This window comes from Methylomonas lenta, from assembly GCF_001644015.1.
Taxonomy (GTDB): domain Bacteria; phylum Pseudomonadota; class Gammaproteobacteria; order Methylococcales; family Methylomonadaceae; genus Methylomonas; species Methylomonas lenta.
On sequence record NZ_LUUI01000113.1, the window covers coordinates 1 to 57,671 of the forward strand.

47 protein-coding genes and 1 pseudogene (1 of these 48 running past the window's edge) are annotated in these 57,671 nt (G+C 48.0%); 33 read left to right on the plus strand and 15 right to left on the minus strand.

The window, feature by feature from the left end; genetic code table 11:
* The first annotated feature begins 154 nt into the window (after positions 1–154).
* From A1359_RS22820 to A1359_RS12895, 3 genes are all read left to right on the plus strand, one after another.
* Positions 155–502 (plus strand): hypothetical protein, encoded by a 348-nt coding sequence (locus tag A1359_RS22820; protein ID WP_198159348.1) that lies wholly within the window; start codon positions 155–157, stop codon positions 500–502.
* Between the two features lie 328 nt (positions 503–830).
* A complete protein-coding gene (locus A1359_RS12890) occupies positions 831–1,076 on the plus strand; it encodes a type II toxin-antitoxin system ParD family antitoxin (protein ID WP_066983495.1) in 246 nt (81 codons plus the stop codon).
* Positions 1,076–1,369: a type II toxin-antitoxin system RelE/ParE family toxin gene (locus tag A1359_RS12895; protein ID WP_066983498.1), complete on the plus strand. Its 294-nt coding sequence runs from the start codon at positions 1,076–1,078 to the stop codon at positions 1,367–1,369. Before A1359_RS12890 ends, A1359_RS12895 begins: the two co-directional genes overlap by 1 nt.
* Before the next feature lie 348 nt (positions 1,370–1,717).
* On the opposite strand, the gene A1359_RS12900 is transcribed toward A1359_RS12895, so the two are convergent.
* From A1359_RS12900 to A1359_RS12910, 3 genes are all read right to left on the minus strand, one after another.
* Positions 1,718–2,341 (minus strand): tyrosine-type recombinase/integrase, encoded by a 624-nt coding sequence (locus tag A1359_RS12900; RefSeq protein ID WP_066983501.1) that lies wholly within the window; start codon positions 2,339–2,341, stop codon positions 1,718–1,720.
* Positions 2,342–2,503: 162 nt separating this feature from the next.
* Complete coding sequence (locus tag A1359_RS12905; protein WP_066983504.1) at positions 2,504–2,800, minus strand: type II toxin-antitoxin system RelE/ParE family toxin; 297 nt, start codon at positions 2,798–2,800, stop codon at positions 2,504–2,506.
* Complete coding sequence (locus A1359_RS12910; RefSeq protein WP_066983605.1) at positions 2,800–3,045, minus strand: type II toxin-antitoxin system ParD family antitoxin; 246 nt, start codon at positions 3,043–3,045, stop codon at positions 2,800–2,802. The genes A1359_RS12905 and A1359_RS12910 overlap by 1 nt, the downstream gene beginning before the upstream one ends.
* Positions 3,046–3,760: 715 nt before the next feature.
* Here A1359_RS12910 and A1359_RS12915 point away from each other — a divergent pair.
* Both A1359_RS12915 and A1359_RS12920 read left to right on the plus strand, forming a co-directional pair.
* Entirely contained in the window at positions 3,761–3,970 is a 210-nt protein-coding gene (locus A1359_RS12915; RefSeq protein WP_066983507.1) for a cold-shock protein, read from the plus strand.
* A gap of 347 nt (positions 3,971–4,317) precedes the next feature.
* A complete protein-coding gene (locus tag A1359_RS12920; RefSeq protein ID WP_066983510.1) occupies positions 4,318–5,304 on the plus strand; it encodes a VPLPA-CTERM sorting domain-containing protein in 987 nt (328 codons plus the stop codon).
* Between the two features lie 132 nt (positions 5,305–5,436).
* Here A1359_RS12920 and A1359_RS12925 read toward each other — a convergent pair whose 3' ends face one another.
* A complete protein-coding gene (locus A1359_RS12925; protein ID WP_066983513.1) occupies positions 5,437–6,414 on the minus strand; it encodes a malate dehydrogenase in 978 nt (325 codons plus the stop codon).
* 189 nt (positions 6,415–6,603) lie between these two features.
* Here A1359_RS12925 and A1359_RS12930 point away from each other — a divergent pair, with 189 nt between their 5' ends.
* From A1359_RS12930 to A1359_RS12955, 6 genes are all read left to right on the plus strand, one after another.
* Entirely contained in the window at positions 6,604–7,461 is an 858-nt protein-coding gene (locus A1359_RS12930; RefSeq protein WP_066983516.1) for an NADP-dependent methylenetetrahydromethanopterin/methylenetetrahydrofolate dehydrogenase, read from the plus strand.
* Positions 7,462–7,477: 16 nt separating this feature from the next.
* Complete coding sequence (locus A1359_RS12935) at positions 7,478–8,815, plus strand: glycerate kinase type-2 family protein (protein WP_066983519.1); 1,338 nt, start codon at positions 7,478–7,480, stop codon at positions 8,813–8,815.
* A 19-nt stretch (positions 8,816–8,834) separates the two neighbouring features.
* Entirely contained in the window at positions 8,835–10,094 is a 1,260-nt protein-coding gene (gene glyA / locus A1359_RS12940) for a serine hydroxymethyltransferase (protein WP_066983522.1), read from the plus strand.
* Positions 10,095–10,143: 49 nt separating this feature from the next.
* On the plus strand, positions 10,144–10,812 hold the full coding sequence (locus A1359_RS12945; protein WP_083960624.1) for a glutathione S-transferase: 669 nt from the start codon (positions 10,144–10,146) through the stop codon (positions 10,810–10,812).
* A gap of 138 nt (positions 10,813–10,950) precedes the next feature.
* Entirely contained in the window at positions 10,951–12,624 is a 1,674-nt protein-coding gene (locus A1359_RS12950; RefSeq protein ID WP_066983528.1) for a formate--tetrahydrofolate ligase, read from the plus strand.
* Positions 12,596–14,080 carry an Nramp family divalent metal transporter gene (locus A1359_RS12955; RefSeq protein WP_232322205.1) on the plus strand — a complete coding sequence of 495 codons (1,485 nt, stop codon included), beginning with the start codon at positions 12,596–12,598 and terminating at the stop codon, positions 14,078–14,080. Before A1359_RS12950 ends, A1359_RS12955 begins: the two co-directional genes overlap by 29 nt.
* On the opposite strand, the gene A1359_RS12960 is transcribed toward A1359_RS12955, so the two are convergent.
* Entirely contained in the window at positions 14,063–14,995 is a 933-nt protein-coding gene (locus A1359_RS12960) for a LysR substrate-binding domain-containing protein (RefSeq protein ID WP_066983531.1), read from the minus strand. The genes A1359_RS12955 and A1359_RS12960 overlap by 18 nt on opposite strands.
* A gap of 27 nt (positions 14,996–15,022) precedes the next feature.
* Positions 15,023–16,141, minus strand: a complete 1,119-nt coding sequence (gene ald / locus A1359_RS12965) for an alanine dehydrogenase (protein WP_066983534.1) — start codon at positions 16,139–16,141, stop codon at positions 15,023–15,025.
* A 278-nt stretch (positions 16,142–16,419) separates the two neighbouring features.
* Between ald and A1359_RS12970 the strand changes: the two genes are divergently transcribed.
* On the plus strand, positions 16,420–18,171 hold the full coding sequence (locus A1359_RS12970) for a bacteriohemerythrin (protein ID WP_066983537.1): 1,752 nt from the start codon (positions 16,420–16,422) through the stop codon (positions 18,169–18,171).
* A gap of 19 nt (positions 18,172–18,190) precedes the next feature.
* A complete protein-coding gene (locus A1359_RS12975; RefSeq protein ID WP_066983540.1) occupies positions 18,191–19,483 on the plus strand; it encodes an HD domain-containing phosphohydrolase in 1,293 nt (430 codons plus the stop codon).
* A 6-nt stretch (positions 19,484–19,489) separates the two neighbouring features.
* Here A1359_RS12975 and A1359_RS12980 read toward each other — a convergent pair whose 3' ends face one another.
* Complete coding sequence (locus A1359_RS12980; RefSeq protein WP_066983543.1) at positions 19,490–20,209, minus strand: DUF6901 family protein; 720 nt, start codon at positions 20,207–20,209, stop codon at positions 19,490–19,492.
* 50 nt (positions 20,210–20,259) lie between these two features.
* Between A1359_RS12980 and A1359_RS12985 the strand changes: the two genes are divergently transcribed.
* The 4 genes from A1359_RS12985 to A1359_RS13000 all read left to right on the plus strand — a co-directional run bounded on the left by A1359_RS12985 (position 20,260) and on the right by A1359_RS13000 (position 26,545).
* Positions 20,260–20,808 (plus strand): response regulator, encoded by a 549-nt coding sequence (locus A1359_RS12985; RefSeq protein ID WP_066983546.1) that lies wholly within the window; start codon positions 20,260–20,262, stop codon positions 20,806–20,808.
* The gene (locus A1359_RS12990) at positions 20,809–22,596 is read left to right on the plus strand and encodes a GspE/PulE family protein (protein ID WP_232322207.1); all 1,788 of its coding nucleotides are present in this window, start codon (positions 20,809–20,811) and stop codon (positions 22,594–22,596) included. It begins immediately after the preceding gene.
* A 137-nt stretch (positions 22,597–22,733) separates the two neighbouring features.
* Entirely contained in the window at positions 22,734–25,112 is a 2,379-nt protein-coding gene (locus tag A1359_RS12995) for an IPT/TIG domain-containing protein (RefSeq protein WP_083960625.1), read from the plus strand.
* Between the two features lie 326 nt (positions 25,113–25,438).
* Positions 25,439–26,545 carry a hypothetical protein gene (locus A1359_RS13000; RefSeq protein ID WP_066983549.1) on the plus strand — a complete coding sequence of 369 codons (1,107 nt, stop codon included), beginning with the start codon at positions 25,439–25,441 and terminating at the stop codon, positions 26,543–26,545.
* Positions 26,546–26,886: 341 nt separating this feature from the next.
* Here the strand turns inward: A1359_RS13000 and A1359_RS13005 are convergent, their stop codons facing one another.
* Genes A1359_RS13005 through nirB form a run of 3 tightly spaced genes read right to left on the minus strand, consistent with a single transcriptional unit; the run spans position 26,887 to position 30,682 of the window.
* Positions 26,887–27,804: a PhzF family phenazine biosynthesis protein gene (locus A1359_RS13005; RefSeq protein WP_066983552.1), complete on the minus strand. Its 918-nt coding sequence runs from the start codon at positions 27,802–27,804 to the stop codon at positions 26,887–26,889.
* A gap of 3 nt (positions 27,805–27,807) precedes the next feature.
* Complete coding sequence (gene nirD, locus A1359_RS13010; protein ID WP_066983555.1) at positions 27,808–28,140, minus strand: nitrite reductase small subunit NirD; 333 nt, start codon at positions 28,138–28,140, stop codon at positions 27,808–27,810.
* A gap of 1 nt (position 28,141) precedes the next feature.
* Positions 28,142–30,682, minus strand: a complete 2,541-nt coding sequence (nirB, locus tag A1359_RS13015; protein ID WP_066983558.1) for a nitrite reductase large subunit NirB — start codon at positions 30,680–30,682, stop codon at positions 28,142–28,144.
* Positions 30,683–31,065: 383 nt separating this feature from the next.
* On the opposite strand from nirB, the gene A1359_RS13020 reads away from it, so the two are divergent.
* The 5 genes from A1359_RS13020 to A1359_RS23665 all read left to right on the plus strand — a co-directional run bounded on the left by A1359_RS13020 (position 31,066) and on the right by A1359_RS23665 (position 34,053).
* A complete protein-coding gene (locus tag A1359_RS13020) occupies positions 31,066–32,544 on the plus strand; it encodes an MFS transporter (RefSeq protein ID WP_066983561.1) in 1,479 nt (492 codons plus the stop codon).
* Positions 32,545–32,546: 2 nt separating this feature from the next.
* Positions 32,547–33,125: an ANTAR domain-containing response regulator gene (locus tag A1359_RS13025; RefSeq protein ID WP_066983564.1), complete on the plus strand. Its 579-nt coding sequence runs from the start codon at positions 32,547–32,549 to the stop codon at positions 33,123–33,125.
* A 76-nt stretch (positions 33,126–33,201) separates the two neighbouring features.
* A complete protein-coding gene (locus A1359_RS23195) occupies positions 33,202–33,453 on the plus strand; it encodes a COG3415 family protein (protein WP_232322210.1) in 252 nt (83 codons plus the stop codon).
* Positions 33,454–33,566: 113 nt separating this feature from the next.
* Positions 33,567–33,785 carry a hypothetical protein gene (locus A1359_RS22825; RefSeq protein WP_198159356.1) on the plus strand — a complete coding sequence of 73 codons (219 nt, stop codon included), beginning with the start codon at positions 33,567–33,569 and terminating at the stop codon, positions 33,783–33,785.
* A gap of 193 nt (positions 33,786–33,978) precedes the next feature.
* Complete coding sequence (locus A1359_RS23665; protein ID WP_408606556.1) at positions 33,979–34,053, plus strand: transposase; 75 nt, start codon at positions 33,979–33,981, stop codon at positions 34,051–34,053.
* 209 nt (positions 34,054–34,262) lie between these two features.
* On the opposite strand, the gene A1359_RS13035 is transcribed toward A1359_RS23665, so the two are convergent.
* The 4 genes from A1359_RS13035 to acnA all read right to left on the minus strand — a co-directional run bounded on the left by A1359_RS13035 (position 34,263) and on the right by acnA (position 48,260).
* Positions 34,263–39,473, minus strand: a complete 5,211-nt coding sequence (locus A1359_RS13035; protein ID WP_332310087.1) for a malto-oligosyltrehalose synthase — start codon at positions 39,471–39,473, stop codon at positions 34,263–34,265.
* The gene (gene treZ, locus A1359_RS13040; protein WP_232322218.1) at positions 39,371–41,227 is read right to left on the minus strand and encodes a malto-oligosyltrehalose trehalohydrolase; all 1,857 of its coding nucleotides are present in this window, start codon (positions 41,225–41,227) and stop codon (positions 39,371–39,373) included. Before treZ ends, A1359_RS13035 begins: the two co-directional genes overlap by 103 nt.
* Positions 41,224–44,562 (minus strand): maltose alpha-D-glucosyltransferase, encoded by a 3,339-nt coding sequence (gene treS, locus A1359_RS13045; RefSeq protein ID WP_198159350.1) that lies wholly within the window; start codon positions 44,560–44,562, stop codon positions 41,224–41,226. The genes treZ and treS overlap by 4 nt, the downstream gene beginning before the upstream one ends.
* A gap of 1,013 nt (positions 44,563–45,575) precedes the next feature.
* Entirely contained in the window at positions 45,576–48,260 is a 2,685-nt protein-coding gene (gene acnA, locus A1359_RS13050) for an aconitate hydratase AcnA (protein WP_066983573.1), read from the minus strand.
* A gap of 246 nt (positions 48,261–48,506) precedes the next feature.
* On the opposite strand from acnA, the gene A1359_RS13055 reads away from it, so the two are divergent.
* From A1359_RS13055 to A1359_RS13095, 10 genes and pseudogenes are all read left to right on the plus strand, one after another.
* Positions 48,507–48,950 (plus strand): ferritin-like domain-containing protein, encoded by a 444-nt coding sequence (locus A1359_RS13055; RefSeq protein ID WP_066983577.1) that lies wholly within the window; start codon positions 48,507–48,509, stop codon positions 48,948–48,950.
* Positions 48,951–48,981: 31 nt separating this feature from the next.
* Positions 48,982–50,385 carry a class II fumarate hydratase gene (gene fumC / locus A1359_RS13060; RefSeq protein WP_198159351.1) on the plus strand — a complete coding sequence of 468 codons (1,404 nt, stop codon included), beginning with the start codon at positions 48,982–48,984 and terminating at the stop codon, positions 50,383–50,385.
* A gap of 183 nt (positions 50,386–50,568) precedes the next feature.
* Positions 50,569–50,712 (plus strand): hypothetical protein, encoded by a 144-nt coding sequence (locus A1359_RS13065; RefSeq protein ID WP_232322220.1) that lies wholly within the window; start codon positions 50,569–50,571, stop codon positions 50,710–50,712.
* 185 nt (positions 50,713–50,897) lie between these two features.
* A complete protein-coding gene (locus A1359_RS13070; RefSeq protein WP_066983583.1) occupies positions 50,898–51,350 on the plus strand; it encodes a hypothetical protein in 453 nt (150 codons plus the stop codon).
* Between the two features lie 167 nt (positions 51,351–51,517).
* Entirely contained in the window at positions 51,518–52,204 is a 687-nt protein-coding gene (locus tag A1359_RS13075) for an FAD-dependent oxidoreductase (RefSeq protein ID WP_083960627.1), read from the plus strand.
* A gap of 269 nt (positions 52,205–52,473) precedes the next feature.
* Positions 52,474–53,279, plus strand: a pseudogene (locus tag A1359_RS13080) (IS5 family transposase).
* A 108-nt stretch (positions 53,280–53,387) separates the two neighbouring features.
* Complete coding sequence (locus A1359_RS22485; RefSeq protein ID WP_157200548.1) at positions 53,388–53,555, plus strand: hypothetical protein; 168 nt, start codon at positions 53,388–53,390, stop codon at positions 53,553–53,555.
* A 119-nt stretch (positions 53,556–53,674) separates the two neighbouring features.
* Entirely contained in the window at positions 53,675–53,986 is a 312-nt protein-coding gene (locus A1359_RS21945) for a hypothetical protein (RefSeq protein WP_083960628.1), read from the plus strand.
* Between the two features lie 368 nt (positions 53,987–54,354).
* Positions 54,355–54,945, plus strand: coding sequence for a GGDEF domain-containing protein (locus A1359_RS13090; protein ID WP_198159352.1), 591 nt, complete (start codon positions 54,355–54,357; stop codon positions 54,943–54,945).
* 224 nt (positions 54,946–55,169) lie between these two features.
* Positions 55,170–55,838, plus strand: coding sequence for a Crp/Fnr family transcriptional regulator (locus A1359_RS13095; protein WP_066983592.1), 669 nt, complete (start codon positions 55,170–55,172; stop codon positions 55,836–55,838).
* Here A1359_RS13095 and A1359_RS13100 read toward each other — a convergent pair.
* Positions 55,835–56,014, minus strand: coding sequence for a hypothetical protein (locus A1359_RS13100; RefSeq protein ID WP_066983594.1), 180 nt, complete (start codon positions 56,012–56,014; stop codon positions 55,835–55,837). The genes A1359_RS13095 and A1359_RS13100 overlap by 4 nt on opposite strands.
* Positions 56,015–56,503: 489 nt before the next feature.
* Between A1359_RS13100 and A1359_RS13105 the strand changes: the two genes are divergently transcribed.
* Positions 56,504–57,671, plus strand: partial view of a mechanosensitive ion channel family protein gene (locus tag A1359_RS13105; protein WP_083960629.1) — the 5' portion only. The gene runs 452 nt beyond the window's last position; the window shows 1,168 of its 1,620 coding nt (coding positions 1–1,168); its start codon is at positions 56,504–56,506; its stop codon lies off the right edge, out of view.

A 57,671-nucleotide genomic window follows, 5' to 3' on the forward strand; every position in this document is an offset into this window, starting at 1 on the left:
TTGCCCGTATTGAAGGTGGACATATCCCGACTATCCGCACCTTGGAAAAAATCGCCAAGGCAACAAACTCCCGGCTCAAAATCAGCTTTGAGCCAGATACAGCGCACCACGCCCCTTAGGGGGTAGTTACCACATAAGGGCCTGCTGAGGCGACTTGGCAGGTCTACTCACCCAACCCCCCATTAAAGCAGGCAACTCATTCCAACGAAGATGGCGGTTTTTGCAGCTATGTGGTAACTACCCCATTACGCCAGTAGTGAATGACGGCTTTTCGGCAAGCAACCTTATGTCCTCTCTGGCTGGACCCGACTATAAAGCCTTCTGGGAATGCCAAAAACGGTTGCCGGGGGATATCGCAACCCCAACTGCCACCCATTTTATCCCGGCTTTGCTGATCAAGAAAGGCGGGGACTTCCCCGATTTCTGGAAACAATCCATGACTTTTCCATCCGCAATGAAAGGTGCTTATGAGGCAATTCGGAAGAAAAGCAAAGCCTGGTGATATCCGGAGTATCCATCTAAAAATAGACCTTGTTTTGAGTATTCCGATGAAAACTGTCATTCATTCTTGGCGCAAACCAGTCACCAAAAATTTAAAGAAAGCAGCCACTGATAATGAATGAAATCACTCGACTTAGTCGGCGGCAATACGACCCCTTTGAGACATTCGGATACTGATTTAAGCTTCCCAATAGCGGTCATTGGAAATTTGGCACTATCAACCCTGGCCAGTCAATCAAATGTGAGCCAATGCAGGATATTTTTTGATCTTGATCAATTAAGTGATATTAAATAATATATATTGGTACTTATCACAGGAGGCAAGAGTTATGCAGCAAAAAATCACCAGTGTGACAATAGGCGCACACTTTGAACAATTTATAGCCAAACAAATTCACGAGGGACGCTACGGATCGGCAAGCGAAACAGTCAGGGCAGGCTTACGCTTGTTAGAAGAGAGGGAACTGAAATTAGCGGCTTTACAAAAAGCCCTTATAGACGGCGAGGAAAGTGGCAGGGCTGATTATTCCTTAAAAGGTTTAATAGCCGAGCTTGACCAAGAAAGTGTTAACTAATGCCAGGTTTTGAACTTACCAATAAGGCTAAATCCGATCTTAAAGATATTGCCATCTATACTCAAAATACTTGGGGAAATCGTCAAAGAAACATTTATCTAACCGCGCTTGATAAATCATTTTATGCTTTGGCATCCGATCACCTGAAAGGTCGTGATTGTAGCGAAATACGGAGCGGCTATCGTAAGCATAAAGTAGGCAAGCATATTGTTTACTACCGTGAAATTAACGCAAACCTCATTGAAATAGTCCGTATTCTTCACGAACGAATGGACATAGAATCCCAACTATAAAACCGCATGGTCAGCTCCAGTCGCATTATCTAAAAAAATCTCTGTTTTTTAGGCATACTGGCATTCATAAAAAGCATTGCCCATCTTACATTTTACCGTCTGTTGGCACATTGCCGAACTATATTCAGCTCTATTCATCGCCATAAAGCGGCCAGTCGCGATTGGCAGGTTTTGGCCGATTGTGTGAGGTCACCAACGGCTGCTTTGTAGCCCTCCAGTTCGCAGAATCTGGATTGTCTGACTGGCCGGAGAAACGCGGCAGTCAAGAATGGGTCGCAAGGAGTCGGAGCTTACCCCGTTCACTAAAGTAGCGGCCACAATTTGCACAGCCGCTCCCTTATTGCGCGGTTAAATTTCTGTTTGTTCTGAAATTTCCAGAGCGTCGTCAACTTCTATGCCGAGATACCTCACAGTACTTTCTAGTTTTGAATGACCGAGTAGTAACTGAACAGCCCGTAAATTTTTTGTTCGACGATATACCAAGGTCGCTTTTGTGCGGCGCATCGTATGAGTTCCGTAAGCAGACGGATCAAGACCAATTGATGTAACCCAATGCTCAACTATTCGAGCATATTGCCGTGTAGAAAGGTGCGGCGAAGTGTGAATTCGACTTGTAAAAAGATACTCATCGGATTTCAGTTGGGCTTGGCTAATCCAATTTGCCAAAGAGTCTCTGGTTTGTTCAGTTATCTCAAATTGAACCGGTCTTTGCGTTTTCTGCTGCATTATGATCGCGCGCGAAGACACCCGACCACCTTGAGCAACATCGCAGACTTTAAGCTTGACCAAATCACATCCCCGGAGCTTGCTATCAATGGCAAGATTGAATAGAGCTAGTTCGCGTATGTTTTTGGCCATTTGCAAACGAATACGAATAGACCAGATTTCCTTCAATTTTAGTGGCGATTTCTGACCAATCAACTTACCTTTGTTCCATGGAACATGTTGCACGTTTTTATTTTCTTGTTTCATGACAGACTCCTAACAGTTGTTTAAGGAGATTTATTGTCATGCTACCAACGCGAACAGTCTGGAATGAGCACTGACCAGCCAGATTACGAACCTTCGACTTGCCTACACCCGCATAATGGGGTTTGATTTATGCGTTATTTTTCAAGTTATTGATTAATTGGCTTACGCATCCAAATTCTGTTCAACATCCATGAGCTCATGCAGAATCCGGACGATCAAAATATGATCGGATTTGGCGAGGTAAATAATCAGATGTTTCTGGTGCGGATGAAACCGCATTGGTGGGTTAAATTCTGTGCGCTCCCGATATAAATAAGGGTTGTCCGACAGAAATTGGCATTTCCGTTTTAAGGCTTGTTGATATCGCTCGGCCTGATTTTCGCCATAGTTCAAATACCCGTAGCGATAGATGGCGATCAAGTCTTTTTCCGCTTCCTTGGAAAAGATGTAACGGCTCATCAGGCATTATCTTTCAAACTGTTACGGGCTGCTTGAATAATGTCATCAAACGATTTATCACTTTCGCCGCTTTGTAAGCCTGCTGTGATCGCTGCTTGCAGGGCTTGTATTTTGTTTCTTTTTTCTTGATCCTGACGGATTAAATCCCGCACGTAATCACTCGAATTCGCGTAAGCGCCGGTTTCTACTTGAGACTGCACCCAATCTTTCATCGGATCAGGAATAGAGATATTCATGGTCGCCATTTTCATTCTCCCAGACGTAATATTGCTTTTATTTATGACATACTTTGTCAATCTTTGCCAATATTTTCAATAATCGCTGGTTCTTCTTGATTGATGTTTTATTACATCAGTGTTCGGCAAAGGAATAGGTGATTTCTGCTACCTGTACATGAAAAGCTTTGCCCGGCTTTCAATAAAAGAGCGTGTAATCTTTCCAGGCCGATGCAGCTATTTATGTTTTGACTAAGAAATCAGTGTTGAAACCGGAAAAGACAGAAAGCTGTTTTGCATTTAGCTCCACTGAAAGCTTATTTTTATTTTAGCCGCTAAAATTTACACATCAGTCGAACATATACTATATCGAATTTATAAAAATGATTTGACTATAATCCTGTGACTTAAAACAATATATTGACAAAATAACCGTCAACATCACTCTATAATTTCTCTAATTGACGACCGGCTTCTAATCCTAAATTTTAGCCGCTAAAATTAAACGAGGCGGTATTCACCACGCATCATGAGATGACTACCCATGGCATAGGCTACGAAGTCAGATGCCTGGGATAACGCAACATGCAGGGGAATGTTGGGCGCATTGGCTGAAACGTTGGCTTGCGCAAACTCTAAGCCTCTGGCTTTGTCGTATCAATTACACACCTCTAATTAAATTAAGGCATAATCGCCGTGGGTATAAACAATATACCTATCATGGTTTTTAATTTAAGAGAGATTTATGGCAGCGCAAGTAGAAGGCAAAGTAAAGTGGTTCAACGATGAAAAAGGTTTCGGCTTCATCGAGCAAGACGGCGGCAAAGATGTGTTTGTACACTTCAACGCCATTCAGGGCAGCGGTCGTAAATCCTTGAAAGAAGGCCAACGCGTCACGATGGAAATAACTAACGGTGCCAAAGGCCCACAAGCTGAGAACGTCATCCCGTTGTAATCAGAGCGTCGCTGAATTCCTGCACAGTAGATACTCAATAGCGGCTGTGCAACTATTCAAGCATACGCAATAACCACTCGCTCTCCATATGAGTCATTTGCCGCACTTTCAGGCATATGCCGCATTACATATTAATGACTTTGTCGTTTCATTTGCTCCCCAAATCTCCAAAAGCTGCATTTTATAGGTTGCGCTGCTCATCCCAATACCTTGAATAAAATTGGCGTAATAATTGCCTTTGTCTAGTTGCAAGCCTTTGCTGCCCAAGAAATACAACCTCTACTTTCATGCTGAGGATAGTAGCGACATAGCTTGCACCTAACCCCGTCATTCAGGAGAAGTTCATCATGCTAGAAGCAAAAAAATTAACTCAAGCCATTTATCTGGTCATGACTGGTGCAGCATTATCGCTTACACCATTAACCAATGCGCACGCATCCACCACGATGTACAATTTGTATGGAGCCTCAAACACCCCGGTTGCACCATCGTATGAAACTGACGGTTATGTATGGGGATTTGACACGCCATCACCGGGCGACCCAAATGCTGCCACTCCTGGCTGGGTAGGCACTAGTGGGCCGACCTCCACGCCTTTTTTAACCAAGGGCGGCATGGCACTGAATTGGGCGGCCAATATCACCAACACTGGTGACAGCCTGACCATTTCCCAACAGGATGCGTTTAACCGCTATGGCATTTATGCAGACATCGACACTTCAGCAGGTGCCTGGCGAGACCCATCAAATCCCAGAGGAGCAGGTACCCGGCATTCTATAGATATCGGCTTATTTAAATCCGACGTCGCACAAACCATCAACCTCACTATCACCGGCATTTCAAATCCTGCTGGCAACTATGGCATGACGATCTATCAAGGGGCGCCTCAAAATCCTGATTATAATCATTACGGCTATCCCGTTTTCAATAGTGCAGCCGACCTTCCAGGCTACAGCGAATCCATCACTACCACCATCAACAGCAACGCTCAAACCACAACAGACCCATTTGGCGTTCAAACCACTACTACCGCAACCTACACGACAATATCCACTGTTTACAGTCACCCCTATATCACCCGCACACTTGTCGATCCGGACACTGGACTGACTAGCAACACTCTCAGTTTTCAAGCCGAAGCCAATATGATTTACACCCTCATGTTAGGTGGCAACAATGGCAATATGTATGATGATTATGCCGGCTACGAATTAAACATTTCCTCAGCACCCTTACCCACATCAGCCGTACCACTACCTTCATCGGTCTGGTTATTTATCACGGCGATTTCCGGTTTACTGGGCGTAAAGAGAAGGAAAAAAGTTCTCTGCTAAACTCAAAACAACATAAGCCGGGGTAGCCCGGATGTAGCGCAGCGAAATCCGGGATTTGGAAACCCTTTCCCGGATTTCATTACAGCCCGGCGAGGCGTTTTTTGATTTTATAGCTTGTCTAAATCGGACAATCTATAACAAATGCCTCACAGCCTGCCTTTCCTCGATCAATTCCGCTTCGTTTTGGCGCAGTCTTTCCAGGCTGAATTCATTGATATCCAAGCCCTTAACAATATTGTAAACACCATCGGTAACCGTGACTGGAAAAGAAAACACCAAGCCGGACTCAATGCCATAGCTACCATCGGATGGCACGGCCATGCTGACCCAGTCACCTTCCTCGGTGCCGTTTATCCAGGTAAACATATGCTTGATGGCTGCGTTGGCGGCAGAGGCCGCACTGGATTGACCACGGGCCTTGATCACTTGGGTGCCGCGATGCTGAAGCGTGGGTATGAATTCGTTAACAAACCACTCCTGTTCCACCAGAGATAGGGCTTTTTGACCTTTGACCCAGGCGTGATGCAAGTCGGGATATTGCATGCAGGAATGATTTCCCCAGACACTGATATTCTTGACATCCCGAGTGAGTACACCACATTTTTGCGCTAACATACTTATTGCGCGGGTGTGATCCAGCATAGCCATAGCAGCAAAACATTCCGGTGCTAAATCCGGGGCATTATTGATCGCCAGAAAGGCATTGGTATTAGCCGGATTTCCGGTCACCAAAGCTTTGACCTTTCGGCTGGCGACGTCATTAAGCGCCTTGCCCTGCACCCGAAAAATCTCGGCATTTTGCGACAGTAAATCGCTTCTAAGCATACCTTCCTTACGCGGTCTGGCACCCACTAAAAAGGCATAATCGACATTATCAAATGCTACTTTGGCATCATCGGTAATGATGACTTTATTCAGTAAAGGAAATGCGCAATCATTCAATTCCATCACCACTCCTTTCAATACCTCCAAAGCCGGGGTGATTTCTAACAAGCGCAACACAATCGGTTGATCGGGGCCAAGCAAATCACCGGCCGCCAAACGAAATAACAATGAATAACTGATCTGACCTGCGGCACCTGTAACGGCAATATCAACGGGGGTTTTCATAGGAGTCCTTATAGTTTTAGGTGTTGATGTAAAAAAACGCACTGCTATAGAAGCGCATTTACACACTCTTTTTTTGTAAACCTTACCACATTCCAGTCATAGACGGGCGTCGCAATCTAAAGCGACCCGCTTAATATCCCTGTATAATGGCGCGCCACAAAACCACCGCCAATTTTATCAGGTAAGTTAATGAAAAAGCTGTTATTCCAGTTCGACACTGACACACATCCTTCGGTTTTCGACACGGTTGTGGCCTACGACGGCGGCGCTGACCATGTTATCGGCCATGGCGGACTCACCGCTGAAAATATCGGCGGTTTGGTTGATGGCTGTATATTCACCCGCGCACCAAAAGACAAAAAAAACACTGCTATTTTCATAGGTGGCAGCAATATAACCGCCGGGCAAGACTTACTAGCCGCTGTACAAAAACACTTTTTTCCCGGCTTTCAAGTGTCTGTGATGCTGGACAGCAATGGCAGTAACACTACAGCCGCCGCCGCGGTAGCCAGAATTGGCCAAAGCACTCAACTGGCCGGTAAAAAAGTCGTGGTATTAGCCGGCACCGGTCCAGTCGGCCAACGTGCCGCTGCAATGATGGCTCTTGAGGGCGCCCAGGTTAGCATTTCTTCCAGACATATCTTTAATGCAGAAAAAGCCTGCTTTGCAATGAAAGAACGCTTTAATGTCGATTTAACCCCTCTGGAAGCGGCTGATTTGGATGCAAGAGCCGCAATCATTCAGGACGCCAACATCGTTTTGGCGACAGGCGCGGCAGGGGTAGAGCTGCTTAAACCGGAACACTGGCAAGATAACCCTAAGCTGGAAGTATTGGCCGACGCCAATGCCACCCCACCGGTCGGTATTGGCGGCATGCAGGTAATGGATAAAGGCGAAATTCGTAACGGTAAAATTGTCTGGGGCGCTATTGGCTTCGGCACCCTAAAATTGGCCTTACACAGAGCCTGTATCGCCAAGCTGTTTGAAGATAATAAACAGGTGTTTGATGCCGAAGTTATTTTCCAGTTAGCTAAACAAATGGCCTAATCGATACTATTTAAAAATGGCTCAACAATTGGCAATTTTGCGTGAACAATGCCTTGCATTTTTCCGGGCAGGTGTTGCGTCAGCCGACCCACAGACAGCCGTCAAAAGATGTTTGTCAAATAGTGATAATCACTACTTTCACCGCAACAACGACGCTAAAATTCATATCATCGCCTTCGGCAAAGCGGCTTGTGCGATGGCGAAGGCTGCCCGACAAGCAATCGCAACCGACAAGCTACTCGAACCCGGGATTATTGTTACCACCTACGACAATGTAACTCCAGTCGATGGCTTTGAGGTAATTGGTGCCGGTCACCCGCTGCCGGATCAAAATGGTTTGCTGGCTGCAGAAAAGGTTGCAGAAAAATGCCTGAATGCCAAGCAAAACCAGCTGGTGTTAGCATTGATTTCCGGCGGCGGCTCAGCCTTGCTGCCCTACCCTGTCGAAGGCATCAGCCTGGCGGATAAAATTGCCGCTACCGAATTGTTATTAGCCTGCGGGGCAAACATCAACCAAATCAATTGCGTACGTAAGCATTTATCAAAAATCAAAGGTGGCGGACTGGCTAGACTGGCCGCTCCAGCTGATTTACAGGCCTTGATATTATCTGATGTACTGGACAACGATCTCAGCGCCATAGCCAGTGGCCCCACAGTCGCCGATACCAGCACATTTTCTGATGCGATTGAAGTATTCAAAAGTAAAAAGGTTTGGGATAAAGCGCCGTTTACTGTAAAAAACTATTTGGAAGCTGGTGCAGCAGGTTTGCATCAAGAAACATTGAAGCCTGGCGAGCCGATTTTTAAACAAACGACCCAGACTTTAATCGGCAGCAACAGCATCAGTGTCGATGCCGTATTTACAGCAGCACAGCAACAAAATTTTGTTACCACCATCTACAACAAACAATTAGAAGGCGAAGCGCGCGCAGTGGCAGAACAATGGTTATTAGATTGCAAAGGGCAGATGGTCGAAGGCTTAACCCAAGCCAGCGCCCAAATCGCCGGCGGCGAAACCACAGTCACTGTTACCGGCAACGGTAAAGGTGGCCGCAATCAGGAAATGGCATTGGCCTTTGCCTTGGCCGCAGAAAAGCATGCCCTGCCTTGTGAATGGACATTTTTAAGTGCCGGCACCGATGGCCGTGACGGTCCGACAGACGAGGCCGGAGGCATCGTCAATCGCCAGACCTTAAACAAAATACGCGACGCCGGCATTGATCCTGAAACCGCGTTGCTAAACAATGATTCTTACACTGCATTACATGCCGCCAACGCTTTAGTGACGATAGGCGCCACAGGCACCAACGTTGCGGACCTACAAATCCTATTGCTGCATCCTTTTACAGAATAAAACCCCACCAGGAGACACTATGTTTAGCCCATCCATGACCATCAAAGATTTTGATAATGAGTTATATAAAGCCATCGAACAAGAGCGTCGGCGCCAGGAAGATCATATCGAACTGATTGCTTCGGAAAACTACACCAGTCCAAGGGTTATGGAGGCGCAAGGCACTTTATTGACCAACAAATACGCCGAAGGCTATCCGGGAAAACGTTATTACGGTGGCTGTGAATATGTCGATATCGCCGAACAACTGGCCATCGATCGGGCCAAAGAACTCTTTGGCGCCGATTATGCGAATGTACAACCACATTCCGGTTCACAAGCGAACATGGCGGTATTCATGGCACTGGTACAGCCGGGCGACACCATATTGGGCTTAAGCCTGGCCGATGGCGGGCATTTAACCCACGGTGCCAAACCCAATTTTTCCGGCAAAATCTATAATGCCATTCAATACGGCTTAAACCCCACCACCGGCGAAATTGATTACGAGCAAGTCGAAGCCCTGGCCCTGGAACACAAACCCAAAATGATCATTGCCGGTTTCTCAGCCTATTCACGCATTTGGGACTGGCAACGTTTCCGCGATATCGCCGACAAAGTCGGCGCTTATCTGGTCGTCGATATGGCCCATGTGGCAGGCTTGGTGGCTGCTGGCCTCTACCCCAATCCGGTACCGATAGCTGATGTCGTTACCAGCACCACGCATAAATCCTTGCGCGGCCCACGCGGCGGCTTGATTTTGTGCAAAAGCAACCCGGATTTGGAGAAGAAACTTAACTCCAACATTTTCCCCGGCATTCAAGGCGGCCCGCTGATGCATGTAATTGCAGCCAAAGCAGTGGCCTTCAAAGAAGCCATGAGTCCGGAATTTAAAACCTACCAACTGCAAGTGGTAAAAAACGCCCAGGCGATGGCGGAAGTATTCATGAAACGCGGATTTGATGTAGTATCCGGCGGCACCGACAATCACTTAATGCTGGTGTCCTTAATTGCCAAAGGCATTACCGGCAAAGATGCGGATGCTGCTTTAAATCGCGCACATATCACCGTCAACAAAAACGCCGTACCAAACGACCCGCAATCCCCGTTTATCACCAGCGGCATCCGTGTCGGCACACCGGCACCCACTACGCGTGGCTTTAAAGAAGATCAGATGCGCGAAATCGCCAGCTTAATGTGCGATGTGATGGAAAACATGAACGATGAAAATGTCATTGATTCTGTGCGCAATAAAGTAAAATTATTGTGCTCACGTTTTCCGGTGTATTCAGAATCTTAACCCTGTTAGGTGGATTACCACGAGGTAATCCACCCGTATCCGTCAGTCTATGCACTCAAGGTCTTCATCAAATAATCACCCCGTTCTTTACAGTTTCAGACGTTGTCCTTATGCCATGCGAGCCCGCTTGGCCATTGCCAACGCCGGCGTTTTGGTAACGCTACGAGAAATCGAGTTACGTAACAAACCAGCCGACATGTTGTCGGTGTCGCCAAAAGGCACTGTACCAGTGCTGGTGTTACCCAATGGACAAATCATTGATGAAAGCCTGGACATTATGCTGTGGGCTTTGGAAATCCATGATACAAACGCCTGGCTATCAAGCTGGAAAAACCCAGCCGCACAAGCATTAGTAAAAAGTAACGACGGCGAATTTAAACAGGCTTTGGATCGCTACAAGTATGCTGATCGTTATCCAGAACAGCCAATGGCGTACTACCGTCAACAAGCTGAAGTGTTTCTGGCTGAACTTGAGCACCGATTGCAGAACACCAGTTATTTGTTTAGTGACCATTTCAGCCTAATCGATGCTGCAATAGCCCCTTTTGTGCGCCAATTTGCCGCCGTGGACGCCGCATGGTTTAACACCAGCCCCTACCCTTTATTATGCCAATGGTTACAGGCATTTTTAGCTTCTCCGTTGTTTAAATACATCATGCAAGCCTACCCTGTCTGGACCATCGAAGCAGAGCCGCTGCCATTCGGCGTGATTGGGTAAATCCCAACAATCAAGGCGTTTAATCGCTAAAATAGCCGCAATTTCTCAGCCTAAGCTGTCAATTTCGCAAAATTAAAGCCTTAGGCTGACTTAAATCCCTAAAACTCACTCATCACTTATTCTCGTTTGGAGACCTGCATGTCAGACATTGAAATTGCTCAACAGGCAAAAATGCGCCCCATCATCGATTTAGCCGGCGAAACATTCGGCATCCCTGCTGAGCACCTGGACCCTTACGGCCATTACAAAGCCAAAATATCGCTGGAATACGTCAATAGCCTGACCAATAACAGCAACGGTAAACTGATTTTAGTCACTGCCATCAGTCCTACCCCGGCAGGTGAAGGTAAAACCACCACCACAGTAGGCTTGGGTGATGCACTGAATAGACTGGGCAAAAAAACCATCATGTGTTTGCGCGAACCCTCCTTAGGCCCCTGCTTTGGCGTCAAAGGTGGTGCTGCTGGTGGCGGTTATTCGCAAGTGGTGCCAATGGAAGACATCAATCTGCATTTTACCGGCGACTTTCACGCGATTGGCGTAGCGCACAACTTGCTATCCGCTTTGATTGACAACCACATCAACCACGGTAATGCGCTGGATATTGACCCGCGTCGCATTCAATGGAAACGCGTCATAGACATGAATGACCGTGCTTTGCGTAAAATCACCATCGGCCAAGGTGGTCCTGCCAACGGCTATTTGCGTGAAGACGGTTTTGATATCGTCGTCGCCTCCGAAGTGATGGCCATTTTGTGTTTAGCGACCAGTCGCGCCGATTTAAAAGAACGCCTGGGTCGTATCGTGATTGCTTATAAATCCGACAGGATCACGCCGGTTTACGCGCGTGACTTAAAAGCCCATGGCGCTATGGCAGCCCTGTTAAAAGACGCCATCAAACCGAATCTGGTGCAAACTCTGGAAAACAATCTGGCGATTATCCACGGCGGCCCATTTGCTAATATTGCCCACGGCTGCAACACTGTCACCGCCACCCAAACAGCATTAAAATTAGCCGATTATGCGGTGACCGAAGCCGGTTTCGGCGCTGATTTGGGAGCGGAAAAATTCATCGACATCAAATGCCGCATGTCAGGCCTAAAACCCTCGATCATGGTTTTGGTTGCGACCGTACGCGCGTTAAAATTTCATGGCGGCGTCAATAAAGAAGACTTGAATGTCGAAAATCTGGCCGCCTTGGAAACCGGTTTTGCCAACCTGGAACGCCATTTCAACAACATCAAAAACCATTACGGCCTGCCCTGCATAGTCTGTATCAACCATTTCAGTTTCGATACCGATGCGGAAATTGCCTTACTACAACAAAAATGCGAAGCGATTGGGGCAAAATGCGTGCTATCCAAACATTGGGCGCAAGGTGGTGCCGGCGCTGAAGACCTAGCCCGTGAAGTCTTGGCTATTGTCGACAATCGCGCAGCGGAATTCAGTTACGTCTATGACGCTGAGCAACCCCTGTGGGATAAGATCGAAACCATCGCCACCAAGCTATATGGCGCCGCAGCTATCAGCGCCAGCCCTAAGGTCATGGCTGAAATCAAAGCCCTGCAGGTTAACCACGGCCATTTCCCCATTTGTATGGCCAAAACCCAGATGTCATTTTCTACCAATCCCAACAGCAAAGGTGCACCCTCAGGTCACACGGTTGAAATCAGCGAAGTCAGACTAGCCAATGGCGCTGGTTTTATCGTTGCGATCGCCGGCGACATGATGACCATGCCAGGCTTGCCGAAAGTACCAGCAGCAGAACGCATCGACATCAGTGATGCTGGAGTTATCAGCGGTTTGTTTTAGTAATCCCATTCAATACCGACTATATAAACTCAACATGAATATCGCTGATCTAAGTCAACTTTCCCGCCGCGCGATGCCGGCATTTCCCGGCTGGTGGGCAGCACTTGGACCCGGCGTGGTGTGGATGGCGCTTGCGCAAGGCAGCGGCGAGCTGATCTGGTGGCCGTATATGGTGGCTAAATACGGCCTGACGTTTTTATGGCTGCTAGCACCTGCCTGTTTGCTGCAATATCCGTTGAACCTGGAAATAGGTCGCTACACCATGCTGACCGGCGAGAGCATTTTTCATGGCTTTATCCGTTTGCATCGTGGTTTCGGGGTATTTTTGTGGTTGCTGATGACGGTATCGTTTTTATGGTTCGGTGCTTTTGCTTCAGCCGGTGGCACCGCAATGGCGGAACTCACCCATTGGCCTATCGGTTGGACGCAACGTGGGCAAAGCCTGTTTTGGGGTTATGCCTCGATTGCGGTGTTCGTCACCGCCATTTTAGCCAGCGGTGTGGTGTATACCTTAATCGAACGCTTTATGAAACTAGTCGCTGTGGTGACCGTACTAGGCTTGTTGTCAGCCTGCATGCAAAGCGACGTACTGGCAACCTTGCCGGAATTTGCCCAAGGCTTGCTCGGCCCTGTCGGCAGCATGCCGCGCGCTTGGGATAATGCCGATGCCAGCAAGTTATTAACTGCGATTACCTTTGCCGGTCTGGGTGGTTTCTGGATTTTGTTTTACTCCTACTGGCTGCGCGACAAAGGTGCCGGCATGGCTAGTCTGGTGGGACGCATCACTGGCTTGGGAGGTACGGAAGAAGCGGTCGTCAGCGATGGCTTTTTACCCAGCAACGAAGTCGAAAGCGCAAAAAACTGGTCGACCTGGCGGCGTTTTCTAAGCACAGACATTCTGGTCGGCATCATCGGTAATTTGCTAACCACCTTAATGACTTGTTTGCTGGCTTACGCGCTTTTATTTCCAAAAGGCTTGTTGCCACAAGAATATGAGTTGGCCGTGGTGCAAAGTCAGTTTTTTGCCGTCAGCTGGGGCGAAATTGGCCGCTTGCTGTTTTTAGTCATTGCTGCGGCATTTTTAACCGATACCTGGCTAGCCACCGCCGATGCAGTCAGCCGCATACAAACCGACATTGTAATGACGCTGTTCCCAAACAGCCGCCGTTTACCGGCTAGACAGTGGTATTACATTTTCTTAGGCTTATTGACGCTGATAACTTCATTTACCATGCAATTGGATGCACCTGGGCCGTTGATTTTAATCAGCGCATTGATTGGCTTTATTGGCACACTGATATTTCCTGTGGCGCTATATTTTCTAAATCATCGTCTATTGCCGCCGCATTTACCGGAATGGGCGCGCCCACGCCATCGTCCCTGGTTATTGGGGCTTAGTTTTATTGTCTATTTAGTGCTAGCTGTTTTGTACTTTAAATCAAGCTTTGGCTTGTAGTTTACTGCCCTTAGAATTTGCGCTTTTGGATTGTGCCTGCTGCAACAGCGCATCGATAAAGTATCGGCAGTAAGAGGGTAAATAAAGTTGCTTTAAATAGGCCACTTTAGTCACCGACGATGAGATTAGCTGCCCCAAGTCCAGCGCCAGCAGATCGTTGTCTTTTGTAGCTTCATAAGAGGTTTCAGCAATGATGCCGACGCCTAGCCCCAATCTGACATAAGTCTTAATGATATCGGAATCGGCTGCCGCCAAAACAATATCCGGTTCTAAATCCGCATCATTAAAGGCTTTTTCGATGGCAGTGCGTCCGGTAAAACCCGGACTGTAAGTCAAAATAGGCTGTGTCGCCAGTCGCTGCAGCGTCAGCTTACCCTCAGCTAAAACGTGCTCTTGCGGCACGATGGCAACATGATGCCATTCATAACAAGGCTCTAAAATCAGTCGTGGGTCATCAGCCAGTTTTTCAGTGCAAATGGCGATATCAGCCCGATGGCTATGCAATAACTCAATCAGATTATCCGGCGACGACTGCACCATATAAATCTTGATGCCGGGATATCTCTGTCGGAATTTTTGCACCGGCACCGGGAGCAAATATTTTGCCTGGGTGTGGGTTGTAGCAATATGCAAGGTACCGTGGCGACTATCGCGAAAATCTTCGGCTATGCTTTGGATGTTTTTCTTAGCCTGATGAATCTGCTCGACTTCCTGCATCACGCGTTCACCCAGCGGCGTCAATCCCTGCAATCGCTTACCTTGACGTTCGAATAAGGGTGAACCTAATTCCATTTCCAGCAATTGTAATTGTCGACTGACAGCCGATTGCACCACGTGCATTTTTTCTGCCGCTTTGCTGAGATTAAACTGAGTTTCCTGCAAAACCCGCAGCAACTCCATCTGGCTCATATTCATCAAAACTATCCTTGCTAAAGAGGTATTTTAGGCACCGATAAAATCAGCTGAAAATGGCCGGTAATTGTCCATTAATGCCAATGATTCTGCTACCGGCAGACAGCTGATATAACCTTGGTGAGTATTTAAGGCTTTGGCAAACCCAGTATCCTGCTGCAAAGCCATCAAGCCCTTATCGGCCAGTTTTAATACATAAGGTAAAGTCGCATCGGTCAATGCCAAGGTCGATGTACACGGATAAGCGCCTGGCATATTGCTGACACAATAATGAATCACACCGTGTTTTTCATAAACCGGATTATCATGGCCAGTGGCATGCGCCGTTTCGATACAGCCGCCCTGATCGATACTGACATCGACTATCACCGAACCGGGCTGCATACTCTGCACCATGGCATCGGTCACTACATGCGTGGCACGGGCACCATGAATCAATACCGCGCCAACCACTAAATCAGCTGTGCGCAAATGTTCTTGAATCGTGTCTGGCTCTGAAATCACATAAGCAATATCTGAAGAAATGTCACGCTGCAAGCGAATAGCATTTTCCGGAAATAACCCGGCGACGGTGACATTGGCGCCCAAACCCACAGCTGTGCGGGCTGCGTGACTCCCCACCACGCCATCACCAATGATCAAAACATTTCCGTAGTGTTTACCCAACACCGCGCCTAACATGACGCCTTTACCGCCCTGATAGGCTGCCAGAAAATGACAACCCATTTGCACCGCCATGTTGCCGGCAACCGCACTCATCGGCGCTAATAAAGGCAATCGACCGTTTGCATCTTCCAAGGTCTCGTAAGCCACGGCACTGGTTTTGCCGGCCAGCAAGGCTTTAGTCAAGGCCAGCGGCACGCCTGCCAAATGAAAAAAGGTAAACACGATCTGCTGTTTCAAAAAGCAGTATTCCGCTTCAATCGGTTCTTTAACCTTGATAATTAATTCATTATCCCAGGCTTGGGCAGTACTGCAGATTTGTGCACCTGCCTGCTGATACATGGCATCGCTAAAACCGGAGCCAACACCGGCACTCTTTTCAACCAAAACATGATGTCCGCGCGCCACCAATGCCGCCACGCCATCCGGTGTCAAACCTACTCGACTTTCTCTGCTTTTGATTTCTTTGATCAGACCCACTTTCATAACCAAACACTCCATTTGAGTTTGCGATCAGGACCCACTAACTTTAGAGTATTGACATGCCAGACCGGGCTGTCAATCAGGGTTTAATAAATAAACTCTTTCCATATCCACCATAAACCTTGAAAACGACTAATCTAAATTGTACGCCACATAGAATAGAATCTTGGCTTATCACTAGAGGCCGTTGTCGTGTATTATCCAAACAACTTTAACCTCCAGCCTTAGGACGTGGTCAGCCCTAATGGTTTTATCCTAAACAATTTCAAAACAGAAACACAATGGCAATTTTAACCTGGAGTAATCAACTCGAACTTGGCGTACCCTCTGTGGATAAGCAACACCAACATCTGGTTGAAATCCTCAATCAGCTCGACGAAGCGGTTGCGCTGGGTTACGAACCACAAAAAGTGTTAAAGCTGGTGGATGAATTGATTGATTACACCCACTATCACTTTGAAGACGAAGAACGCTTTATGCTGGAAGGAGGCTATGACAGCAATCACTTCGCTAAACACAAAGAGCAACATCAGGAATTCGTTCAAAAAGTAAGTCAGGAACGGGAAAATGCCATCAAAAACCCTGAAACCGTGTCTAATGATCTTATCGATTTTCTAGTGAAATGGCTGATGGATCATATTTTGTTTTCGGATAAACAAATGGTGCTTGAACTGACAAAAAAAGGTTCGAGCAACGAAGAGCTGATCAGAAAAGAACAAACAGACATCATGCAAAGTAATTTGTATTCGGCTTTGCGGGAAAGTGAAAACCGCTTTAAAGAATTAGCCGATCAATTACCCGCACTGATCTGGATCACCAATAATAAAAATGTGCCTATTTTTTGCAATCAATTTTGGTTACATACCTTTGGTCTGTCAAAAGAGACGCTCAATAAAAGCAACTGGCATGACGCTATCGATCCAGACGATATTGAGCTGGTCACAAAGGCGTATGCCACTGCCAGCAGCGGGTTACAAGAACAACAAATTGAATTTCGCTTGCATACCCCAGCAAACGGCAAGCTGTGGGTTCTGGAAAAAATTGTGCCTCGCATCCGCAAAAATGGCGAATTTGCCGGCTTGCTGGGGTTTGGCATGGACATCAGCCTGCAGAAACAAGCTGAGGTTAATTTAGAACAGTTGGTGAATCAACGCACTAAACAATTAGTAGAAGCTAATCAACATCTTGAAGTCGAAAAGAACCAACAGCTAGCCCTCAATCAACAACTGAAAGAAGTCCAAAGCCATCTGGTTCAATCTGAAAAAATGGCATCTTTGGGGCAATTAGCGGCTGGGGTAGCCCATGAAATCAATAATCCCCTAGGCTACATTAGTTCCAACCTGAATACATTGCAGCAATATATTCAGAATTTATTTCAAGTCATCGATGCAGGCCAGTTAGTGGCCCAACAACTGCCGGCTGATAATCCTGTTGTCAGGGAGTTTGTCCAATTGCAAAAATCTACCGATTTAGATTTCATGAGAGAAGACATTCCCGATCTGGTCAAAGAAGCCTTAGAAGGCGCTACGCGAGCCAAAAAAATCGTGCAGGATTTGCGGGATTTTTCCCGCATCGATAAACAAGATGAAAGCCAGTTTGACCTTGAGGCAGGCATAAATGCCACCTTGAATATCGTCAATAATGAAATCAAATATAAAGCCGAAGTCTTGAAAGAATATGCAGGGGTAAAACCTTTTATTTGCGTCGGCAGCCAAATCAATCAGGTGATTTTGAATTTACTAGTCAACGCAGCACAGGCGATAGACGATTTCGGCAAAATCTATCTTCGTACCGGCTACGAGGGTGATGATTGGGTCTGGTTTGAAGTAGAGGATAGTGGCCAGGGCATCCCGGCTGACATTCAAGCCAAAATTTTCGATCCCTTCTTCACCACCAAGCCGATAGGCAAAGGCACGGGTCTAGGATTATCGCTGTCGTACAAAATCATCCAGGATCATAAAGGCAAGCTTGATTTGCAATCGACTGTCGGCAAAGGCAGTAGATTTAGAGTATCTTTACCCAACCATTTATAAATCCGCTAACCACACGGTCATGAACGACACTACTTCTGCTGCCCCTGCAAATTTGTTATTTGTTGATGACGAACCGAATATTCTGAAATCACTTAAACGTCTATTCAGATCGTCCGATTACAACGTGTTGCTGGCTGAAAATGGCGAACAAGGTTTGCAGGTACTCAGCGAAAATGCAGTCGACTTAATTATTTCCGATATGCGGATGCCACAAATGGATGGGGCCGAGTTTTTATCTCAGGCCGCCGAACGCTGGCCCGACACCGTACGTATATTATTGACCGGTTACGCAGACATTGAATCCACAGTTACCGCCGTCAACAAAGGCCGGATTTATAGTTACTGCAGCAAACCCTGGGAAGATAATGAATTAAAAATTTTAGTCAATAATGCTCTAGAGCAAAAACGTTTACGCGAAGAGCGGCGACAATTATTTGCCATAATTAATCAGCAAAACGAAGAACTAAAACTACTAAACGATCAGTTGGAAAATAAAGTGCAGTTGCGGACAGAGCAATTAAAACTGTCCTTGCAGCGTATTGATAACGCGCATAATGTGTTGAAAAAACAATTTACTAACACAATTAAAACCTTTGCCCGCATCATCGAAATGCGACCCGGCATCAAAAGTGGCCATTCCAAATACATTGCCGAAAACGCTAAAGCACTGGCTCAACACATGAATGTGGATAACGAAGCGCAAAAAGATATTCTTTATGCCGGCTTGTTATTACAAATAGGCAAAATCAGCTTACCAGACAATCTGCTTCGGCAACCGCTCAATGAAATGACCACTGCGGGTAAACGACGCTACCTGAACCACGGACAGGAAGGTTGGGGTTTGTTAAATGGTATTGATCAACTACAAAATGCTGCAGAACTCATCCTGTATCAGCATGAGTATTTTGATGGCACCGGTGAGCCGAGTGGTTGGGCTGGCGATAAAATCCCGCTGGGTTCCAGAATTTTAGCTGTGATACGCGATTACATCTGTTGCCTGGATGGATTTATCACCGGCAAAGTCATGAGCATAGAGCAAGCTCATCAGTATCTGCTGAAAAAAAGCAACAGTCTCTATGATCCTGAGGTAGTTGAACATTTTTTACAAATGCTGACAGAGTCAAAATCAGAGGATGAGCGGCCGATTATCGAAATATCCTGGACTCAATTACAACCTGGCATGGAAGCGGCTGAAATCATACACAACGGTATACTGTATTTAAAAGACCAAATACTGACCAATAGTCAAGTCGATAAAGTGCTGGAAATGCGCAGACACAGCAAAGACTTGGTTCTTAAAGTGCGGATTTAATTTAGGCTAGTTCACTCCATAACGCTTGAATAAATAGCGTAGCTCTTCCATGCCATCCTCGATCGAACATGACACCGATTGCGACAGTAAATCCAACAAAATAATCCCGTTCACCGCACCATCTTCAGTAATCGCTGACCTCAAACGCCCGGCCAGAGCACGGTTAATAGTTTTTAATTCCTTGTAAATGTTCGTCAAGCCATCCAGATCTAGCGAATAAGTTTTGCCATCTTTGTATAAAAAATATTGCGCCAGCAAAAACATGGAGCTAGTGCGATAAATAGTTTCATCCTCACTGGCCAGCGGCAAATGAAAGCGAGCCATCGGTTTAAGATACTCAGTATGAGGACAGGGACTGGTGGCGATAATCAGGCCTAATATCGAACTTAATACCCGTTGCACGCTAGTCTCGCCGCTAATACTGCGCTCTGGAGTTACAACTTCCAGCTGTACGGTTTGATAAGATGTCATCGCACCACATAAATCAATCAATGGCACCAAATTAGCAGCGACCGGGCACAACGGTACGTCGGTTTTTTTTAAAGGGCAATTGCTGCATTGATGATATTCCAGCGCAGCCCAAACCGGCACCGCTTCATGTTGCTGCGGAATAAAACGATTGCTAGCTTTGTCGATATTGATGGGAAACTCCAGCTTTTTGCCATCGACAAACGCCAATTTATATAAAAACTGTAATTGCGATTCGTCCGATACTTCCAAAGCCATATTTTTCCTTTATGCTATAACTTACAGTTAAAACTAACAGACATCAAAACATGAATCCTGAGACTGCAAAAATTCTACTCGTCGATGATGAAGCCAACATCTTAAAAGCACTTGCGAGAGTATTAAAGCATTATTCAATCACTACAGCCAGTTGTGGCCCGGAAGCTTTGTTGTTGGCTGCAGCCAATGAATTTGACATTGTCATTTCGGATTACAAAATGCCGGAAATGGATGGCATCAGTTTTCTGGAGAAATTCATGACCATTCAACCCAATGCAATACGCATGATCGTAACAGGTTATGCCGACCTTGATACAGCTCAAAACGCCATCAACATGCTGGGTGTGTTTCGCTTTATCAATAAACCCTGGAACAACCTTGAAATTCTGAATGCCATTGAGAAAGGCCTGGAATTGAAACGGATATTGCAGGAAAACAAAGAACTGGCTGATCAAGTTCGCCAGCAGCAAGCACAATTGAATCATCAAGAAAGCATTTTAAAAGCCCTCGAAGCCGAAGAACCCGGCATTACCAAAGTCAACTGGGCTGCAGATGGCTCGATTATTCTGGATGAAGCGGAATACAACGACGAGCTATAAATGCTGATGCGAGAAGAAAGTAAAACCGAAGACCAAAAACTGGATATTCATCAAGTCATCGTCTGGCTGGAAGATGATGACATACTGTCTACAACAGACCTTGAGAAATGCCGCCAATATGCTCAGGCCGGGATAAACAGCCACAAACACCCGCTTAAAATACTCGCTGAATGTGAGCTTGCCGACAAATCCATGCTTGGCAAACTCATCACACAAGAAGACCTCACACAATGGCTGGCCAAGAAACTAGCCATGTTTTATTACTACTTCGATCCGCTGCGCATAGATGTGGCAAAAGTCACTACACTGTTTAGCAAAGCCTACGCCAGCAATTACAACATTCTGCCGATTAAAATCAGCGACGATGAAATCGTGGTGGCTACTGCAGAACCCTGGGTACAATCCTGGAAACAAGATTTAGCCAAAATGCACAGCGGCCAGATTCATTGCGTCTTTGCCAACCCGGATGAAATCAAACGTTATCTAAATGAGTTTTACAATTTTTCCAGTTCGTTAAAAGGCGCTGGCAGCCAAAGCGGCCAAAACGACAATAACGCCGTACAAAATTTCGAACAACTACTTGAGCTCAGCAAAAATGCCGATTTGGATGCCAATAACCAGCACATTGTCAATCTGGTCAACTGGCTGCTGCAATTTGCTTTTGATCAACGCGCCAGCGACATCCATATCGAGCCGCGCCGCCAACAAGGCAATGTGCGCTTTAGAATAGACGGCATTCTGCACCAGGTCTATCAATTACCCAAACCGATTTTGAATGCGGTGCTAAGTCGCTTGAAAATTATCGGTCGGATGAATATCGCTGAAAAACGGCTACCGCAAGATGGTCGTATCAAAACCCAGAGCATCAGCGGCAAAGAAATCGAGCTCAGACTCTCCACCATGCCGACTGCATTTGGCGAAAAACTGGTGATGCGCATATTCGATCCGGAAGTCCTGTTACGTAATTACGAACAACTAGGTTTCAACAAGCAGGAACTCAAGATCTGGAACCAAATGACCAGCCAAAGCCATGGCATTATTCTGGTCACCGGCCCCACCGGTTCCGGCAAAACCACCACGCTGTATTCCACTCTAAAAAGATTGGCGACGCCGGAAATCAACCTCTGTACAGTCGAAGACCCCATCGAGCAAATCGAACCCAGCTTTAATCAAATGCAAGTGCATGCCGGCATCGGACTGGATTTTGCCAGCGGCATCCGCACCTTAATGCGACAAGACCCGGACATCATCATGGTCGGCGAGATTCGTGACATGGAAACTGCTGAAATGGCCGTACAAGCTTCGCTGACCGGGCACTTAGTGTTTTCCACCCTACATACAAACAACGCACCCGCAGCAGTCACACGCTTACTTAACATTGGTGTTCCGGCTTATTTGATTCAACAAACCCTGTTAGGCATCATGGCCCAACGCCTGATTCGGGTGTTGTGCCACTGCAAGACCGCTATTACCGTTGATGAAGCACAATGGCAAGCCCTGGTCGCACCGTTTAAAGTGGCCACACCGAAAAAAATCTATCAAGCGGTTGGCTGTAAGGAATGCCGCAACACTGGCTTTGCCGGCCGGATTGGCATTTACGAAATCTTTGAAAACAGCCCTAGCCTGCAAAGAATAATTGTAGAAGGCTGCGACATCGCAACTTTACAAAAGCAAGCTATTAAGGAAGGTATGCGACCTTTACGTCTCAGCGGTGCCGAAAAAGTCGCCGCTGGTATCACCACCATTGAAGAAGTCATGCGCGTAGCGCCGGAGAGAATTGACCTATAAACTTGCAAAAATGTTTATTTTCCATCAATCTATCAGATACTTACAAATAACCACAAGGATTTAATGAAATCTTAATTTGACTTTGATAGTGCCATCACCAAGAATTAGAACCTCCTTAAGTTCTATTGGAGATTGATATGGAACTGTCGCGTAAAGCCCCGCCTCTCATCTGTTTTTTTTGTGTTTTATTTTTAAGTATTGGTCAAACTCAGGCTGATTCAAAATCGAAAAACACTAACCCGGCACTCTCTTCCCTATCACCTTCTAGTGGAATTCAGAATCAAACCATCACGCTGACTGGACAAAATTTCGGCAGTAAAAAAGGCAAAATCTATTTTGGCAGCACCAAGCTGAGTGAGAACAAAATCGCCTCCTGGTCGAACACCCGCGTTACCACGTTAGTTCCGGAAGGAAGTGGCACCGTTGACGTAGAGTTGATGACCAGTAATGAAAAAAGAAGCAACAAGCAATCTTTCAAATACAGTAAATCCTCTTCTGACAGCTCTGACTCAATAACATCCCCACAATTATCCTCATTATCACCTTCCAGTGGATTGCAGAATCAAACCATCGCGCTGACTGGACAAAATTTCGGCAGTAAAAAAGGCAAAATCTATTTTGGCAGTGCCGAGCTAATCGAGGACAAAATTGCTTCATGGACTAATACCCAAGTTAAAACTTCGGTTCCTAAAGGCAGTGGCACGGTTAGCGTACAACTGATGACTAGCAGTGAAAAAAGAAGTAACAAACTGACCTTCACATACAGCAGCAACAATTCAGGCGGCTCAGGTCAGGGAACAAGTTTCCTCAGCAATTTTAAAATACTAGCCAATAATGATTTAGGCATGCACTGCGTCGACGACGACTTTTCTGTATTTTCGATTTTGCCGCCTTACAACGTGCTTAATGCCCAAGTGATAGCTCAGGATGCCAACGGCAAACCAAAGCTGGTTGATAAAAATGCTGTAATTTTGCGCTACTCACCTATCCCGGACAGTAACAATTCCATTAATTCCACCTCAATTGGTAAAACCAATTTCTGGGACATCGAGCCCACCCGTAATAAAAGCTATGTGGAGTTATTATTCGGCGCCAACTTGGCAAATGGACAAGGCATCAAAGATCTATACATGCCCGCCGATGCGCCAGCACTTAGCAATACCAGCTTTGGCTGGAGTGATCATTTAGGCATGTTCGCCGCTGAAGGCATTCCGATTTTCCCTTTCGACGATCAAAACAATTACAACCCTTATCCTATGTTAAGAGTCAGCGCATTTGACGCCAAAAATCCTAGCGTAGAACTCGCCCACACTGACGTCGTTGTGCCGGTTTCAGATGAAACCACCTGCAACAACTGTCATGCCACAGGTATAGGAGCCGCCAGCGATAACAAAGTGCTATGGTCGAAAAACCCAGTGATTTCAGCCCAGGCTAGAGAGAATGTTTTGATTCTGCACGATTTGAATCAAGGTACCCAATTAGTGGCAAACCAACCGGTACTCTGTGCTGGCTGCCATTATTCACCCGCTCTGGATTTGGCTGGCATCGGCCAACCTTCGGGCAACCAAGTCGGGCATAAATGGATGTCTCAAGTTATGCATGATTACCATGCCAATCAGATGACTCAAGTCCAAGTGAACGGCAAAACCATTTTCGATAGCCCGGCCCCAATCGCCGGTCTTGATCCCAGTTTGAATGGTGTCCCTCCCGCTGACCAACAAGCCTGCTATCAATGTCACCCAGGCTCTAAGACTAAATGCTTACGTGGCGCCATGACAGAAACCGTAACCTGCCAAAACTGCCATGGCGACATGGAAGCAGTAGGCGGAGCCCATCCGTTAAAACCTAGCGGCCCCATCAACCAAGTCAATCTCGCAGCCAACCAAACCCGCAAAGCTTGGGTGGACGAGCCGCGTTGCCAATCCTGCCACACCGGGGATGCCGTCAATCACATGACACCAACAGGTGCCAGCTTGGCCAATGACGGTATTCGTTTAATGCATGCATTCGATCAAAACGATCCATCCGCCTCGCCATTCTTGGCTACGAATAAACGTTTCGCAGAAAACGACAACAAACTATTCCGTTTTAGTAAAGGACACAGCGGCGTAGCCTGTGAAGGTTGTCACGGCAGCACTCATGCCATCTGGCCAAGTGATGCTGATCATCCCAATGATGATATTGCCTCCAACGACTTACAAGGTCATGCCGGCACCATCAGCGAATGCACCACCTGCCACAAAGCCGGTAGTTTGTCGCTAACCACAGCTGGCCCGCATGGCATGCACAATGTCGGTGACCTTCGTTGGGCACTCGATGAAGATAGAGGTCATCCAGCCTTCTTCGAGAAAAATCCGGATGAATGTAAGGCCTGCCACGGCAGCGATTTAAGGGGCACCGTCCTGTCTCGTGTCGCTGCTGACAGAAGTTGGCAAACCGAATGGGGCACAAAATCCGTCAAAAAAGGCCAACCGGTCGGCTGCTACACCTGCCACAACGGCCCCGATGATGATTAATTAATACTGTAAACCTAATAAACAAATCAGCTGCCAAATAAGGCAGCTGATTTGTTGATACGATAATATTTTTTAGCCCTTTATTTTAAGAAAAACTTTATGGCAACAAATTTTAATCTTCGAGCTTTAGCCACAGCCTTCTCGCTAACTATGCCATGATTTGCTGATAAAAAGCCGCAAGCTTGACATTAATTTTTCTGAAAATTTAATGCCAATTTAATGAAGACTTAAGCTTAAATTTATCTGCATGCGTTATAAGCACCATTCAAACTAAAAAAGCCAACCATTCATCACCATGCTTTTTCAATTTTTCTAAAGGAAGTGCAATGCATCAACAAATCATTAAAAATAAAGCCCAAATTATCGGTGCTCTGCTAGGTAGTATCACTTTACTGGGCAATAGCGCTGTCATGGCCAGCACAACCTATGGCACGCTGGGTAATTTCGATGTTTTTAACGACTCAGACACTAACAGTTATTATGGTTTTGAAATTGAATTAGAAGGCCTGGATTCCTCTTCAATTGCTAACTACAACGGCAATTATTATACCTATACCAACTGGCATTACGGGGCTGGTCAGGTTAGTACTGTTAACGGCAACACCATTGTCCGCTACTACGACAATGGCGCCCACAGCACCGCGCCTTATACTTCACAAATTACCAATACGGGCGGTCATTCATGTATTACCATTGATGGCTGTGAACATTTTGGATTGGCTTTAAACGGCGCCCCTACCGCTTCTCGTTATTTCTGGTTGGATCAAAACGGCAATCGAACAACCACCGTAAGCCTGATTGGTGCACCCATTGCCACTGTATATCAGCCGCCAGCCCCAGCCCCAGGCGCAGCTTTACCACCGCCGCAAGTTCAATTTGTTGTCGAAGCACCTGAAGCACCCGAAAGACTAGAAGCCAATCAGAAGTTTTCCGATGCTGTTTGGGTCAAAGTTATAAAAACCGAGTTAGACCTGGAAAACATGGCAAATCTAAACGATTTGATGGCCGATAACCCCGACAAAATCGCTGATGCGGAACATGACGGTGTCGAAGTGGAATGGAAACTATTACAACGTCGCCTGGATGATCCAAATGGGGTTAACAATAAACTCGACAGTGGGGCTCAAGAGGCAGGTAAAAATGCCGAACAGGTCTTGAGAACCTATCAATTCTTCGCGTTTACCGGTAAATATGATGCTGAACATGAAGCTGAATGTGTAGATGTAGGTACATGCGAAGATGACTTACAGGACAACATCGCAAATGTCGATCTTTACGTCGGCAGACTGCTAGGACAACAAATGGTTGCTGCCAATTTGAACGGCCCTGTCGAGTTTCCAGCTCAAGTGCCCTTACCGGGCGCTATATGGTTATTTGGTTCAGTCTTGGCAGGTTTTTTAGGCATTTCGCGTCGTCAAAAAACCATCAATTAACAAACTGTTGCTAATCAAAATCAGCAGTTAAAACTGCCGCCCAGATAGAGACGCAAAGCTTAGCGTCTCTATCCCTTTCTAAAGCTAAAAAGCATTATAGACAGCCTATCCATCATGTCATTAAACCTTCATGATACCGCCATGCAGTTGATACCAAACTACCAGCTACTGAAAACACCAAGCCTATGACGCTTATAATATAAATAAAATCAACAACCTATGCTTAGTAAACGCTCAAAGCTTTGTTAATGCAGTCAGTGAAGTACCCCCACGCCCAATCAAGAATTACTAATTGCATTAAAAACCAAGAGCCTAATCCTGTTGGAAATTTTCAAGATAATCTAATCCGGTAAATTGATTACCCCATCTGCAAAAATGACCGCTTGACCGCCGATTCGTACCATCAGATTTTCCTGCTGCTTGTTGTCCATTTCCAGTTGTATCAAACTGCGACGGCTGGCAATCTCACCACGTTCTACCGCAAAGGCATGCGTGCCTTTTTGGGTGTGCTCAAATGAGCATAAATAACTGCAAAATGCCGGCATCGCACTACCCACCGGTGGATCGTCCTGCAAACCAATATTTGGGCCTAGCAAACGGGCATTGAAATCGGCATCAGAGTTGGGGGATTTGGGTGCAAATAACAATATTTCTTGCGCAGCGGTTTGTGGGGCTGCAGATTGGCTCCAGGCAGGATAATTGAAGCGGGCTTTGCGCACGGATTCGTAATTCCAAACCGGCACGATCAAATATGGAAAGCCACAGGAAACCAAACGTGGCGAATATTTTTTATGATCGAGCTCAGACAATTGCAAACCTAAAACGCGGCACAACTCTTCATCGGTAGGTGCAAACCGGTCAATGATCGCACTAATGCTACGACTGAATTGTACAAATCCGGCTTTGCCGTTTGTACTGGAGATATTCACTTCAATGTTACCGACGTTTTGCTCGAAAATAATGGCTGTCAACGGTCCATTTAAAGCGATATTGCCGGATTCGCAGAGCACAAATGCCGCTGCGATGATGGGATGACCGGCAAAATCAATTTCCTTAAACGGTGAGAAAATTCGCATCCTGTACAGGTTTTCGCTATTAGTCTCATTAAAGATAAACACCGTTTCCGATAGATTGAGTTCCTTGGCAATCGCCCCCATCATTTTTGCATTCAAGCCATCGGCTTGCGGGAAAACGGCAATCTGGGCGCCATTAAAAAGCTGGTTGGTAAATACGTCGGCAATGTAATACTGGTATTTCATGGTTTACTCCGGCAGCTGGATAGCGACTCGATCGTTTTCGATCCGAGCCGGATATGTGGGCACACTGACGTTGGCATCTTCAAAACAAACACCTGTGTGTAAATAAAAATGCTGCTTATACATGGGTGATGCCAACATCGGTTGTCCGCCCAGGTCACCCACCATGCCTCTTGACAACACATTGGCCTGACTGAATGGATCGTAATTTCCGATGGCAAAAACCAGCTGCAAACGGGGCAGATAAAACAAAGCTATTTGCTGACCTTTGACCAAAGCGCAAACGCCGGAATCAGGCTGTAAATCGTCGATATGACAGACATCTATCCAGTTACTCATGTTAAGCCGCCTCTTCGATCAATTTGAAATGCTTGCGTTCTTCTGAGTTTGCGGGGCGAACTTGACCACGCTCTTCCACAAAGACCACATTGTCATCAGCTTGATCGCTGTTAACAAAGTGGCGAAAACGTTTCAGCTTATTTTCGTCTTGCAGAGTGGTTGTCCATTCGCATTGATAAGTGTTGATGACATGCTGCATCTGCTGTTCTAATTGTTCAGCAATGCCCAGCCTGTCTTCCAGAACCACCGCTTTCAAATAATCCAGACCGCCCTCCATGTTTTCCATCCACACCGAAGTACGCTGCAAACGAGCGGCGGTGCGGATGTAAAAGATCAAAACGCGGTCGATGTATTGGATCAGGGTTTGTTTATCCAGATTGGTGGCAAACAAATCGGCATGCCGCGGCTTCATACCGCCATTGCCACAGACATATAAATTCCAGCCGTTTTCGGTGGCAATTACGCCGATGTCTTTGCCTTGTGCTTCGGCACATTCGCGAGTACAACCCGACACGGCGAATTTGATTTTGTGTGGAGCCCGTAATCCTTTGTAACGATTTTCCAATTCAATCGCTAAGCCGACACTATCGTCGATACCATATCGACACCAAGTGCTGCCAACGCAAGATTTAACGGTACGGAGAGATTTACCGTAAGCATGGCCGGATTCAAAGCCGGCAGCGATCAACTCTGCCCAGATCAAAGGCAGTTGCTCGACGCGGGCACCAAACAAATCCACCCGCTGGCCACCGGTAATTTTGGTATACAGGCCGTATTTTTTGGCGACTTGGCCCAGCACGATCAAACCGTCTGGGGTAATTTCACCGCCGGTAACGCGCGGTACAATTGAGTAAGTACCGTCTTTTTGCATGTTGGCCAGATAAGTGTCGTTAGTATCCTGCAAGCCAATATGCGGTTTTTCCAGAATATAGTCGTTCCAATAAGACGCTAAAATCGAACCCACCGCCTGTTTACAGACTTCGCATCCCAGTCCTTTACCGTGCTTGTCCAGCAAATCATCAAAGGTTTTGATCTGTTCCACCATCACCTGGTTATACAAATCCTGCCGGGTATGCGGAAAATGTTCGCAAATATCTGTGCTAACTTCGACACCGAGTTTGGTCAATTCGCAATCCAAAACCGACTTTAATAATGCAGAACAACCGCCACAACCTGTTGCTGCTTTAGTTTCAGTTTTGAGTTGACCGATTGTGGTGCAACCGGCTTCTACCGCACTGCAAATCTGGCCTTTGCTGACATCGTGACAGGAACAAATTTGCGCCGAAGCCGGCAAGGCATCCGGCCCCAAGCCCACCGATTCGTCGGAACGTTGCGGCAAAATCAGGGCATCGGGGTTTTCAGGCAACTCGATGCCGTTTAAACAATACTGCAGCAAAGTACTATATCCGGAGGCTTCACCGACCAACACAGCACCCAACAATTGCTTTTTATCCTGACTGACTACCAGGCGTTTGTAAATTTCACTAGAGCCGTTTTGATAGGTGTACACCAAAGCACCTTGGGTTCTGGCATGTGCGTCGCCTATACTGGCCACATCGACACCCATCAGTTTTAGTTTGGTGCTCATATCGAAACCGGTAAAACTGGCGTCGTTATCGGCTAAGTCGGCGACTACCGTTCTGGCCATCGCGTACCCCGGCGCAACCAAGCCAAAGATTTGTCCATTCCATAGCGCGCATTCGCCAATAGCGTAAATAGCAGGATCGGAGGTGCGGCATTGATTGTCGATCACGATACCGCCACGAGGACCTACTGCCAGTTCGCAAGCACGAGCAATGTCGTCGCGTGGGCGAATACCCGCGGAAAATAAAATCAAATCGGTTTCCAGTACTTCACCGTCAGCGAAATTCATTTTATGCAAACAGTGTTCACCATCGTCGATCAGGCTGGTGTTTTTGTTTAGATGCACTGTCACGCCCAGGGCCTGGATTTTTTGCTTTAACATGGCGCCACCGCCATCATCCAATTGCACGGCCATCAGCCGTGGCGCAAATTCAACTACATGGGTTTCCAAACCCAGGTCTTTCAAAGCTTTGGCGGCTTCCAGACCTAATAATCCGCCACCGACCACAGTGCCAATTTTTGATTTTGCCGCAGCCGCTTGAATGGCTTCCAGATCTTCAATCGTCCGATAAACCAGACATTGCGCTCGCTCATGCCCAGGCACCGGCGGCACAAAAGGATAAGAACCGGTCGCTAATACCAGCTTGTCATAAGCAATGACCACACCTTTGGCAGAGGTGACTGTTTTTTGCTGTCGATCTATGCTGGCCGCTTTATCACCTAGATGAATCTCGATACCATGCTCGGCAAAAAAACCAGCTTCTACCAACGACAAATCTTCAGCACTTTTGCCGGAGAAATACTCGGATAAGTGCACCCGGTCATAAGCGGCACGAGGTTCTTCGCAAAAGGTAACAATGCGATAGCGTTCTTTGGCGGCGCTATTAACCAAGCTGGCTAAAAAATGCTGCCCGACCATACCGTTACCAATGACCACCAGGGTTTGTTGTGTGTTCATGTCTGACCTCTCGTTTCGTGATATTTACCGCTCCGCGCTGTGCCAGCTAAATTTTGGGCAAAAAAAAAGGCGGCCTGAATTGAAATGAATAACTCATTCAATCAGGACGCCTTTGTCCAAATACATATGACAGTGCAAGCTCAGCGGGAGACTTAATTAAAATAAAAGCAATATAAATGCCAGTTTGTAAAAGCCACAAAAATCACGACATAGAGCAATGATGAATAATTTTTTCCCTATCTGCCTGCACCCAAACAAGGCAATTCTGTGGGCAAAACGCACCAAAACGGCGCGCAAACAAGCATATACAGGCCCTGACAGGGTTGTGAATGGCTTGGCATGTAACCTGCTTTAACTGCTCTATCTTTCCATTAGGATTATTCATGGCTATTGCGCCCTTTAAACTGCTATCGCTAGAAGGCAAAACCAAGATTTTGCACATGAGCTGGCTGGCATTTTTTATCAGTTTCGTCATCTGGTTTAACCATGCACCCTTGATGATGCTGATTAAACAAGACTTGGGTCTCAGCGACGCCGAAGTCGAGATTATTTTAATACTCAATATGGCACTCACCATTCCGGCACGCGTCATCACAGGGCTGGTTGTCGATCGCTTTGGGGCACGGATTAGTTACAGTGTCTTGCTGGCAGTTTGCAGTGTGCCGTGCTTTATGTTTGCTGCCGCTGAAAATTTTGCCGATCTGGCTTGGTCGCGCTTTTTATTAGGCTTTATCGGCGCCAGCTTTGTGGTGGGTGTGCGCATCATTGGTGACTGGTTTCCCTCCAGTCAGATGGGTTTTGCAGAAGGCATATATGCTGGTTGGGGCAATTTCGGCTCGGCGGCGGCGGCCATTTTTTTGCCTGGTTTGGCACTCTATTTTGGTGAGGAAAATGGCTGGCGCTATGCTATCGCCCTGACTGGCTGTATGTCTCTGGTTTTTTCCGTATTGTATTACCGCAATGTAGAAAACCTACCTCCAGAATTGGCCAACCTGAAAAAAAAGCCGGTACACAGCATGGCCGTTTCCAGCATTAACGATTTATTCCTTTATATGCTGAGCCTGTTGCCGCTTTACGCCACTTTGTCGTTGTTAACCTGGAAGCTATCAGCTCTAGCAAGCCCTTTATTATCCTCCAGTTGGGCGTGGTCAATACACACTGGCATTTGGCTGGTGTTTTTGCTACATGCCCGGCAGTTGGTCAGCAAAAATGCCGTACGCTTGAGTCAGCCCATTGCGGATATTCATTGCTATCGTTATCAACAAGTGTTTATTTTGGCCGTTGCTTATTTGATTACCTTCGGTTCTAAACTGGCCGTGTTGTCGATGTTGCCCATGTTTTTCTTCAATACCTTTAGCGTTAGCCAAAATATATCCATGCTGGATGCCGGCCTGTTGGCCTCTAGCTTTGTGGTGACCAACATTATCGCCCAGCCGGCCGGTGGCTGGCTCAGTGACAAAATTGGCCGCAAATTTTCCATTACGTTGTTTACTGTTGGATTGGCCGGCGGTTATTTGCTAATGGCCATGATTTCTGAGAATTGGTCTATAGGCTTGGCCGTGCTGGTGACGCTGATTTGTTCGGTATTTATGCAAGCGGCTGAAGGAGCAATTTTTGCGTTTGTACCACTGGTTAAGCAATCCATTACCGGAGAAGTCGCCGGTATCGTTGGCGCATACGGTAATGCCGGGGCAATTGTGTTTTTAATTTTGCTGACCTTTGTTTCAACCAGCGGATTTTTTCTGGCTTTGGGAGCCTGTTGTGTGGTTTTGCTGGGATTGATTGTATGCCTGGAAGAGCCGAAAAACTTCATGATTCAAATTCTGCCGGATGGCAGCGTGGCCAAAATTGAGTTGGATTAATCATGGCAACGCGTAAAGTATTGGTAGTCGATGAATTCGATAGCGATCCTATGTTGGAACAACATTTAAGCCAACAGGGGTATCAGATTGCCACGTTAAAACTGCAGGATTTAAATCTGCTGGAAGTCGTAAAAAATCTACAACCAGATGCGGTGGTACTCAATCTGTATAGCCCGGATGAAAAAGTCTTGCATATGATGCTGACCCTTAATCAGCATTTTGCGGTACCGGTGATTATTTTTGCCGAGGACCAGCAAACCGACACTATCAACAACGTCATTAAAGCCGGCGTCAGTGCTTACATTGTCGATTGTTCGGAACCCAAGCGCATCAAAACCATCATCGAGGTGGCCATTGCCCGCTTCAACGAACAAAAAGTCTTGAAAGACGAGTTGCAAAAAACCAAAAGCCAATTGGAAGAACGTAAATTAATCGACAGAGCCAAAGCGATTTTAATTAAGTCCAAAGGCTATAGTGAAGATCAGGCTTATCACGCTTTGCGAAAACTAGCGATGGACAGAAAAGTATCCTTAGGGGAAATGGCAAAGAATGTGATCGCCATGGTGGAGTTGTTGAATTAATACCGGTAAGCGCTTAACAATAAATCGCCATGCAGTAAAATAGCGAGTTTTTAGATACGGTGGTGGCAGCGAAGGAATGCGGGTAAGACCAATTGAATTAAGCGAAAGCGAACGAGAGCAACTACAGCTAATTGTCAAAAAAGGGAGTGATTGGCGAGAGCGGGCACAAACCATTTTGATGTTATCCAATGGCCAGACAGTCATTGCTGTTGCGGCACAACAAGGCGTGAAGCCGGAAGCAATTGGACTTAACAGCTTACCGAATCAACCTCGCAGTGGTGCGCCGAGCAAGTTGACTGACGCGCATCGGAGCCAACTCAAAGAATAGATCGATGCGGAACCTTTGTGCTGCCGGGCATTGGTCAGCCGTCTAACGACGGAATGCGGGGTGACGATTAGTGCCAGTACCTTGCGGAATGAGTTAAAACGCATGAGCTACGTGTGGAAGCGCACGCGATACAGTTTAAAAAAAAGCGCGATCCCGAGCGCTTCGAGCAAGCTCAGCATGACATCGCAGAGCTGATCAAGCTAGCTGAAACAGGTGAAATTGAACTAGCTTATGTGGATGAAGCCGGATTGCGCCACAACCGCCGAATCGTTCAGCTTGGACAAAAAGCGGTGAGGTGCATGCCATTACAGCAATGTGCGCCCAACGCATGAATATTATAGGAGCCATGCTTTCATCAGGCCGATTAATACTGACTAAACTGTGGCATAGCGTGAACGGCCTTTGGTTTTCTGATGGCCTTGATTGAACGCGTCAGCAAGCCCTTAGTGGTGATTTTGGATAATGCTTCCATTCATACAGCGAAAAAAAATGAAACCTTATTGGGATTTATTGGAAGAAAAAGGTATGCGATTTTACTTCTTGCCACCCTACAGCCCCGAGCTGAACCGGATTGAATTGCTGTGGAATAAAATGAAATAGGCGCTTAACCAAGCTATGGGGTATTGTGCGAGACTGCCAAACAACCTTCTGCCTACTAATTAAAGTGCTGCCGGTGCTGCCGGATAGGGAATAACATCGACAGATAGTCAAAACTGGGTCATGAAAACGCCTAGTAGTATGCCAATACCTTAAATCCAAACAGCCTATTTTTCTGATTGTCCATTCAACCTAAGGCCGCCAAGGACTTTTCAGCCAGTCACCAGCAAGGCGACAGGGAAATTCACCAGTGTATTCGCAACCACCAAAGAGTTGTCCGAAGCTAGGAGTTCCTTAGTGTAAACATTGCGCCAGCTGACGTGCCTCAATTCTTTTGGTAGATCGATCCTGGTATCTCGCCAGATGTCATGACCCAGGGGCAGACCGCCATTTTCACCTTTCGTACCGAGCAGTTTTACGGTAAGGCGAGGTGCAACGGCGATAAGTGCTTCGTTACCTTGGCGCCGAGCGTAGGCGCAGATGTGGTTGGCACGTTCACCCCTCACCGTCAGTGATTGGTAGTCGCCTTTGTAGAAGAGTTCTGGTTTTTGCGCGCGTAGTGCGAGTGTTCGCCATATTAGATAGAGCTTGGCACGACCATCAGCCATGCCGCCTAACAGAATGTGCAGCCGTTCAATCAGTTCTATCACCGGGAAATTCTCCATTTGCCTCAGTTCGTTCAGTAATCTCCCGCGTAGACTGAAATCGACGCTACGGCGGTTATCCGGATCGACTAGATTGAACTGCCACAGTTCGCAGCCCTGATAAATGTCAGGCACACCTGGAGAGGTCAGTTTAAGAAGCATAAGCGAGAGACTGTTGAGCAAGCCATGATGCGTAATCCTTTGCGTCGCCCGCTCGAAGTCGGTGAGAAATAGATTGTTGTCTCCGGGAGTAAGTAAAGTTGCGATGAAATCCGAGAGCGCTGCTTCGTAAGCACTATTGACGTTAATCCAACTGCTATGTTCTTTGGCTTCACGAACAGCCTTGATCATATAAGCCTCGATCCGAAGACGGTAGGCATCAAGATCATCGAACATCATATCGCCCAATGGCCAGCTACCGATGAGCGTCTGGTAGAGCAAGTACTCATCGTTGGCCGATGGTACAAGGATACCGTCTATGCTTTGTTTCTTCGTATGATTGATCTTGCTCCAACCCTTGAGGAAAAGCTTCCATTCGGCAGGTATTTCCGAGAGAACATTGATACGCGTCCGCAGGTCTTCAGAGCGTTTACTGTCATGAGTCGATGTTGCCAGCAGGTTGTGGGGCCAGCGCTTGACCCGTGCCCGTGTAACTGCGTGGTAGGCGGCTACTGAAATACCAAATCTGCTGGGATCACCACCGACATCATTGAGGGAAACGAGTCGATGGTAGCGATAGAAACTGGTGTCCTCAAGTCCTTTAGCCATCACAGGTGAAGTGAACTGCTGGAACTTCATTGCGAAAAAGATCACGGCCGAATGGTAGGCCTCAGGGCGTCCTTGGGCAATGTCGGTGGAAAGTACGCTCTGCACAAAAGTGAAAACTCTGCTGTCCAGGGCTGGGTTGCGCTTTTTGGCAATGGCAATGGCCCATTCGATGTGACCACGATCATTGTCTGAAAGCCCGTTATCGTTGATATAAGTGCGATAGACCGGAAAACAGGCAACTACTTCGGCCAGTGCTTCACGCAGGGTGTATAGCGTGAAGTCACAGGTATGACGATCCATCGCTGCGATACGGGCCAGCCGGTAGGCTAATACATTTAGCTCACTGACCAGCGCTGTGTTCATCACCAAATGCTTGGCTCGATGTACGAGCGCTTCGAAATCGATCGATTCACCTATGAAACGCTCGTAGATACGAGTCATGCGCCATTTGCTAGATGGGTCGATGAGGAGGCTGTTCGCCAAGTTGGAGAACTGATAGCCGGTCGTACCGTGGATCGGCCAATCCAATGGCAACTGTTCGTGTTCGGCAAGGATTTTTTCGATGACCAGATAGAGTGGCAGCGGCTCGCCAGCCTCATGGACCCTCCCCCCCACGCTGCTCTGTAAGCGGCTGAAATATTCTCTAGGATTATAGAGCCCATCTGGATGGTCAATGCGCATGCCATTGACCTTTCCCTGCTTCACCAGATCAAGCACAAAATGATGTGTCGCCTCGAATACGTCCGGTTCTTCTATGCGTAGAGCGGCGAGGCCGTTGATGTCGAAAAAACGGCGATAGTTGATTTCGTGCGAAGCGATGTGCCAGAAGGCGAGTCGGTAGCCCTGCTCCTGAATCAGCGCATGCAGCGCGTCGAAGCTAGCCGTGTCGCCAGACCGACCGTTGAAATCGTTGAGGTTATCTCGGATGTGCTGAGCGATGTCGGGACTGGCGGCCACCAGCGTAGCAAGATGATGCTTATGCACTTCCTTGTCGCGTTGGCGCTCAGCTCTATGAGAAGGCTCGGTGTCGAGTCTGGTCGGTAATCGGGCAAACGCAGTGAGCAGGGTTTGTAGTTCGATATTGCGCTGATCGGTTTCTCCCAGCACCGCCACCAGGCGCTCGTAGCGATGGAGGACTATCAGCGGATAGGTGGCTGGATCGATGGGCATCCGGTGTTGATAATAGAAGAGGCTGAATTCGCCGCGCACGCTATCGAATTCCAAAATTATTTCGCCGCGTTCAAGTACGGTAGCGTAATAGTCGCCAAGCACAGGCAGTAACACTTTGCCTTTGATATCCGGATTGAGCGGATCCCAGTCGATGTCGAAGCACTTGGCGTGTACAGCAGCGGGGCCATTTTCTAACACGTCGAGCCACCAGGCATTGTCGCAACCCATCACGCCCATATGGTTGGGCACAACATCGATGATCTGCCCCATATCATGTTCATGAAGGACGGCGACGAAGCGTTCGTAATCCTCCTGCGTACCGATCTCGGGGTTAAGGACGCCATGGTCGACAACATCGTAACCATGACTACTTCCCGGACGTGCCTTCAGGTAGGGAGATGCATAGCAATGGCTGATACCAAGTTTGGCGAGATAGGGCACTATTTCTACTGCCTGCGAGAAGGTAAAATCCTTATTGAATTGCAGTCGGTAGATAGCCCGAGGAATCGCCGCCGAATGTACCGGCAGCTCCGGTCGCGGTACCACCGCGCTGCCACGCTCGTTCCGCACCACTTCCGTAGCCTGCGTAAAACATTCATCAACGCACCAGTCCTCTAGGTCAAGCGGCAGGCGGCGCGACCAGTTAGGATGCTGATTTTCACGAGTGCCCGGTAGGTTGGCCTGTTCCAAGATGCCAAAAATATCTTCTGGCTGAATTACTAGTACCATGGACGGTGTACGCGCCAGATAGGCGTGGATCGCGTTAATGAAGGGAGCGGTCAACTCCTTCACAGCCACCGGTTGCTCGCTCGCCCCCTCAGGAAGCAGGCCTTCATGTTCGAGCGCGAGGAGCATGCGTGCACGATCCTGGGCGCGCTCAACGACAAAGCGCTCATACAGCTCCTGGGACGGAAACAGCTTTAGCTCTACGCGTCTGTGAAGATCACTGCCTTTCCAAAACCCTGCCAAGGTGGGCAGATCGTGAGTACTAGCAGCCACCAGTGCCTGGTGCGGATAGCTGCTAGGTGCCGCGAACCCCCCATCTTCGTCACGCTCGAAGATAAAGGGTTGATAGGACATAAGGTCGGTGGCGGTGAACCGTGTGCGCAGTCCCTCGGGCACTGTACCAAGCACTTCGCCGATGACCAAACACTGGTTACGCCAACTTTCCAGTGCGACGATGCCAAGTAGCTCATCGAGCGCATAGGCAACATAAGCGCCTTCGCTGGCCGGTCGGCCCGCAGGAACCCAGAACAGCCGCGTTAGGCACATGGCATGGTCGATGCGGAGTGCGCCAGCATGCCGCATGTTGGCGCGCAGCACTTCGATTAGCGGCGCATAGGCTACCCCGCGCAGACGATGAGGAATGTAAGGAGGCAGCCCCCAGTCCTGCCCCATTCGGTTGATCAGGTCGGGCGGCGCTCCAGTGTAGGCGCCGGCTGCAAATACGCCCTGCCAACCCCAGACTTCCGCGCCACCCGGATTGGCACCTACGGCAAGATCGGCATACAGACCGATACCAAGACCGCGTAGCCACGATTGTCGGCCAGCCTCGCCTAATTGAATGTCAGCCAAATATTGTAACCAGGCGTAAAACGTCACCGCCGACTCATGTTCAGCAACAAAATTCGCTACGGCGGTACTTTCGGGATCGCGGTAGGCTTCAGGCCACACTGGCCAACCCCAGGTCATGTCATCTTGGGCTTGAAAATGGGCCTGTAGCGCCTCGAAACGGGCCAGACGCTCCAGAGACGTGCCGGATTTGTCACGATAAAGGAAAAACGCCTGCGCATGCTCCGAATTCTGCGTCAGATGCCGCTCGCGGAAATGTTCATAGAGCAGATTAAGCACCTCACGTTTGATCTGGGCGACTCCCGTATAGTTCACCAGCTCTTCCGCCAATAGGCTGCGTAACCGGGCCTGAAACTGTGGCATGGCAACCAGCATCTGTGCTGCTGTGCACTCGTGGAACTCGGCCACCGCCTCCACATCGATATAAAGCGTGTTGAGCGCTGATCGGCACGACGGGCTGTAGGGACTGATGTGTTCGGGATTGTTCGGAAACAGCTCGTGAAGCGGATTGAGGCCGATGATGCCGCCCCCCGAATCGGCTGTTATGTCGACCAAGTGACGCAGATCCGTGAAGTCGCCGATACCCCAGTTGCGTCGTGAGCGAAGTCCGTATAACTGTACGGCGAGCCCCCAGACACGTACGCCGTCGCGGATCACCTTAGGCTGATAGCAGATTGTTGGTACGACGATTACAGGCATTTCTACTGCCGAGCCGTCAGGTCTTTCGATTACAAACTTGTGGTAACCGAGTTCTTCGACCTTCAGCAGCTCTAAAGTATGGCGGGAAAATTCGGCGTCGACGACATGGCGCTTTCTGATTAGCGGTAAGCGCTCTGGCACACACGCTCCCTGCTGCGTCGCCCCGGATTCTAGCTGCAGTACCCAGTTCAGAGTGCTACTGGCTAGCCGAACCGGTACTGTAAACTCAATGCGAATTGGCTCGTCACAACGCACCACTGTCACTGGAGGTAACAGCCGTAACCATTCGGCGTTCTCAAGATCACGCTGAATACGCGCTGGGTCGGTTTCGTGTCCCGACAGGCCCATTGCTGTGAGCAGAACCTTCCGAGTGGCATCAGAAGTCAGATGCCGATTACCCCATATGTCAGTGTGTTCATCGGCGATGCCACAAAAGGCTGCAAGCTCATGCAGTGCGCTCTTCCTTGTCACAGTACGGCATCCGTTAGCTGCCAGATCGCTGACCAGGGTGGCAGATAGTTGGGTTGTGCCTTTTCCATGTTCGAGGTAGCGAACAACATTCGCCCACACTCTGGCATTACTTCCACTGCTTGTTCCATGCCTAAATTTGCCAGCAATTCGAGTTCGCTGTCGTCACCTAATTTCCATCGCAAACGCAATATCTTGGGAGTGATATGGGAAACCGTAGTATTGCCGGTTAGGTGAGACATCCCTGTGAGACGGGGAACGATTTCGTGTTGCCGTAAGGTCAGCAATCGGCGGTAAAGCGCATGCATCGTACTGTGGGGCTCGCGGTTTAGTAGGGTCCAGTCGAGCTTACTGGTTGCGAAAGTGCTTGTGGCGTTGGGGTCGGGAATACACTCGCGTGTTGCGGGATCAATAAATTTGGCAAATTTGGCAAATTCGCGCCGGCGACCGTCGGTCACTGCTTGTGCAAGATCAGCGTTGAAATCGCAGAAAAACAGAAAGGGTTGATGTGTAGCGAACTCTTCGCCCATGAAAATCAGTGGTGGCTGCGGGGCTAACAGAAGTATGGCGGTTACTGCTTCCAAAGCGGCTGGTGAAACAAGCTGACAGAGCCGCTCGCCGAAAGCGCGGTTGCCAATCTGATCGTGCGTTTGCAAAAAGTTGATGAAAGCCGTTGGTGGCAGGTGGCCGCTCGGTTCGCCGCGTTTTGCGCCACCTCGGAACGGTGATGGTTCGCCCTGAAAAGCAAAACCTTCAGCCAGGCAGCGCGTCAACGCCATTATCGGATCAGTGGCATAGTCAGCATAATAGCCGTCGATTTCATGGGTGGTAATGACATGCAGCGCGTGATGCAGGTCGTCGTTCCATTGCGCAACGCCGCCAACTCTTAGGCCATGCTGCCAACTCCGGCTTTCGAGATAATGGGCTTGATTCTTGTCATTTTCGAGAATCAGATGCACGTAGCGCTCGCGGCCAGGTCCTGTTTGAATCGCGTCGCGAATTTCTTCGACGATATCAGGCGAATTGTTGTCAAAGATCGCATGAATGGCATCGAGACGCAGCCCATCCAGGCGATATTCCTCAATCCAGTAAAGGGCGTTACAGATGAAGAAGTCGCGTGCCGTTCGACTTTTGGGGCCATCGAAGTTGATCGCCGAGCCCCACTGTGTGTGATGGCGTGAATTGAAGAACTCTTGACAGTAGCAGAACAGGTAGTTGCCCTCGGGGCCGAAATGATTGTAGACCACATCAAGAATCACCATTAGTCCACGTTCATGGGCAGCGTTGATCAGGTGTTTGAAATCCTCCGGCCTGCCATAGGATGCGTCAGGTGCAAAAGGCAGTACACCGTCGTAACCCCAATTTCGGCGCCCAGGGAAGTCGGCTACCGGCATGATTTCGAGTGCTGTAACACCCAGTTCAACCAAATAATCAAGGCGTGCTTCGACGCCGGCGAAATTGCCCGCAACTGAAAAAGTGCCAACATGCAGCTCGTAAATGACGGCCTGTTCCCATGGCCGACCGAGCCAGATATCATCAGTCCACTCGAAAGCGCCTGGGTCGATGACTTCAGAGGCGCCATGCACATCGCTGGGATTGAAGCGAGAGGCAGGATCGGGCACCAGTAAACCGTCGGGAAGCAGGAAACGGTAGTGGTCGCCCGGGCTTGAGCTGGCCAGGTTTAGTTCGTGCCAGCCATCTTCCGATCGCTGCATGCAGAAATCGGAGGTTAAGCCGTTTTCTAAGCGTAGCACCATATTCGAGACGGATGGCGCCCAGATACGAAAACACACACCACCGGCGATCAGCTCTGCGCCGAAGGGCATGGAGAAAGCATGCCGTGAGCCCATATTCATTGGCCCTCTAGCCTGCGCAGCAGGCTAAAGAGAGGGATGGACAGCCAATCAGGGCGTTGCTCCATTTCATGGCACAATTCGTCTAGTATTTTTTCGAAGGTGAAGAACTCGATCAGGGCAACTGTCGACGCCATGTCGCTCGTAAATGTCCAAGATTGCTCGGTGACGGCGTAGTAACCGGCCAGGAAAGCGGCAGTGCTTTCCGCTTCCCATCGCTGAACCAACGGCCCAAGGCGATGACGATCGTGGGGGCGCTCGGCAGTGGCGCGATTGGTGGCCATGGCAGAAACGTAGCTGAAACAGCACAACATGCTCGCTACGTCGCGCAGGGGGCTGTGTTTGCAGCGGCGCATGGTCAACGGACACTCAGGATCGCCCTCGAAATCGGTGATGACGAAGTCGTTCTGTACCCTCAGCACTTGGCCGAGATGATAGTTGCCGTGATAGCGCGTTTTTAGCCCTCCGACATGATCCAGACTGCGCTGCGAAAAATGTTCCAGCAGGAGCTGACGCTGCGCTAACAAGCGATTGATGCCGATGCGGATTTCTTCCGGTACGGCTTCGCGGAAAACTTCGAGCGCGTCTAGAGCTGACACAGCACTCAGGTGCGTAGCCTGGCTCCAAGAGACAATGTCTTCCGGCACGATGGGTTCGGGAGTGAAGGCCGGATCGCCCGTCTCCTGGCTAAAGGCAAGGTGGAGTTCCCCTGTGCGGCGTCCGACAATTTCCATAAGCGCCAGGAAGTAACCATGCGGGCTGTCGGCGCCACTAGTCGCGTTTACGTCGCTGTCCGCAAGCTGGTCAGCGAGGAAGCGGGCAACGTAGTCCAGTGCGAAAGACCAACCATTGCTTTGGTGTTCGACATAAGGCTGCAACAGCGCCAGGGTATAGGGAACGTCCGTCGCGTCGCGGATCTCGATCGAGCCGGCCACCGGCACCGCATGTAAAAAACCAGCCGATTCGGTAAGATAGCGGCCTACCTCCACCTCCGGGTTGATGCCTGGTTGCAAGCGGCGGTAACATTTGAGGAAAAGACGGTTGTCGAAATACACGGCAGTGTTGCTCTGCTCGAGAGCCGGGTGGCTCACGTCGGTGTCGATGCCGTCGGCTAGCGCAGCAAAAGACTGATAGGCTTGAAATTCGATGCGTAACTTGCCAAATTCCAGAACGAGGCCTGTACTGATGCCACGTGCCAACGCGCGGCAAAAGCGTTCGTCGCCGAAAGCGCCATAGAGCATGCCCATACGTGCTTTATGGCGCACCTTCGCCAAAGTCCAAGTTGACAGTGTCATCAATTGTTCTTCAGTGACGTCGTCTTCCCAGCGGATCGCCAATGGCAGGAAATAACGCTCCGGCTCAAGATCTGTGTAGCATACTTCGATGAGGGTAAGCAGCCAACTGCCTTCCTGTGTGTTCCATTCACCTTTTTCTACTATCGACAGGCCTTCGATAGTGCGGTTTTTTTCCTTGAACCAGTGTTTGGAGGCGAGATAAGGCCCAATCACACTGTGTGTAAGTTGGCTCGCGGTTGCGGTCGAAATTATGCGCTGAACCAGACTGGCATCGGCGTGAACCCCTGGCAATGCTATCCAAGCCTCGGTGAGTACCAACACCGGCAGTTCCGATCGAATCATGCGCACTTCGTGCCAGTAGGGAATCTCGACGTCGGAGGCGAGACGGAAACTGAAATAACCATAACCTTTAAGCGTAAGCTGGTAAGGCAGAGCTTCGATGGGAGGAAAGGATGTGCCGCCGAGTAGTTCAACTGGCACCCGCTCTTTCCATACAGCGAGGTCGAGCTCTACGGGTTGTGCGGTGCGTGCTAGGTTGACCACACAGAGAATGATCTCATCCTGCCATATTCGTACGTAGGCCAGTATTTTACGATTGGCCGATTTAAGGAATTGCAATCTGCCTCGGCCAAAGGCGTGATATTTCTTACGAACGGCAATTAGGCGTTTGGTCCAGTGTAACAGCGAAGACAGATTGCGGCTCTGTGCCTCGACGTTGACAGCTTGGTAACCGTATATCGGATCCATGATAGGTGGCAGATAGAGACGCTGAGGATCCGCGCTCGAGAAGCCGCCGTTGCGGTCAGGCGACCACTGCATGGGAGTACGTACACCGTTGCGGTCGCCCAGAAAAATATTGTCGCCCATGCCTAATTCGTCGCCATAGTAGATGATCGGAGAACCAGGCATGGTCATAAGCAGGAAATTCATTAGTTCGATCTTGTCGCGATTGTTGTCCATTAAAGAAGCTAGTCGGCGACGGATGCCGACATTGACACGCATGCGAGGATCGGCAGCGTACATCTGATACATGTAATCGCGCTCGCGACTGGTGACCATCTCAAGTGTGAGTTCGTCGTGATTACGCAGAAAGATTGCCCACTGGCAGTTCTCTGGGATGTCCGGCGTCTGATGCATGATCTCGACGATCGGGTGCCTATCCTCCTGCGCTACTGCCATGTAGATGCGCGGCATCAGCGGAAAATGGTAGGCCATGTGACACTCATCGCCGTCGCCAAAATACTTGCATACATCCTCCGGCCACTGATTGGCTTCCGCCAGCAGCATGCGGTTCTGGTAATGTGTGTCGATGACGGCCCGAATCTGCTTTATAACAGCATGCGTTTCGGGTAGATTCTCATTGTTGGTGCCTTCGCGCACGCAGAGGTAGGGAATTGCATCCAGTCGCAGGCCGTCCACTCCCATGTCCAGCCAAAATCGCATGATGCGGATTACTGCCTTGACTACCGCCGGATTGTCAAAATTCAGATCCGGTTGATGCGAGAAAAACCGATGCCAGTAGTAGGCCCTCGCCACTTCATCCCAGGCCCAGTTCGATTTCTCGCTATCTGTGAAGATGATCCTGGTCTCGGGGAATTTCTTATCGGTGTCGCTCCAAACATAGAAATTACGTTTGCTTGAGCCAGCTGGTGCGCGACGCGCTGCTTGGAACCAGGGGTGTTGATCCGAAGTGTGGTTAATGATCAGTTCGGTGATGATCTTCAGTCCGCGCTGGTGTGCCTCGCGGATGAACTGGCGTACATCGGCCAAGCTGCCATAGTCGGCATGGACACCGCGGTAATCTGCAATGTCGTAACCATCGTCCTTGAACGGAGAAGGATAGAAAGGCAGCAACCAGAGCGTGTTGATACCGAGATCCTGCAGGTAGTCGAGCTTCTCAGTCAGACCTCTGAAATCACCGAAGCCGTTATCGTTGCCATCAAAGAAAGCTTTGACGTGCACTTCGTAGATGATGGCATCGCGGTACCAGAGCGGATCATCGTTCCAGTTCGGCATGGAAGGAGAATGAGATTCGTCAGTCATGCTCACCTCGATACTGTGTGTCACACAGGCTGCACCCGGCCCTGAATTTTCCAGAACGGGGATGAGGAGCAGAAAGGAAAACTACATTTCCTCTGCGTCGAAGGTATGCTTCAGCCAATGCGGGTATTCGCAGCGGATACTCGACTGTTGGATCTGGGTACCTTGAGTTGGTAGCTCGGTATCCTTGCACCGTGTCACTAACTACCTGACACTTGATTTTTCGGCATCGTCTATCTTGTTGCCCAAAAAACTGCTTAAGCAGCAGAATAGTCTGCAGAAGAACTTTATTGCCCTCCCCATAAGCATGCCGGCCATCATCAGGGTGTCTGGAATGGCATAGGGGTAAGTGACTATCGAAGGTAATCAAGCTATCGAACATGTGCGACCCGCCTTCCTGATGAAGAAAAATCAAAGCATGACAAAAGCATTATGCGCTCGAAAATACTATTCTTTAAAAAAAATGCTGTCAATCAGGAGTCTTGCCCAATGACACATAATGGGTAACCGTAAGAATTGCTTAAATTCGGCGTAAGCTGATTTTGGCTAACAGATAGACTAGATATACCCCTTCAATTGCTGATGTCAATAACCGGCTAGAGAAAAACCAGAGTGTGCTGCGGGATTTGCACGCTTATTTGTGTTTAGGCGGCATTTATGTACAGTCCAAAGTGCCCCCCTCGCCAAACCGGTAGCGTGCCAAAAACACCTGCCTTAAAGGCAAGAAAAAGTGTTGTCACTAGGTGAATTAAACCAAAACGGGCAAGCTTCAAATGTGAGGAAATCGTAAATGACTGAAAATCTCTGAAATGCATTGACACATGCCCGCGTAATGTGTAGGGATTAATATGGCCTCACAGGTGGCAGGCCTACTCACCCAGGACTCCACCAGGCTCCGAAACGCTTGATGTAAAGATGACCCTGGAAAGTATCCGGAGTTGGTATACATCATTGTATCGATGGACAAATTGCACTCGAATGAATAGCTTTGGCTAATCTTACGAAAGCTCGAAAGGCTAAATCAATTTTTTTAAGACGGTACGCAGAATACCGCCATCCCGATAATATTGAACTTCTATCGGGGTGTCGAGACGGCTTAGAGTCTGGAATCGGGTGGTAGTACTATCGATCGAAATCGCCAAGACCGTAATGGCCTGTTGTGGTTGAGTGGTATCGGAAATCTCCACAGTGAAGGTTTCTGTGCCGCTAAGCGCCAGACTGGTTGCCGATTCGCCTTCCGCAAACTGCAAGGGCAAAATGCCCATCCCTATCAGATTGCTGCGGTGGATTCTTTCATAACTTTCGGCAATAACGACTTTAACACCTTGCAGATACGGCCCTTTGGCGGCCCAGTCCCGCGATGAGCCTGAGCCATACTCCTTGCCGGCCAGAATGCACAGGGGTATTTGGGCCTGTTTATATTTCATTGCTGCATCGAAAAAGCTCATCCGTTCACCGCTGGGATGATGCACAGTCATGTTACCTTCAGTACCGGGCAATAATAGATTGCGGATACGAATATTGGCAAATGTACTCCGGCACATGACCTGATCGTTCCCTCTGCGGGAGCCGTAACTGTTCCAGTCTTTGCGCTGTATGCCCTTTTCTAGCAAATAAGCCGCTGCCGGCGAATCGTCGGCGATTTGCCCGGCCGGTGAAATGTGATCGGTGGTAACCGAATCGCCAAACATCGCCAGCACCCGCAGGCCGGCAATAGGCGATATGGATGACATTTGCAGGTTTAAGCCGTCAAAAAACGGCGGTTTTCGGATATAACTTGAATCTCGATCCCAGGGATAGCGTTCAGAGAGACTGACATCAATCTTCCGCCAGGCCAGGCTGCCGGCAAACACGTCAGCATATCGCTGCTGAAACATCGCTGGCGTGACGAACTGTCTTATGGTGTCGGTAATTTCCTGGTTACTCGGCCAGATGTCTTTCAGATACACGGGTTTACCATCATTGCCCGTACCGATCGGGTCGCGGGTAATATCCAGTGCCGTCGAACCTGCCAATGCATAGGCGACAACCAGCGGCGGAGAGGCTAGATAATTGGTTTTGGTCAACGGATGCACCCTACCTTCGAAGTTTCGATTGCCGGACAACACAGCCGAAACCACCAGATCATTTTCCAGTATGGCATTTTCCACTGCTTCATCCAACGGCCCGGAGTTGCCGATGCAGGTCGTGCAACCATAACCCACCAGATAAAACCCCAATTGTTCCAGAAATGTCAGTAATCCCGATTTTTGTAAATATTCAGTGACCACCGTAGAGCCAGGCGCCAACGAAGTTTTCACGTAGTTTTTAACTTTCAAGCCCTTTTCAACGGCTTTTTTAGCTAACAGTCCAGCAGCCAGCATAACCGACGGATTACTAGTGTTGGTGCAGGAGGTGATGGCGGCAATCACTACGGCGCCGTGGGTAATCGGTTCACTAGTGCCATTGAGGGTAACCACACCACAGAGGTCAAGATCGTTTTCTGACAGCCCCATACCCTGATTTCCGGCCGGCGCGGCCAACATTTGCCGGTAAGTGGGGCCAATATGGCTCAACAGAATACGATCCTGCGGACGTTTGGGGCCGGCTAGCGCCGGTTCGATAGCGCCAAGATCGACTTCCAGGATTTCGCTGAACGCTGGATCAGGCGTGGCATCATGACGAAATAAACCCTGTAATTTGGTATAGCGTTCGGTTAGTTCGATTTGTTCTGCGCTGCGACCGGTCAGCCGCATGTAACGCAGGGTTTCATCGTCAATCGGAAAGTAACTGACCGTCGCGCCTTGTTCCGGCGCCATGTTGCTGATGGTGGCACGATCGGGTACGCTCATCGACGACAGGCCAGAACCGTAAAACTCGACAAATTTTCCCACCACCCCAACCTGTCTGCACAATTCGGTAATCCGTAAAACCAGATCGGTCGCAGTAACACCAGGCGGAAGACTTCCGGTCAACTTAATCCCGACCACATCGGGTATCAGCATAAAGATCGGCTGGTCCAGCATCACCGCCTCCGCTTCGATACCGCCGACGCCCCAGGCCAGTACGCCCAAACCATTGACCATCGGTGTATGCGAATCGGTGCCCACACAGGTATCGGGATAACAGACATGGCTATCTTTGTTGTGGAAAACCACAGGCGCCAGATATTCGAGATTGACCTGGTGAACAATGCCGGTAGCCGGCGGCACCACACGCAAGTTGCGGAAGGCGGCCTGCCCCCATTTCAGGAACTGATAACGTTCGGCGTTACGTTGAAACTCAACCGCTTCGTTTAAGGCCAAAGCGGTGGTCTTGCCAAAATAGTCCACCTGTACCGAATGATCGATCACCAAGTCGCAAGGAATCAGCGGATTGATCTTTCTGGGATTGCCGCCCAGCTCACTGATGGCATCGCGCATCGCCGCCAGATCGACCAGAGCAGGTACACCGGTAAAGTCTTGCAATAACACTCGGGCTGGTTTGTAGGGGGTTTCAGACCTGCTGCCGTGCGGCTGCCAGCCGGCAAGAGCGATAACATCCGCTTCACTAATAGCATAACCGTCGCAATTTCGCAGCACAGACTCCAGCAAAATTTTTATCGAGAACGGCAAGTGCGAAATATTGGCAATGCCGTTGCCCTCAAGGCTGGAGAGTGCATAGTAGGATGCGGAAGCGAAGCCCAGTGGCTGTAAAGCGCCGAACGGATCGTGAGTAGTCATGATGTAGCCCCCTCGGGGATGGTGAGCTGTCGGTCTGCTAATGATGCATGTGGCCATTGACAGTTGTGTGTGGAAAAGATTCCATGATTGGCAAATTGACTGTCCTGCTGCCTTAGCGAAATGAGTAAATCTGTTAGAGCTTCGAAACCTGTTTGTGTGTTTTCAGTCCCAGTGCTTAATCAGATTGCATAATGCAAGAAAAGGCCTATAGTGAACAACCACTCCATTCTGATACAGGAGGCCATCATGACTAGCAGTGAAATTGATCAAGATGCTGTTATCAAAGTTCTGAATGCTATTTTGGAAGCCGAATTGGCCGGCGTTGTTCGCTACACCCATTATGCCTTGATGGTGTTCGGCTATAACCGCATTCCCATTGTGTCGTGGATGCGGGCACAAGCCAACGAATCCTTGTTACATGCCAACCAGGCCGGTGAAATGATCACCCATCTTGGCGGTCATCCTTCCTTGACCATAGGCCCTTTGCTGGAAACCCATCGCCACGATATTGGCGATATTCTGCGCGAATCTTTGCAGCATGAAACCCAAGCATTGACCGAGTACCATCGCTTACTGGATCTGGTCAATGACCGCAGCGTTCTGCTGGAAGAGTATGCTAGGCGCATGTGTGCTTTGGAGGAAACTCATGTCGGCGATGTACGGAAAATGCTGTTAAAACCGGGCGATTAACGCAGCACTAAAATAGCGGGGGATGAATTTTATGAACAATAAAACTTCCGATTTCCGTACCGAAACCGATTCTTTCGGCACTATTGAAGTACCTAGCGATAAATACTGGGGGGCGCAAACACAACGCTCTGTGCAATATTTCAAAATCGGTGATGAACGCTTACCCAGAGCACTGATTCGTGCCTTGGGTATCGTCAAACGTTGTGCGGCGCTGGCCAATGCCGAAGTCGTTAATCTTGACGTCACAACCGCCCAGGTAATTGCCGAGGTTGCGCAACAAGTGATTGATGGCAGGTTGGACGATCATTTCCCCTTAGTGATTTGGCAAACCGGCTCCGGCACCCAGTCCAATATGAATGCTAACGAGGTGATCGCCAATCTGGCCTGTGAGCGCCTCGGCGGTAAATTAGGCTCAAAAATACCAGTGCATCCTAACGATCATTGCAATCGCAGCCAATCGAGCAACGATGTTTTCCCCACAGCCATGCACATTGCCACAGTCGAGCAATTGCATCAGTTGCTGATCCCGTCCTTGCAACACTTGCATCAGGTGCTGTTCGACAAATCCCAGGATTGGGCCGACATTATCAAGATCGGCCGCACCCACTTGCAAGATGCCACGCCTTTGACCCTAGGGCAGGAGTTTTCAGGTTATGCCAGGCAAATCCAGATGGGACTTGAGCGGATTAACGATAGCCTGCAGCGACTGTATCCGTTGGCTCAAGGCGGTACCGCAGTCGGCACTGGATTGAATGCCAAACCCGGTTTTGCTGAGGAGTTTGCCTATCAAGTGGCAAGTTTTACCGGATTGCCTTTCGTTTCCGCTGCTAATAAGTTTGAAGCGATGGCCAGCCACGATGCCCTGGTGGAAATATCCGCTGTGTTGAATGGTATCGCCGTCAGCCTCAACAAAATTGCCAATGACATTCGGTTGTTGAGTTCCGGTCCGCGTTCGGGATTAGGCGAACTGATGCTGCCGGAAAACGAGCCGGGGTCGTCAATCATGCCGGGCAAGGTCAACCCTACCCAATGCGAGGCATTGAGCATGGTTTGTGCGCAAGTCATCGGCAATCACGTCACGGTGACCTTTGCCGGTGCACAAGGACATTTGGAGCTCAATGCGTTTAAGCCGGTCATCATCCACAATGTGCTGCAATCGATACGCTTGCTTTGCGAGGCGGCAAACAGTTTTACCGATTATTGTGTAGTAGGAATCATACCGAATGTCGAGCGCATCGCCGAATTGATGGCGCAATCGTTGATGCTGGTTACCGCCTTGGTGCCTCGCATGGGTTATGACAATGCTGCGCTTATTGCGAAAACGGCTTTAATGAATGGTAGTACCCTCCGCGAGACAGCTATTGCCAGCGGGTTGGTCACTGCCGAACAGTTCGACGCCATTGTTCGCCCAGAATGCATGCTATCGGCACGATAGGATAATTAGTTTTTTTCACGCTAACTCAGGAGAACAGCATGCACGTCAGTGACGAACAAGCAGCAATAGTCGAATCGAAAAAACGGGGTACGCGTGAGCAGTGCCGTGATTGATTCCGGGGCCGAATGTTGATCAAGATAGTGTCTTGATTGGCGCCATTGGCGTTAGCGGATTGTTTCTGAAATGGACGCTTATATTTTATTAATGAACAAAGTGCCGTTGTTAAAACCCGTCGCCTGGCTGATCGGTTTGCCGTTGATCAGGCCGATATTGGCCAGATTGTATCATTGGCAGGTTAATCGCCGGTTACGTCGGCGGAAGGTGTAAACAACTTGTACAGTTATAGTGAGAGCATCTATTACCTGCGATGAAATGTTTTGCTTAGTTTTGTCCGATAACCCTAGATAATGGCTCTGTATTCAATTTCGAGATAATTATTTTTCCTGAAGGCATCAGATCGTACTTGATGTTGAGTCAGCAAAAATCCCATTAATAAAAGACGGAGAATAATAATGAACCGCATAAAATTAATGTTAAACACAGCTCAAGCAATAATTGCAATACTGGTTTTTGGAAGCGCCGCGCCTGCAGCTTATGCCAAAGATAAAGAGTGTTGGGTCGATTTGTATCAAGATAGTCAATATACCGGCAAACATTTACGTCTCGAAGGGCCAGTCCAAATGAAAAACCTCAAAAATGTCCAAGGCGAAAACTGGGAGTTATGCATCGATAGCCTTAAAGTGGGTCCAAGGGCAAAAGTGACCCTTTTTGAGAATACCAATTTCAAGTTAACCCTAAAAGAAATGGAAAAATATCCCGATTTACTCAAATCGTTGGGCTTAACGGAAAAAGATGCTATGGAAGATAAAGAGCTTATTTTTATTCCCAATACCAAGGTACATGATCTGAGTGATTTTAATTTTCGCAATAAAGTCCGCTCATTGAAAATTGATTGCGAAGGTTAATAAAGCCATGAATAAAGTATCCTTTTTTCCTAAGTTAGTCGTTTGTATTTTAGTCTTGCTAGTACTGATTATTTTACACGTTATCCCTCTTCCAATTTTTGAATTACTGATTTTGTATGTAATGCTATTCCGGCCTGTCTGGTTTAAAAATCTGGTAGACCAACTTTATGAACATCGGTGCGGCCCTGTTCCCACATGATCTGAATCAGTTTCTGAACGACTATTACCGCAGCAAGGGGGTTGAGGTCATGTCCCGAAAAACGGTGACTGGGTTAACGCGAAAACAGGATCGTTTAATCCTGGATGCCCGTAGCGTCGATGAATCAGACAAATACACTATCGAAGTCGATGCGGTGGTGGCTGGGATCGGCATCAAACCTGATGTCAGCTGGCTAGAAAAATCCGGATTGACAATTGATAACGGCATCGTCGTCGACGAATTGTTGCGCACACAGAATCCGGATATTTTTGCAGCCGGCGATGTCGCCAACTTCTACAACCCCAGTTTAGGCATACGCATGCGAGCGGAACACGAGGACAATGCACTGACCATGGGTGAATGCGCTGGCCGGAACATGGCCGGTGAATCACAAACCTATCATCATCTGCCTTATTTCTACTCTGATCTGTTCGAACTGGGCTATGAAGCTGTCGGCAAAACGGATTCCCGCTTGGAAATGCTGGAAGATTGGGTTGAGCCCTATAAAAAAGGCGTGATCTATTATCTACATCAAGATCGGGTACGGGGTGTGTTGTTATGGAATGTTTGGGATCGGGTGAATGCCGCGCGCGCACTCATTGCTGAGCCGGGGCCCTTCACCGCGGCCGATATGAAGGGAAGATTGGCATTTTAAAATGTATAGCAACAGATAGCATTACTTTCAACTCAGAGGCTGGCTGTCGCGTTAAACCCTATGAACAGCATGGATGGATAACTATTAAACATATCATCCAGAACTATATTCTCGATGAGATATTGCCGGAGAATCATGATGGAAAAAAGTTATATGTGGCTAGTCCATAATCACTTGACGCATGATGTTGAAATCTCCGAATTCGAACTAAGTGCGTGTTTTAAAAGTAGCAAATTCGCCTAAACGGTAGAATGCCCAGCATTTTACCCATGACTAAAAAGCGTAATAAATCAAAAGTTAAGCGTTATCCGACTGACTTGAACGACAAGAAGTGGGGAATTATCATCTCCTTATTGCCCGATGCGTTATCGGGTGGTCGCCCAAGAGAAGTCAGTTTAAGAAAAATCATCAATGCCATTTTTTATATGGCTTGAGCGGGTTGCGCTTGGCGATTACTCCCGCACGAATTTCCTGCCTGGCAAACGGTGTACGGTTATTTCAGTCGCTGGAAAAAAGATAAGACATGGCAACGTATTCACGATGCTTTGCGTGCAAAAGTCAGACAGAAAGCAGGTCGACATAAACATCCCACCGCAGGTTCTATTGATAGTCTAAGTGTCAAAACAACTGCTTTAGCAGGCATTAAAGGCTTCGATGCAGGAAAAAAGATTCAAGGTCGAAAGCGTCATATTCTTGTGGATACATTAGGATTGCTAATGGCTGTCGTGGTCACCGCGGCCTCCGTTCAAGAAAGAGACGGCGCAAAACTTCTGTTCAAATCAATGACGGGAAGTTGTAAAAAATCCTTCGTATTTGGGTGGATGGCGGTTATCGCGGCGCCAACATGATGGAATGGGTCGCTCAACGCTTCCACATTGTTTTACACACTATTTTGCGCTCGGATGATACGAAGGGATTTAAATTATTGCCGCGTCGTTGGGTGGTTGAAAGTACCTTTGCTTGGCTTTATCGCTATCGTCGTTTGAGTAAAGATTACGAGGTGCTAACCGATTCAAGCACGGCTTTTATTCATATTGCGATGATAAATTTGATGCTTGGTCGACTTGAAAACTGAATTTTTGGAACTTTTAAAACACGCACTAACGAATATACGGACAAACACCAGCAAAGACTGCAGCAGTTAACGGAAGAACTGTCGTTAACTGCCGAACAACAGTCTCAAATGGAGCTTGTGTTTAAAGAGCAGCATGAAAAGTTTCGTCCTGTTCATGAAGAATCAAATGATCGCATCAAACAGATATTAACGCCCAGCCAGATGAGTCGCTGGGAAGGCATGCAGCAACAGCGTCATGAAAAACACATTAAAAATGTGGTCGCTGGAGAAATGTAAGCACCACAAGATCAACTGTAATAGCGGATATTTAAATAATCCCGCTACTTTTTCACTTTTCCAGATTGTTTCTATCCGAAATTAACTTTAATATTCTTCGTTTACGTAATGGAGGAGCCATGCTAAATATAAACGAATTGCGCAACAAAACCCGACGCATCTCTGCTACGAGGCGTACTACTGACAGACGGGTGGCATCTTATGGATTCAGTTCGCCGGAGTGGCAGGCTAATATTGAAGCCAATTATGTATATTGTCCAAAATTTGAACGTCGGCAATTGACTAGGCGTGATGATGAAAGACGATCATTAGATCGTCGTCAACACGCTGTTTCACCCTATAGCCCCTCAGACAAGCGAACTCCTCAGCTGGTATTAACGCGGGAGGAGCGTAAACTGATTGAAGATCTGTATCTGTATGATCTAAGCTAGCTATATCCTGATGTAGGCGAATAGCCCTTAGAAGTGACGATGAGGCAGCCATAATCTGAAAGATAATCTCATTAACTCTTCCACTGCAGATCAGGAATATGGTTGCCAGGCAAACTCTTTACACATTCGTAAAATACATCAATACCTTTGATCGAAGATACCTGATTAGCTTGGCCTTATGCCTTGAATTACTGATTGCCTGGGGCGATTACATTACTGGGCCGCTCGCGCCTTTCGCACATTTCTATCTGATTCCCATTACCTGTTCAGCCTACTTTTTAGGTAAGCGATGGACTTTCATTATTACTCTTTTGGCGATAATTGCTGGCATCCCTGTTTTTCTACAGCCACTAAAATCAGGTCAATTAATGCCCTTAATGCTTGATTTAACCTCTAAAACCATTATTTACTTGTTTTTTGCACTACTTGTCAGCGAAATGAGAAAGCTGATGGATACTTTGAAGGAGTTGGCTAGCGAAGATCCATTAACACGAGCAAACAGCGGCCGTTATTTTTACGAGTTTGGCAGCACTGAAATTGCCAGGGCTCAACGTTCCAAACAACCGTTGACCCTGGCATTTATCGACCTTGATAATTTTAAGGACGTTAATGATACGCTGGGTCATCAACAAGGTGATGCCTTGCTGGTCGAAATCGCCACCACCATCAAAGCCAATTTACGAGAGGGCGATATTTTAGGTCGTTTAGGGGGAGACGAATTTGCGATCCTGCTGACTCAAACCGACCAACAGCAAGCAAAAGTCATTCTTAGCCGTATGCAAGCGAATCTGCTAAACGCTGTTCACCCCTATGACACCCGAGTAACCTTCAGCATAGGCGTAGTGACTTATCTGGCTGATAAGCCCACCAGCATGAAAGAACTGGTAGCACTTGCAGATAAGGCTATGTATGTCATCAAAAAATCCACCAAGAACGCTATTCAATATAGTGATACTTGATATCCTTTCAGTGGATACCTGAGTCAATAACACATTTCATCACGGAATTTGGCGTACTTTATCGTGCTATTGTATTGGTCGGGCAGCCAAAATTAAGAACATCCTGCAATAGACTTTTCGGGTGATCTAAAATAGTGCTGCGGCAGAAATGACGCGGCTTGAGGTGTAATGACTTTAATCAGCAGGTAAAATTAACTTTCTTATTAGAGGCTTAAAGAATAATCATGCATCTATCTTTGTGGAAACAGCATTTTCCGGCGTTTGCCTGTCAGAATGATAAGGTTTTAAAGCAATTGATGGATACAGCTGCTCTAGTTTCTTTACCTGCTGGGCAGCAAGTTTTTTACCCAGGAAAAACCTGTGAAAATTACTTGCTGCTGCTATCCGGCAGCGTTAAAGCGCAGATCATGTCTGCCGATGGCCGGGAAGTATTGCTTTATCATGTACGTGCCGGTGATTCTTGTGTATTAACCACCTCTTGCCTGCTGGGCGACAATCGTTATCCTGCCGAAGGCTTCACGGAAACCGACGTTAGCGCGTTTGCTATTCCGGCAGCTGTTTTTCACCGCTGCATAGAACAATCAGCCTTTTTTCGGGAATTTGTATTTCACAGTTTTTCCAAGCGATTGGCGGATGTGATTAAACGCATGGAGGCGCTTAGCTTTGGATCGGTGGATCAAAAACTCGCGAAAGCACTACTTGCCAGTAAATCTCAAACCATTCAAAAAACCCACCACGAACTGGCTCTGGACATGGGCTCAGTTCGTGAAGTGGTTTCCCGTCATCTGAAACGGTTTGAAAGTTATGGTTGGCTAAGATTAAGTCGTGGTTCCATCGTAATTGTCGATGCCGATGCTTTAAAGCGAGTCCTTGTCACAGTGGATGAGCATTAATCGTCTTGCTTACTTTCCTGTTTGTTTTCTTCACCGATAAAATGCAGCAATATAAAGCCAATGATAAAACCCAGTACTGCGGCAAATACTAAGGGCAAGGCAAAGGGGATATCGTGTGGGTCTCTCAGGTTCATCTGTAAAATGCCTGAAGCAAAGTTAAAAATTAAATCTAACATGGGATTCCTACCTTTATCTAAGTGTTGGTTATTGGTTTTGTCTGCAAAATCGGCTATTGGCCTAGAGACGGTTTAGACTATAAAGACAGGCTGATCAATTATCAGTGACAAAGTCACACAGCTTTTATTGGGCTGCTCGGATGAGCAGTAATTTTCAGCGGATTTTTAAAACAAAAATATCCCCACAGCATTTTATTCGTTGATGTTTATTCTGCTAATAGACAATTCTTATCCCAATCCATAGCAAGACCGTGTGTAATCTTTGCATTAATCAATTAGTATAAATACCTGCCCCGAAGGCTTAAAATGGCAGGGATTTTCAAGAAAAAATCTTTCGTGTGCAGGCGCAATCTTTCCATCCGTTTTTGCGAGAATACATCAATCACGGCGATTACAAACGTCTAAGCAGGATGGGGGATATAAATCCTGTCTCACCTAGCCTGACCCCAACAACTTTGATTTCGGGTAATTTTATTAAGGGCTATTCCCATGTTGATGCATAGTGTTAGAAAGTGTATTTTCGGCGTGTTGTTTGGGCTATTAACTTGCCCAACATTGAGCTTTGCCGTATCTGAAGCACTAGCCATAGAGCCAGTGGAATCGTCACCTGTCATTGTTTGGAACCGAGAAATTACTCGATTCAGAGCCGATTATGAGGACTTTACAGTCGCGCAAAGGGCCAAGGGAGCTATAGAACGAATCCTGGAGATTCCATCTGGAAAGGCCGAATACAAGATCGAAGCTATCGACGGAAGCTTAGGGCAATATTCCGGAGCCTGGATTCGCGTCAATGATAAAAATATCTTTGGCATACTCAAGCAAGACATAGATAGTGAAAGCGGTGAAACTTTTGAGCAGTTGAAGCAAACCACCGTGGACAATTTAAAGGCCTGGCTGGACATTCGTAGCGAGCAGGAAAAATGGCCTTTAATCCTCAAAGGCATCGGGGTTTCATTGATCGCCTTTTTAGCCTATGGCTTGATTCTGATTACCTCTATTCGTTACGGTGGCAGCTGGTTAAATAAACACGCTTATCAAATTAGTAATGACACCAGCAAGCCGATAATCATTGGGGACGTTAATGTCAAGCCCTACTTAATCTCCCTGGAAATCGGGCTTTTCAAAATACTGATCTGGGGTCTGGGTTTGGTGCTGGCCTACATTTTGGCAACCTTTGTATTAAGTCAGTTCCCTTATAGCGAGCCCTGGGGGACGCAACTCAGCACATTTTTATTTGAGTTGTTTCAGGAATTTGGCTTGGCTATCATTGCGGCTACGCCGAATTTGTTTACCGTACTGGTGATTTATTTACTCACCAGTTTATTTGTGCGTGTCGTCACCGCCTTTTTCCGTAGCGCGGAAAGCGGTATTTTCCAATCTGTCTGGTTGCAACCGGAAACCGCTAGAGCAACCCGTCGCATGGTGGTGGTGTTGGTATGGATTTTTGCCCTAGTGGTGTCCTATCCCTATATTCCCGGCTCAAGCTCAGAAGCATTTAAAGGTATCAGTGTATTTCTGGGGCTTATGCTGTCTCTGGGCTCCGCCGGTATGGTCGGACAAGTGGTGGGGGGCTTGGTGGTAGTCTATTCACGCGCTTTTCGTACCGGCGAATATGTCAAAATTGGCGAGTACGAAGGCTTTATTCGTGAAATAGGCG

Bases quoted from the DNA above. Each gene is read 5' to 3' on its own strand.
- A1359_RS12950 (WP_066983528.1), top strand. From the start codon at position 10,951: ATGTCAGACATTGAAATTGCTCAACAGGCAAAAATGCGCCCCATCATC.
- A1359_RS13005 (WP_066983552.1), bottom strand. From the start codon at position 27,804: ATGAAATACCAGTATTACATTGCCGACGTATTTACCAACCAGCTTTTT.
- A1359_RS13090 (WP_198159352.1), top strand. From the start codon at position 54,355: ATGCCCTTAATGCTTGATTTAACCTCTAAAACCATTATTTACTTGTTT.
- A1359_RS12970 (WP_066983537.1), top strand. From the start codon at position 16,420: ATGGCAATTTTAACCTGGAGTAATCAACTCGAACTTGGCGTACCCTCT.
- A1359_RS12985 (WP_066983546.1), top strand. From the start codon at position 20,260: ATGAATCCTGAGACTGCAAAAATTCTACTCGTCGATGATGAAGCCAAC.
- A1359_RS13095 (WP_066983592.1), top strand. From the start codon at position 55,170: ATGCATCTATCTTTGTGGAAACAGCATTTTCCGGCGTTTGCCTGTCAG.
- A1359_RS12915 (WP_066983507.1), top strand. From the start codon at position 3,761: ATGGCAGCGCAAGTAGAAGGCAAAGTAAAGTGGTTCAACGATGAAAAA.
- glyA (WP_066983522.1), top strand. From the start codon at position 8,835: ATGTTTAGCCCATCCATGACCATCAAAGATTTTGATAATGAGTTATAT.
- A1359_RS12900 (WP_066983501.1), bottom strand. From the start codon at position 2,341: ATGAAACAAGAAAATAAAAACGTGCAACATGTTCCATGGAACAAAGGT.
- A1359_RS12990 (WP_232322207.1), top strand. From the start codon at position 20,809: ATGCTGATGCGAGAAGAAAGTAAAACCGAAGACCAAAAACTGGATATT.
- nirB (WP_066983558.1), bottom strand. From the start codon at position 30,682: ATGAACACACAACAAACCCTGGTGGTCATTGGTAACGGTATGGTCGGG.
- A1359_RS12995 (WP_083960625.1), top strand. From the start codon at position 22,734: ATGGAACTGTCGCGTAAAGCCCCGCCTCTCATCTGTTTTTTTTGTGTT.
- nirD (WP_066983555.1), bottom strand. From the start codon at position 28,140: ATGAGTAACTGGATAGATGTCTGTCATATCGACGATTTACAGCCTGAT.
- acnA (WP_066983573.1), bottom strand. From the start codon at position 48,260: ATGACTACTCACGATCCGTTCGGCGCTTTACAGCCACTGGGCTTCGCT.
- A1359_RS12905 (WP_066983504.1), bottom strand. From the start codon at position 2,800: ATGAGCCGTTACATCTTTTCCAAGGAAGCGGAAAAAGACTTGATCGCC.
- A1359_RS12930 (WP_066983516.1), top strand. From the start codon at position 6,604: ATGAAAAAGCTGTTATTCCAGTTCGACACTGACACACATCCTTCGGTT.
- A1359_RS12975 (WP_066983540.1), top strand. From the start codon at position 18,191: ATGAACGACACTACTTCTGCTGCCCCTGCAAATTTGTTATTTGTTGAT.
- A1359_RS13000 (WP_066983549.1), top strand. From the start codon at position 25,439: ATGCATCAACAAATCATTAAAAATAAAGCCCAAATTATCGGTGCTCTG.
- fumC (WP_198159351.1), top strand. From the start codon at position 48,982: ATGAACAATAAAACTTCCGATTTCCGTACCGAAACCGATTCTTTCGGC.
- treZ (WP_232322218.1), bottom strand. From the start codon at position 41,227: ATGAATATGGGCTCACGGCATGCTTTCTCCATGCCCTTCGGCGCAGAG.
- A1359_RS13020 (WP_066983561.1), top strand. From the start codon at position 31,066: ATGGCTATTGCGCCCTTTAAACTGCTATCGCTAGAAGGCAAAACCAAG.
- ald (WP_066983534.1), bottom strand. From the start codon at position 16,141: ATGAAAGTGGGTCTGATCAAAGAAATCAAAAGCAGAGAAAGTCGAGTA.
- A1359_RS13075 (WP_083960627.1), top strand. From the start codon at position 51,518: ATGAACATCGGTGCGGCCCTGTTCCCACATGATCTGAATCAGTTTCTG.
- A1359_RS12910 (WP_066983605.1), bottom strand. From the start codon at position 3,045: ATGGCGACCATGAATATCTCTATTCCTGATCCGATGAAAGATTGGGTG.
- A1359_RS13055 (WP_066983577.1), top strand. From the start codon at position 48,507: ATGACTAGCAGTGAAATTGATCAAGATGCTGTTATCAAAGTTCTGAAT.
- A1359_RS12945 (WP_083960624.1), top strand. From the start codon at position 10,144: ATGCACTCAAGGTCTTCATCAAATAATCACCCCGTTCTTTACAGTTTC.
- A1359_RS13100 (WP_066983594.1), bottom strand. From the start codon at position 56,014: ATGTTAGATTTAATTTTTAACTTTGCTTCAGGCATTTTACAGATGAAC.
- A1359_RS12935 (WP_066983519.1), top strand. From the start codon at position 7,478: ATGGCTCAACAATTGGCAATTTTGCGTGAACAATGCCTTGCATTTTTC.
- A1359_RS12890 (WP_066983495.1), top strand. From the start codon at position 831: ATGCAGCAAAAAATCACCAGTGTGACAATAGGCGCACACTTTGAACAA.
- A1359_RS12920 (WP_066983510.1), top strand. From the start codon at position 4,318: ATGCTAGAAGCAAAAAAATTAACTCAAGCCATTTATCTGGTCATGACT.
- A1359_RS12895 (WP_066983498.1), top strand. From the start codon at position 1,076: ATGCCAGGTTTTGAACTTACCAATAAGGCTAAATCCGATCTTAAAGAT.
- A1359_RS12955 (WP_232322205.1), top strand. From the start codon at position 12,596: ATGCTGGAGTTATCAGCGGTTTGTTTTAGTAATCCCATTCAATACCGA.
- A1359_RS13070 (WP_066983583.1), top strand. From the start codon at position 50,898: ATGAACCGCATAAAATTAATGTTAAACACAGCTCAAGCAATAATTGCA.
- A1359_RS12980 (WP_066983543.1), bottom strand. From the start codon at position 20,209: ATGGCTTTGGAAGTATCGGACGAATCGCAATTACAGTTTTTATATAAA.
- A1359_RS23195 (WP_232322210.1), top strand. From the start codon at position 33,202: ATGCGGGTAAGACCAATTGAATTAAGCGAAAGCGAACGAGAGCAACTA.
- A1359_RS21945 (WP_083960628.1), top strand. From the start codon at position 53,675: ATGCTAAATATAAACGAATTGCGCAACAAAACCCGACGCATCTCTGCT.
- A1359_RS12925 (WP_066983513.1), bottom strand. From the start codon at position 6,414: ATGAAAACCCCCGTTGATATTGCCGTTACAGGTGCCGCAGGTCAGATC.
- treS (WP_198159350.1), bottom strand. From the start codon at position 44,562: ATGACTGACGAATCTCATTCTCCTTCCATGCCGAACTGGAACGATGAT.
- A1359_RS13025 (WP_066983564.1), top strand. From the start codon at position 32,547: ATGGCAACGCGTAAAGTATTGGTAGTCGATGAATTCGATAGCGATCCT.
- A1359_RS22485 (WP_157200548.1), top strand. From the start codon at position 53,388: ATGGAGCTTGTGTTTAAAGAGCAGCATGAAAAGTTTCGTCCTGTTCAT.
- A1359_RS13065 (WP_232322220.1), top strand. From the start codon at position 50,569: ATGGACGCTTATATTTTATTAATGAACAAAGTGCCGTTGTTAAAACCC.
- A1359_RS12960 (WP_066983531.1), bottom strand. From the start codon at position 14,995: ATGAATATGAGCCAGATGGAGTTGCTGCGGGTTTTGCAGGAAACTCAG.